The 56,067-nt window shown below is 69.2% G+C and carries 51 protein-coding genes (2 of these 51 cut by a window edge); 25 read left to right on the top strand and 26 right to left on the bottom strand.

Annotation, left to right across the window (positions count from 1 at the left end):
- The 4 genes from ACIBO2_RS17295 to ACIBO2_RS17280 form a co-directional block, all read left to right on the top strand.
- A protein-coding gene (locus tag ACIBO2_RS17295; protein WP_358533533.1) for an RDD family protein crosses the window boundary here: on the top strand, positions 1–439 show its 3' portion. Its footprint begins 50 nt before the window's first position; only the last 439 of its 489 coding nucleotides appear in the window; its start codon lies off the left edge, out of view; its stop codon occupies positions 437–439.
- 521 nt (positions 440–960) lie between these two features.
- Positions 961–1,293 (top strand): Lsr2 family protein, encoded by a 333-nt coding sequence (locus tag ACIBO2_RS17290; RefSeq protein WP_357653944.1) that lies wholly within the window; start codon positions 961–963, stop codon positions 1,291–1,293.
- Between the two features lie 790 nt (positions 1,294–2,083).
- Positions 2,084–4,591, top strand: coding sequence for an ATP-dependent Clp protease ATP-binding subunit (locus ACIBO2_RS17285; RefSeq protein WP_358533530.1), 2,508 nt, complete (start codon positions 2,084–2,086; stop codon positions 4,589–4,591).
- A gap of 317 nt (positions 4,592–4,908) precedes the next feature.
- On the top strand, positions 4,909–5,847 hold the full coding sequence (locus ACIBO2_RS17280; protein ID WP_358533527.1) for a TIM barrel protein: 939 nt from the start codon (positions 4,909–4,911) through the stop codon (positions 5,845–5,847).
- A gap of 252 nt (positions 5,848–6,099) precedes the next feature.
- Here the strand turns inward: ACIBO2_RS17280 and ACIBO2_RS17275 are convergent, their stop codons facing one another.
- On the bottom strand, positions 6,100–6,975 hold the full coding sequence (locus tag ACIBO2_RS17275) for an A/G-specific adenine glycosylase (RefSeq protein ID WP_397297832.1): 876 nt from the start codon (positions 6,973–6,975) through the stop codon (positions 6,100–6,102).
- Positions 6,976–7,053: 78 nt separating this feature from the next.
- Here ACIBO2_RS17275 and ACIBO2_RS17270 point away from each other — a divergent pair, with 78 nt between their 5' ends.
- On the top strand, positions 7,054–7,749 hold the full coding sequence (locus tag ACIBO2_RS17270; RefSeq protein WP_358533522.1) for a hypothetical protein: 696 nt from the start codon (positions 7,054–7,056) through the stop codon (positions 7,747–7,749).
- 162 nt (positions 7,750–7,911) lie between these two features.
- On the opposite strand, the gene disA is transcribed toward ACIBO2_RS17270, so the two are convergent.
- The 5 genes from disA to ACIBO2_RS17245 form a co-directional block, all read right to left on the bottom strand.
- Positions 7,912–8,994 (bottom strand): DNA integrity scanning diadenylate cyclase DisA, encoded by a 1,083-nt coding sequence (disA, locus tag ACIBO2_RS17265; protein WP_357938822.1) that lies wholly within the window; start codon positions 8,992–8,994, stop codon positions 7,912–7,914.
- Between the two features lie 41 nt (positions 8,995–9,035).
- Positions 9,036–10,454 (bottom strand): DNA repair protein RadA, encoded by a 1,419-nt coding sequence (gene radA / locus ACIBO2_RS17260; protein WP_397297829.1) that lies wholly within the window; start codon positions 10,452–10,454, stop codon positions 9,036–9,038.
- Between the two features lie 113 nt (positions 10,455–10,567).
- Positions 10,568–10,873: a thioredoxin gene (gene trxA / locus ACIBO2_RS17255; RefSeq protein ID WP_357653951.1), complete on the bottom strand. Its 306-nt coding sequence runs from the start codon at positions 10,871–10,873 to the stop codon at positions 10,568–10,570.
- Complete coding sequence (locus ACIBO2_RS17250; RefSeq protein WP_358533517.1) at positions 10,870–11,244, bottom strand: MerR family transcriptional regulator; 375 nt, start codon at positions 11,242–11,244, stop codon at positions 10,870–10,872. Before ACIBO2_RS17250 ends, trxA begins: the two co-directional genes overlap by 4 nt.
- 252 nt (positions 11,245–11,496) lie before the next feature.
- A complete protein-coding gene (locus ACIBO2_RS17245) occupies positions 11,497–12,195 on the bottom strand; it encodes a class I SAM-dependent methyltransferase (RefSeq protein WP_397297826.1) in 699 nt (232 codons plus the stop codon).
- Positions 12,196–12,250: 55 nt separating this feature from the next.
- Between ACIBO2_RS17245 and ACIBO2_RS17240 the strand changes: the two genes are divergently transcribed.
- From ACIBO2_RS17240 to ACIBO2_RS17210, 7 genes are all read left to right on the top strand, one after another.
- A complete protein-coding gene (locus ACIBO2_RS17240) occupies positions 12,251–13,060 on the top strand; it encodes a sugar phosphate isomerase/epimerase (RefSeq protein ID WP_357938832.1) in 810 nt (269 codons plus the stop codon).
- An 11-nt stretch (positions 13,061–13,071) separates the two neighbouring features.
- Positions 13,072–13,821 (top strand): class I SAM-dependent methyltransferase, encoded by a 750-nt coding sequence (locus tag ACIBO2_RS17235; protein WP_358533511.1) that lies wholly within the window; start codon positions 13,072–13,074, stop codon positions 13,819–13,821.
- Between the two features lie 119 nt (positions 13,822–13,940).
- A complete protein-coding gene (locus tag ACIBO2_RS17230; RefSeq protein WP_358533509.1) occupies positions 13,941–14,525 on the top strand; it encodes a TetR family transcriptional regulator in 585 nt (194 codons plus the stop codon).
- Positions 14,526–14,640: 115 nt separating this feature from the next.
- Positions 14,641–16,740 carry a (Fe-S)-binding protein gene (locus ACIBO2_RS17225; protein ID WP_397297823.1) on the top strand — a complete coding sequence of 700 codons (2,100 nt, stop codon included), beginning with the start codon at positions 14,641–14,643 and terminating at the stop codon, positions 16,738–16,740.
- Positions 16,741–16,888: 148 nt separating this feature from the next.
- Complete coding sequence (locus ACIBO2_RS17220) at positions 16,889–17,686, top strand: hypothetical protein (RefSeq protein ID WP_358533507.1); 798 nt, start codon at positions 16,889–16,891, stop codon at positions 17,684–17,686.
- Positions 17,683–18,753 (top strand): glycosyltransferase, encoded by a 1,071-nt coding sequence (locus ACIBO2_RS17215; RefSeq protein ID WP_358533504.1) that lies wholly within the window; start codon positions 17,683–17,685, stop codon positions 18,751–18,753. Before ACIBO2_RS17220 ends, ACIBO2_RS17215 begins: the two co-directional genes overlap by 4 nt.
- A 29-nt stretch (positions 18,754–18,782) precedes the next feature.
- Positions 18,783–19,064 (top strand): metal-sensitive transcriptional regulator, encoded by a 282-nt coding sequence (locus ACIBO2_RS17210; protein WP_080044376.1) that lies wholly within the window; start codon positions 18,783–18,785, stop codon positions 19,062–19,064.
- Between the two features lie 484 nt (positions 19,065–19,548).
- Here the strand turns inward: ACIBO2_RS17210 and ACIBO2_RS17205 are convergent, their stop codons facing one another.
- The gene (locus tag ACIBO2_RS17205) at positions 19,549–21,186 is read right to left on the bottom strand and encodes a hypothetical protein (RefSeq protein ID WP_397297820.1); all 1,638 of its coding nucleotides are present in this window, start codon (positions 21,184–21,186) and stop codon (positions 19,549–19,551) included.
- A gap of 62 nt (positions 21,187–21,248) precedes the next feature.
- Between ACIBO2_RS17205 and ACIBO2_RS17200 the strand changes: the two genes are divergently transcribed.
- Positions 21,249–22,151 carry a hypothetical protein gene (locus ACIBO2_RS17200; protein ID WP_358533498.1) on the top strand — a complete coding sequence of 301 codons (903 nt, stop codon included), beginning with the start codon at positions 21,249–21,251 and terminating at the stop codon, positions 22,149–22,151.
- Here ACIBO2_RS17200 and ACIBO2_RS17195 read toward each other — a convergent pair.
- Complete coding sequence (locus ACIBO2_RS17195; RefSeq protein ID WP_357938848.1) at positions 22,123–22,644, bottom strand: gamma carbonic anhydrase family protein; 522 nt, start codon at positions 22,642–22,644, stop codon at positions 22,123–22,125. The two genes, ACIBO2_RS17200 and ACIBO2_RS17195, sit on opposite strands and share 29 nt — an antisense overlap.
- 147 nt (positions 22,645–22,791) lie before the next feature.
- Between ACIBO2_RS17195 and ACIBO2_RS17190 the strand changes: the two genes are divergently transcribed.
- Complete coding sequence (locus ACIBO2_RS17190) at positions 22,792–23,868, top strand: hypothetical protein (RefSeq protein WP_358533495.1); 1,077 nt, start codon at positions 22,792–22,794, stop codon at positions 23,866–23,868.
- 413 nt (positions 23,869–24,281) lie between these two features.
- Here ACIBO2_RS17190 and ACIBO2_RS17185 read toward each other — a convergent pair whose 3' ends face one another.
- The 4 genes from ACIBO2_RS17185 to ACIBO2_RS17170 form a co-directional block, all read right to left on the bottom strand.
- Positions 24,282–24,521: a hypothetical protein gene (locus ACIBO2_RS17185; protein WP_358533493.1), complete on the bottom strand. Its 240-nt coding sequence runs from the start codon at positions 24,519–24,521 to the stop codon at positions 24,282–24,284.
- Between the two features lie 118 nt (positions 24,522–24,639).
- Positions 24,640–25,392 (bottom strand): GntR family transcriptional regulator, encoded by a 753-nt coding sequence (locus ACIBO2_RS17180; RefSeq protein ID WP_225293238.1) that lies wholly within the window; start codon positions 25,390–25,392, stop codon positions 24,640–24,642.
- A gap of 150 nt (positions 25,393–25,542) precedes the next feature.
- A complete protein-coding gene (locus tag ACIBO2_RS17175; protein ID WP_358533489.1) occupies positions 25,543–25,962 on the bottom strand; it encodes a VanZ family protein in 420 nt (139 codons plus the stop codon).
- Between the two features lie 243 nt (positions 25,963–26,205).
- The gene (locus ACIBO2_RS17170) at positions 26,206–26,913 is read right to left on the bottom strand and encodes a dienelactone hydrolase family protein (RefSeq protein ID WP_358533487.1); all 708 of its coding nucleotides are present in this window, start codon (positions 26,911–26,913) and stop codon (positions 26,206–26,208) included.
- 143 nt (positions 26,914–27,056) lie between these two features.
- Here ACIBO2_RS17170 and ACIBO2_RS17165 point away from each other — a divergent pair, with 143 nt between their 5' ends.
- From ACIBO2_RS17165 to ACIBO2_RS17150, 4 genes are all read left to right on the top strand, one after another.
- Positions 27,057–27,851 carry a 2-keto-4-pentenoate hydratase gene (locus ACIBO2_RS17165; protein WP_397297815.1) on the top strand — a complete coding sequence of 265 codons (795 nt, stop codon included), beginning with the start codon at positions 27,057–27,059 and terminating at the stop codon, positions 27,849–27,851.
- 85 nt (positions 27,852–27,936) lie between these two features.
- Positions 27,937–29,049: an ABC transporter substrate-binding protein gene (locus ACIBO2_RS17160; RefSeq protein ID WP_397297813.1), complete on the top strand. Its 1,113-nt coding sequence runs from the start codon at positions 27,937–27,939 to the stop codon at positions 29,047–29,049.
- A gap of 4 nt (positions 29,050–29,053) precedes the next feature.
- The gene (gene kynU, locus ACIBO2_RS17155) at positions 29,054–30,247 is read left to right on the top strand and encodes a kynureninase (RefSeq protein WP_358533477.1); all 1,194 of its coding nucleotides are present in this window, start codon (positions 29,054–29,056) and stop codon (positions 30,245–30,247) included.
- 185 nt (positions 30,248–30,432) lie between these two features.
- The gene (locus ACIBO2_RS17150; protein WP_397297811.1) at positions 30,433–31,596 is read left to right on the top strand and encodes a serine hydrolase domain-containing protein; all 1,164 of its coding nucleotides are present in this window, start codon (positions 30,433–30,435) and stop codon (positions 31,594–31,596) included.
- On the opposite strand, the gene ACIBO2_RS17145 is transcribed toward ACIBO2_RS17150, so the two are convergent.
- Positions 31,586–32,638 (bottom strand): DUF2293 domain-containing protein, encoded by a 1,053-nt coding sequence (locus ACIBO2_RS17145; protein ID WP_397297809.1) that lies wholly within the window; start codon positions 32,636–32,638, stop codon positions 31,586–31,588. The genes ACIBO2_RS17150 and ACIBO2_RS17145 overlap by 11 nt on opposite strands.
- 103 nt (positions 32,639–32,741) lie before the next feature.
- Between ACIBO2_RS17145 and ACIBO2_RS17140 the strand changes: the two genes are divergently transcribed.
- A complete protein-coding gene (locus tag ACIBO2_RS17140) occupies positions 32,742–33,542 on the top strand; it encodes an FKBP-type peptidyl-prolyl cis-trans isomerase (protein ID WP_397297807.1) in 801 nt (266 codons plus the stop codon).
- A gap of 55 nt (positions 33,543–33,597) precedes the next feature.
- Here ACIBO2_RS17140 and ACIBO2_RS17135 read toward each other — a convergent pair whose 3' ends face one another.
- Positions 33,598–35,022, bottom strand: a complete 1,425-nt coding sequence (locus tag ACIBO2_RS17135) for an N-acetylmuramoyl-L-alanine amidase (protein ID WP_358533466.1) — start codon at positions 35,020–35,022, stop codon at positions 33,598–33,600.
- Positions 35,023–35,290: 268 nt separating this feature from the next.
- On the opposite strand from ACIBO2_RS17135, the gene ACIBO2_RS17130 reads away from it, so the two are divergent.
- Positions 35,291–37,930, top strand: coding sequence for a BTAD domain-containing putative transcriptional regulator (locus tag ACIBO2_RS17130; protein ID WP_358533464.1), 2,640 nt, complete (start codon positions 35,291–35,293; stop codon positions 37,928–37,930).
- Here the strand turns inward: ACIBO2_RS17130 and ACIBO2_RS17125 are convergent.
- The 4 genes from ACIBO2_RS17125 to ACIBO2_RS17110 all read right to left on the bottom strand — a co-directional run bounded on the left by ACIBO2_RS17125 (position 37,927) and on the right by ACIBO2_RS17110 (position 41,024).
- The gene (locus ACIBO2_RS17125) at positions 37,927–38,445 is read right to left on the bottom strand and encodes a GNAT family protein (RefSeq protein WP_358533462.1); all 519 of its coding nucleotides are present in this window, start codon (positions 38,443–38,445) and stop codon (positions 37,927–37,929) included. The two genes, ACIBO2_RS17130 and ACIBO2_RS17125, sit on opposite strands and share 4 nt — an antisense overlap.
- Positions 38,442–39,782, bottom strand: coding sequence for an NERD domain-containing protein kinase family protein (locus ACIBO2_RS17120; protein ID WP_358533459.1), 1,341 nt, complete (start codon positions 39,780–39,782; stop codon positions 38,442–38,444). Before ACIBO2_RS17120 ends, ACIBO2_RS17125 begins: the two co-directional genes overlap by 4 nt.
- A 159-nt stretch (positions 39,783–39,941) precedes the next feature.
- Positions 39,942–40,511 carry an O-methyltransferase gene (locus ACIBO2_RS17115; RefSeq protein ID WP_397297804.1) on the bottom strand — a complete coding sequence of 190 codons (570 nt, stop codon included), beginning with the start codon at positions 40,509–40,511 and terminating at the stop codon, positions 39,942–39,944.
- A 78-nt stretch (positions 40,512–40,589) separates the two neighbouring features.
- Complete coding sequence (locus ACIBO2_RS17110; protein WP_397297802.1) at positions 40,590–41,024, bottom strand: hypothetical protein; 435 nt, start codon at positions 41,022–41,024, stop codon at positions 40,590–40,592.
- A gap of 457 nt (positions 41,025–41,481) precedes the next feature.
- Between ACIBO2_RS17110 and ACIBO2_RS17105 the strand changes: the two genes are divergently transcribed.
- Positions 41,482–41,718, top strand: coding sequence for a hypothetical protein (locus tag ACIBO2_RS17105; RefSeq protein ID WP_358533451.1), 237 nt, complete (start codon positions 41,482–41,484; stop codon positions 41,716–41,718).
- Between the two features lie 281 nt (positions 41,719–41,999).
- On the opposite strand, the gene ACIBO2_RS17100 is transcribed toward ACIBO2_RS17105, so the two are convergent.
- Positions 42,000–42,710, bottom strand: coding sequence for a C40 family peptidase (locus ACIBO2_RS17100; protein ID WP_397297799.1), 711 nt, complete (start codon positions 42,708–42,710; stop codon positions 42,000–42,002).
- A gap of 836 nt (positions 42,711–43,546) precedes the next feature.
- Here ACIBO2_RS17100 and ACIBO2_RS17095 point away from each other — a divergent pair.
- Positions 43,547–43,882, top strand: coding sequence for an STAS domain-containing protein (locus ACIBO2_RS17095; RefSeq protein WP_358533445.1), 336 nt, complete (start codon positions 43,547–43,549; stop codon positions 43,880–43,882).
- A gap of 49 nt (positions 43,883–43,931) precedes the next feature.
- Here the strand turns inward: ACIBO2_RS17095 and ACIBO2_RS17090 are convergent, their stop codons facing one another.
- Genes ACIBO2_RS17090 through ACIBO2_RS17070 form a run of 5 tightly spaced genes read right to left on the bottom strand, consistent with a single transcriptional unit; the run spans position 43,932 to position 50,972 of the window.
- Positions 43,932–46,118 (bottom strand): germacradienol/geosmin synthase, encoded by a 2,187-nt coding sequence (locus tag ACIBO2_RS17090; RefSeq protein ID WP_397297797.1) that lies wholly within the window; start codon positions 46,116–46,118, stop codon positions 43,932–43,934.
- Positions 46,118–47,491 carry a family 2B encapsulin nanocompartment shell protein gene (locus ACIBO2_RS17085; protein ID WP_397298574.1) on the bottom strand — a complete coding sequence of 458 codons (1,374 nt, stop codon included), beginning with the start codon at positions 47,489–47,491 and terminating at the stop codon, positions 46,118–46,120. Before ACIBO2_RS17085 ends, ACIBO2_RS17090 begins: the two co-directional genes overlap by 1 nt.
- A gap of 52 nt (positions 47,492–47,543) precedes the next feature.
- The gene (locus ACIBO2_RS17080) at positions 47,544–48,941 is read right to left on the bottom strand and encodes a family 2B encapsulin nanocompartment shell protein (RefSeq protein ID WP_358533436.1); all 1,398 of its coding nucleotides are present in this window, start codon (positions 48,939–48,941) and stop codon (positions 47,544–47,546) included.
- Between the two features lie 28 nt (positions 48,942–48,969).
- The gene (locus ACIBO2_RS17075) at positions 48,970–49,911 is read right to left on the bottom strand and encodes a 4-hydroxy-3-methylbut-2-enyl diphosphate reductase (RefSeq protein ID WP_358533433.1); all 942 of its coding nucleotides are present in this window, start codon (positions 49,909–49,911) and stop codon (positions 48,970–48,972) included.
- An 11-nt stretch (positions 49,912–49,922) separates the two neighbouring features.
- Positions 49,923–50,972: a polyprenyl synthetase family protein gene (locus tag ACIBO2_RS17070; protein ID WP_358533430.1), complete on the bottom strand. Its 1,050-nt coding sequence runs from the start codon at positions 50,970–50,972 to the stop codon at positions 49,923–49,925.
- A gap of 301 nt (positions 50,973–51,273) precedes the next feature.
- Here ACIBO2_RS17070 and ACIBO2_RS17065 point away from each other — a divergent pair, with 301 nt between their 5' ends.
- Positions 51,274–51,753 carry an ATP-binding protein gene (locus tag ACIBO2_RS17065; RefSeq protein WP_397297793.1) on the top strand — a complete coding sequence of 160 codons (480 nt, stop codon included), beginning with the start codon at positions 51,274–51,276 and terminating at the stop codon, positions 51,751–51,753.
- Positions 51,754–51,891: 138 nt separating this feature from the next.
- Complete coding sequence (locus ACIBO2_RS17060; RefSeq protein ID WP_358533424.1) at positions 51,892–52,719, top strand: hypothetical protein; 828 nt, start codon at positions 51,892–51,894, stop codon at positions 52,717–52,719.
- Between the two features lie 24 nt (positions 52,720–52,743).
- On the opposite strand, the gene ACIBO2_RS17055 is transcribed toward ACIBO2_RS17060, so the two are convergent.
- The gene (locus tag ACIBO2_RS17055) at positions 52,744–53,115 is read right to left on the bottom strand and encodes an STAS domain-containing protein (protein WP_358533421.1); all 372 of its coding nucleotides are present in this window, start codon (positions 53,113–53,115) and stop codon (positions 52,744–52,746) included.
- A gap of 305 nt (positions 53,116–53,420) precedes the next feature.
- On the opposite strand from ACIBO2_RS17055, the gene ACIBO2_RS17050 reads away from it, so the two are divergent.
- The gene (locus tag ACIBO2_RS17050) at positions 53,421–54,026 is read left to right on the top strand and encodes a PRC-barrel domain-containing protein (RefSeq protein WP_397298572.1); all 606 of its coding nucleotides are present in this window, start codon (positions 53,421–53,423) and stop codon (positions 54,024–54,026) included.
- 244 nt (positions 54,027–54,270) lie between these two features.
- On the opposite strand, the gene ACIBO2_RS17045 is transcribed toward ACIBO2_RS17050, so the two are convergent.
- Positions 54,271–56,067: the 3' portion of a glycoside hydrolase family 6 protein gene (locus ACIBO2_RS17045; protein WP_358533418.1), read on the bottom strand. It continues 552 nt past the right edge of the window; the window shows 1,797 of its 2,349 coding nt (coding positions 553–2,349); its start codon lies off the right edge, out of view; the stop codon is at positions 54,271–54,273.

Genomic DNA, 56,067 nt, shown 5'->3' with positions numbered 1-56,067 from the left:
ACGCCTGGCCGCCCGGCTCATTGAAGCCCTCGTCTTCGGTGTCTTCTATTACATTCTGTTCGTCGCGCTGTGGGGCGGCTTCCGAACTGTCGGGTTGCTGGAGACGTTCGACGGCCGGCTGCCCGGCGTGTTCGCCTGGCTGCTCGGTGGGCTGGGATATACGGTCTATGACTGGGCCGCGCATTCCATGAGCGGCCGTACGTTCGGCAAGGCGATCATGAAGATTCGCCTCGAACCGAGCGGCCTTCGGCGCGGTGCTCTGCTGAAACGGGCCCTGGTCTATCCGGGAGCGGCGATGGTCATGGGCATTCCGGTGCTCAATGTGCTGGCTGGAATCTTCGTCTTCGGCGTCGGGATCCTCATCTTGATCGACAAGCCGCTGCAGCGTGGGCCGCACGACCGGCTCGCCGGAACGCGGGTGATCAAAGATCTCCGCTGAGCCTTGTGGGCCTGGACAGAAGTCTTTCCGCAAAATTTTCGCTTGATCCGGTAAGGAGCCTGGAGAGACTGGCATTAGGCTATGGGGCGTCCGGGTTGCCGGATGTTGGCGCACATGGCACATGGACGGCATCCATGTACCACTATGGTCGGGTGCGGGCGGTTGTCCACCTCGTGAGGCATGAGGGGCGCTCATGCCCAGGCCGCTTGTGGATAAAGCGCCCATCGAAACCCCCGTCCGCTGTGGAGGCGAGGACGAATGCAGGCCCTTACCGACGTATTGTCAGCGCTGATCCCGCCGGTGGTGGTGGGCGCCGCCTTCATCTTTGGCGTAGTGAAGTTGGTCCGATCCGAGGCCGCCGGACGCCGTCCAAACCCCCAGGATCAGGCCGAGAACCACAACTGAGCCGCAACTGAGCCGCCGCTCAGCAGAATCTCTGTAGCGCTGAATTGTCTCCGCGCCTTTCCGGGTATATGTTTGCCCTGGCGAATGAAACAATGCTCCGCGAAAGGATTGCGTAGATGGCCAAGCAGATCCAGGAGATTCTCATCGATGACCTCGATGGGGGCGAGGCCAATGAGACGGTCAGCTTCGCTATTGACGGCTCCTCCTATGAGATTGACCTGAGCGACCTTAACGCCAAGAAGCTGAGGGACGCGCTCACGCCTTTCGTACAGCACGCTCGTCGGTCCGGTGCCGTGACCACGCGTCGGCGCGGTCGCGGCGGGCAGCGTGCGATGAGCCGCGAGAAGAGCTCGGAGATCCGGCAGTGGGCCAAGGCTCACGGTCTGCCGGTGAGCGAGCGTGGCCGAATCGCCTCTACCGTGGTGGAGAAGTACGAACAAGCTCACTAGAGAGCCATCTCCTGACCATGCGCTTATGCCGCTCGCCTAAGAACCCCGGCGAACGCCATAAGCGCATGATCATTTATAGCCGCCTCTCAAATGGTGGACGGTTCGTGACGGCGATCTTCTAATCGCCCATATGTGATCATTTTGGGCTGCCCGCTCGGTCGATTCCGGGCGGTTTTCTGGCATGGTGCGTTCCAGCCCCGGTGTGAGCAACCCGGTGCGGCGACGGTCTGGATCGGTAACCGCCACGGCCCGGATCGGTAACCTCGCTGACCGGACCGGCGATTTCGCGGCGCGCGCGTGCCGTGCCGGGATCGGGATTTCGCGGCCCGCGCGCCGTGCCGGGGATCGAGATTTTCGCGGCCTGCCGGGTGCCGTGGCACGACCGAGATTCCGCGACCCGCGGGTGCCGTACCACGATCGATTGGCGGCGGGCGCGCTTCCTTACATAGGATGTTTGCGTATGGCTCGCGGATGAGGCATCGGCGATGCACGGGCGAGCCCTCTCCCCGGCACTGCCCGCAAGCCGATCCATGTTGATCTGCCGGCGCCGTGGCGGCCAATTCCAGGCGCTTCACGGAAGCCACCTAAACATCGTTCGCTTGCGGCGTATCGGGAACACGTAACCCCCGATCGGTAGTTGGATAGAGGGTGAACGCCCTGCTCCCGGGGAACGTCTCTGCTATAGAGCGTGTCAGTGGCAGTGGGCACGGTTCGCCGAGCCAGGGCTAGCATGCGGGATGACGGGACCGGATTTACCGGCCTGACTGACCGCTCTGTGAGGAGCGACGAGATGTTCGAGAGGTTCACCGACCGAGCAAGGCGGGTTGTCGTCTTGGCCCAAGAAGAGGCCAGGATGCTCAACCACAACTACATCGGCACTGAGCACATTCTTCTTGGTTTGATCCATGAAGGTGAGGGCGTAGCCGCCAAGGCTCTGGAGAGCCTGGGCATCAGCCTTGAAGGAGTGCGTCAGCAGGTCGAGGAGATCATCGGCCAGGGCCAGTCGGCTCCGTCGGGGCACATTCCGTTCACCCCGCGGGCCAAGAAGGTTCTTGAGCTGTCGCTCCGTGAGGCTTTGCAGCTGGGTCACAACTACATCGGCACCGAGCACATCCTGCTCGGGCTCATCCGTGAGGGTGAGGGTGTGGCCGCCCAGGTGCTGGTCAAGCTTGGAGCCGATCTCAACCGTGTCAGGCAGCAGGTCATCCAGTTGCTCCACGGTTACCAGGGCAAGGAGCCGGCCGCCGCGGGCGGCCCGCAGGAGTCGGCCCCGTCGACCTCCCTGGTGCTCGACCAGTTCGGCCGCAACCTGACCCAGGCCGCCCGCGAGGGCAAGCTGGATCCGGTCATCGGCCGTGAGAAGGAGATCGAGCGGGTCATGCAGGTCCTCTCCCGGAGGACCAAGAACAACCCGGTTCTGATCGGCGAGCCCGGCGTCGGCAAGACCGCCGTCGTCGAGGGCCTGTCACAGAAGATCGTCAGGGGCGAGGTGCCCGAGACGCTGAAGGACAAGCAGCTCTACACGCTTGACCTCGGCGCTCTGGTGGCGGGCTCGCGCTACCGCGGCGACTTCGAAGAGCGCCTGAAGAAGGTGCTCAAGGAGATCCGCACGCGCGGCGACATCATCCTGTTCATCGACGAGCTGCACACGCTCGTCGGCGCGGGCGCGGCCGAGGGCGCGATCGACGCCGCCAGCATCCTCAAGCCGATGCTGGCGCGTGGCGAGCTGCAGACCATCGGTGCCACGACCCTCGACGAATACCGCAAATACCTGGAGAAGGACGCCGCTCTGGAGCGGCGCTTCCAGCCGATCCAGGTGGCCGAGCCCTCGCTCAGCCACACGATCGAGATCCTCAAGGGCCTGCGCGACCGCTACGAGGCGCACCACCGGGTGTCCATTACCGATGGCGCGCTGGTGGCCGCCGCGCAGCTGGCCGATCGCTACATCAGCGACCGCTACCTGCCCGACAAGGCGATCGACCTCATCGACGAGGCCGGTTCGCGGATGCGCATCCGCCGGATGACCGCTCCGCCGGACCTGCGCGAGTACGACGAGAAGATCGCCAACGTCCGCAGGGACAAGGAGTCCGCGATCGACGCGCAGGACTTCGAGAAGGCGGCCGCGCTCCGTGACCAGGAGAAGCAGCTCCAGCTCAAGCGCGAGCGGCGCGAGAAGGAGTGGAAGGCCGGCGACATGGACGTCGTGGCCGAGGTCACCGAGGAGCTCATCGCCGAGGTCCTGGCGACGGCCACCGGCATCCCGGTCTTCAAGCTGACCGAGGAGGAGTCGCAGCGCCTGCTCCGCATGGAGGACGAGCTGCACAAGCGGATCATCGGTCAGGACGACGCCATCAAGGGCCTGTCCAGGTCGATCCGGCGCACCCGCGCCGGGCTGAAGGACCCGCGCCGTCCCGGCGGCTCGTTCATCTTCGCCGGCCCGTCCGGTGTTGGTAAGACCGAGCTGTCCAAGGCGCTGGCGGAGTTCCTCTTCGGTGACGAAGACGCGCTGATCAGCCTGGACATGTCGGAGTTCATGGAGAAGCACACCGTCTCCCGGCTGTTCGGCTCGCCTCCCGGCTACGTCGGCTACGAGGAGGGCGGCCAGCTCACCGAGAAGGTGCGGCGCAAGCCGTTCTCGGTGGTCCTGTTCGACGAGATCGAGAAGGCCCACCCCGACATCTTCAACTCGCTGCTGCAGATCCTGGAAGACGGTCGCCTGACCGACGCCCAGGGCCGGGTGGTCGACTTCAAGAACACGGTCATCATCATGACCACCAACCTCGGCACCCGCGACATCTCCAAGGGCATCGGGGTCGGGTTCGCCAAGTCCAACGACGCCGACTCCAACTACGAGCGGATGAAGGCCAAGGTCCAGGAGGAGCTCAAGCAGCACTTCCGGCCCGAGTTCCTCAACCGTGTCGACGACATCGTGGTCTTCCACCAGCTGACGCCGGCGGAGATCATCCTGATCGTGGACCTGATGCTCGCTCAGGTCGACGCCCGGATGAAGGACCGCGACATGGGGCTCGACGTCTCGCCCGAGGCCAAGCAGCTGCTGGCCGACCGTGGTTACGACCCGGTCATGGGTGCCCGGCCGCTGCGCCGGACCATCCAGCGCGAGCTCGAGGACTCGCTGTCGGAGAAGATCCTGTACGGCGAGCTCCGCCCGGGGCAGATCGTCAAGGTCACCATCGAGGGCGAAGGCGACAACGCGAAGTTCATCTTCACCGGTGAGGACGCGTCGTCCAGCCAGGTCCCCGACTCGGCCGCGGCGATCGCGGCGCCGATCAAGAACTGACGGCGTCCAAGTACGACCCAGTAACCCCCGTGTGAGGGATCACACGGGGGTTACGTCGTTTTCTGCGTCGTTGCCGAATTTTTGGAAACCTGGGTACACCGCCACCGGGAGTAGTACTACACTGCGTAGAGCAATGCCAAGTCTCGCCCAAGTCGTCCCCAAGGCGGCGTTTTCAGGGTGAGGGCTGCTCCCTGGGGAGTACTACGGAATCAACTCAGGGCGGACGCGTGCGCCCCCCGGCAGCAGGCATGCTCGACAGGTCCGCATGATCCCCAAGGCGGGCGACGGGAACGACCATGCAAGCCGTGGAGGATTAAATGCGTCTGCGTCACCAAGACGGAACGCTGGTGCACCTCGCCTACAACGCAGGCGTACACCCGGCGGAGGACCTGGAGAACCTGATCGCCCACCTGACCCGCTACGCGGTGCCGGTGCGCAAGCGGCTCGGGGTCGAGCGCATGGGCGTCGGGCTGTGGCTCTCGCCCGGCGTGGCCGACCACCTGACGGCCGACCGCATCGAGCTCGTACGGCTGCGCAGGTCGCTGGAGGAGCGCGGCCTGGAGGTGGTGAGCCTCAACGGCACCGGCGGGCGCAACCTGGAGGTGCCCGGCCCCGACTGGGCCAAGCCGGAGCGCTACCGCTACACGATGGCGCTGGCCAAGATCCTCGCGTTCCTGCTGCCCGACGACGTACGCTTCGGCAGCATCTCCACCATCCCGATCGGCTGGCGCCACGACTGGCCCGCCGACCTGCACGCCATCGCCACCCGGCGGCTCGAACGGCTGGCCAGGGAGCTGCGCGGCATCTACAGCGTCACCGGCAAGACCATCCGTGTCGGCTTCGAGCCCTGGCCCGGCTGCGTGCTGGAGACGACGGAGCAGGCGCTGGAGCGGGTGTGCGGGATCGACTCCGAGCACCTGGGCGTCTGCCTCGACGCCTGCCACCTGACCTGCGGCGACGAGGAGCCCGGCGCGGCACTGCGGGGCCTGGCCGCCGCGGGCGCGCCGGTGGTCAAGCTGGGGCACGTGCACAACCACACGGGGGATACGCCCAGCACGGGCGCGGTGCTGTACGACACGATGGCGGCGATGCTATCGGGGGCCGTGAGCGGGAGCGCCCACATCGAGGTCGAGACGCACAACCTGGCGGTGCCGGGCCGCGCCAAGGGGCCGGGGGCGCTGGTGTCCCTGCTGGCCGAACAGCTCGACTGGGCCCGCACCAGCCTGACCGGTCTGGGCCTGCAACTCGCCGCGTAGCCCCCGGCCGGGTGCCCGCCGACGGCATGGTCCCGCCGTGGGTTCGCTGTCCACGCCTCCGGCATGTGACCCGTGGACCGCTGCGCCGCACGCGGGCCCTATGCGCAACGCATGTGACCTGTGGACCGCTGGACCGCACGCGGGCCCTATGCGCCCTGGTTCGTGGCGCCGATGGAACCGTTGCCAGAGGCGCGCCACCGTCTCGTGGTCCCGCGGTCCGATCCCCCCAGGCGGCGGGGCCGGATGGGCCGGTCAGGAGTGGGGCAGGCGGTAGGTGCCGTCGTCGAGGTGTTCGGCGAGGCCGTCCGTGATCAGGCCGTCCAGGGCGCGCTCCCGTTGCACCGGGTTGTCCCACACCACGTCGAGCGCCGCCTTGGGCACCGGGCCGTGGGCGGCGCGCAGTACGGCCAGCAGGCGGCCCCGGCACTGCCGGTCCGTCCCCGCGTACGTCTGACCCTTGCGAGCGGGCCCGGCATGCGGTGGTTTGCCGGCCAGGCGCCACGCGCACAGCTGGGCGATCGGGCAGTCGGCGCAGCGCGGCGTGCGAGCCGTACAGACCAGGGCGCCGAGCTCCATGACGGCCACGCCCCAGCGGGCGGCGCCGAGTTCGGGCAGGAGGGTCTCGGCCAGACGGCGCTCGGCGGCGGAGGTGGCCGTCGGCGGGTACTCCTCGGCCCGTACCGCCCTCGCGAACACGCGCCGGACGTTGGTGTCGAGGACCGCGTGCCGCCCGCCGTACGCGAAGCTGGCGACCGCGGCGGCGGTGTACTCACCGATGCCGGGCAGCGCCAGCAGGGTCGCGTGGTCTGACGGCACCTCGCCGCCGTGCTCCTCGGTGATGGCCTTAGCGCACGCGTGCAGCCGCAACGCCCGGCGCGGGTAGCCGAGCCTGCCCCAGTGGCGTACGGCCTCGCCGGGGAGCTCGGCCGCCAGGGCCTTCGGGGTGGGCCAGCGGTCCATCCACTCGTGCCAGATGGGCAGGACGCGGACGACCGGGGTCTGCTGCAGCATGATCTCGCTGACGAGCACACCCCAGGGTGTCGCGTCGGGGGTACGCCACGGGAGGTCTCGGGCGTTGTCCTCGTACCACTCCAGAACGGGGACGTGTAGGAGGTTCGGCTCAACCACGCGCCCTAGGCTATGCCGAGATGGCGACCAGCGGCGTGTCGTCACCCTCCGTGGCCAATGGATTACCATGCTGTGAGTATGGATCCGGATACGATGGGTGACGGCAGCGGAGACGTCTACTGGCGACGGCGCATGAGCGTGCTGGTAGCGGTTCTCGTCGTGGTGGCGGTTGTCGCTTGGGCGTGTTCCAGCGGGGGGAGTGGGCCGCAGCGTTCCTCCAGCGCGCAGACCTCCACGAGCGCGTCGCCCTCGACGGATCCGCTGCTCGACGGCCTGCGCACCCTCACCATGGGCACGGCCACCCCCACGGCGTCGGTGTCGGTGTCGCCCGCACCCAGCCCCAGCAAGGTCACGCTCACGCCCATGACCCGGCCCAAGCGGCCTGGCGAGCCCTGCACCGAGGCCGACCTGGTGCTCAGCATGCAGGGCAAGCAGGACGTCTACGCGGCGGGCGCCCAGCCCAGCTTCCTCATCAGCCTGGTCAACACCGGCCCCGTCATGTGCTTGGCCGATGTGGGTCCGCGCTCCATGGAGGTGCGCATCACCTCCGGGGAGGATCGGATCTGGTCGACCTCCGACTGTGTGAGTGGTGAGGCGACCGAGATCAAGCAGTTGCAGCGCGGGGTTCCGTGGGTGCGCTCGCTCGACTGGAACCGGCGCCGCTCCAGCAGCGACTGCCGTACGGACCCGCCGGCCGCCCTGCCGGGGACCTACGTGGCCGTGGTGCGCATGGGCAAGCTCAAAAGCCAGATGGGCGTCTTCCACCTCCGCTGAGGAGTGCCCCACCGAGCACGGCCGCACGGGGATCGCTCCAGACGCGTCAGACGTACGGACGTTGCGCTGCGGGCGTGTGGGACATACGGGCGTTGCGTTCTGGACGCGTCTGATGTACGGGCGTTGCGTTCCGGGCGCGTCTGATGTCGTGCGCCGGGCGTGTCAGACGTAGCGCTCGAGGATGGAGGATTCCGCGAGGCGGGAGAGGCCCTCGCGGACGCTGCGTGCCCGGGACTCGCCGACGCCGCCCACCGCCTGGAGGTCGTCGATGCTGGCCGCCAGCAGCTTCTGCAGCCCGCCGAAGTGGTTGACCAGCCGATCGACCACGGTGGCGGGCAGGCGGGGCACCTTGGCCAGGAGGCGGAACCCGCGCGGGCTGACCGGGCTGTCGAGCGTCTCGTCGCCGCTGTGTCCCAGCACGTGGGCGACCGTCGAGAGGTCGAGCAGCTCCTCGCCCGAGAGCTGGTCGAGGTCGTGCATGGCCTCCGCGAGGCGCCGGTGTCGGCGGCCGGCGGGGGCCGGGAGGTAGTCGCGGACGACCAGCTCGCGCTCGGAGTCGACGCCCGCCACCAGCTCGTCGAGCTGCAGCGACAGGAGCCGACCGTCGGTGCCGAGCTCGACCACGTAGCCCTTGATCTCGTCGGAGATGCGCCTGACCATCTCCAGGCGCTGGGCGACGGCGGCCACGTCACGGACCGTCACCAGGTCTTCGATCTCCAGGGCCGACAGCGTGCCGGAGACCTCGTCGAGGCGGTGCTTGTAGCGTTCGAGCGTGGCGAGGGCCTGGTTGGCCTTCGACAGGATGGCCGCCGACTCCTCCAGCACGTAGCGGATGCCGTCGAGGTAGAGGGCGATGATCCGCATCGACTTGCTGATCGCGATGATCGGCAGGCCGGTCTGGCGGGCGACCCGCTGCGCGGTGCGGTGGCGGGTGCCCGACTCGTCGGTCGGGATGCCGGGGTCGGGCACCAGGTGCACGGCGGCGCGGACGATCCGCTGGCCGTTGCCCACGACGATCGCGCCGTCCATCTTGGCCAGCTCGCGCAGCCGCGTGGCGGAGAACTCGACGTCGAGCTCGAATCCGCCGCTGGACACCTCTTCGACCACTTTGTTGTAGCCGAGCACGATCAGGCCGCCGGTCTGACCGCGCAGGATCCGCTCCAAGCCGTCGCGCAGTGGTGTGCCCGGGGCCACGGAGGCCAGGGCTTCGCGACGGCGGTCGTCGAGACTCCTGTCGTTTGGCACCTGACCCCCGTGTCGAAATAGTCAAGCCAAGCTTAGCCGCGCTATGTGACGTGCGTGAGTGCGTCCCAGACGTTCTCCACCTCGACCACCTCGAAGCCCGCCGCGAACGCCACTGGTCCGACGGGCACCAGTGACCGCTGCCCATCCCGTTGCCCGTTGCGGCGGCCGGTGCCTTGATCAAGGGAGCCGGCGGGCACCAGCCCGCGCTTGAACCCCAGCCTGGCGGCCTCGCTCAGCCGTCGCCGGACGTCCTTCACCGGGCGCAACTCGCCGGACAGCCCCACCTCACCCATGGCCACCAGACCGGCCGGCAGCGGCTTGTCACCGGCCGCGCTGGCCACCGCCAGCATCACCGACAGATCGATGGCCGGGTCGGACAGCTTGATGCCGCCGACGGTCGCGGTGAACACGTCGCAGCCCCCCAGCTTGGCGTTGAGCCGGCGTTCGAGGACGGCCAGGATCATCTGCACCCGATAGGTGTCGAGCCCCGAGGAGCTGCGTCTGGGCTGCTGCGCCTCGGTGCGGGCGACCAGGGCCTGCACCTCGGCCGGCAGCGGCCGGGTGCCCTCGACCGTGACCGTCACGCAGGTGCCCGGCACCGGCTGGCTGCGCCGCGAGACGAACAGCCCGCTCGGGTCGGTGATGCCCTCGATGCCGCGCTCGTGCAGGTCGAAGCAGCCGACCTCCTCGGTGGGGCCGAACCGGTTCTTGATCGCGCGGACCATCCGCAGCCGGGAGTGGCGGTCGCCCTCGAAGTTGAGCACGACGTCGACCAGGTGCTCAAGGGTGCGCGGACCGGCGATCGAGCCTTCCTTGGTGACGTGGCCGACGAGCACGGTGGCCATGTTGCGCTCCTTGGCCAGCCGTACGAGATTGGCGGCCACCTCACGCACCTGCGTCACCCCGCCCGGCACGCCGGTGGCCTGCGCGGAGCCGACCGTCTGCACCGAGTCGACGACCAGCAGCTTGGGCTGGACCTTGTCGACGTGCGCGACCAGCGCCGACAGCTCGGTCTCCGCCGCGAGATAGAGGTGGTCGCGGATGGCGCCGATGCGGTCGGCCCGCAAGCGGACCTGGGCCGCCGACTCCTCGCCCGTGACGTACAGCACGGTGTCGCGCTCGGCGATCCGGGCGGCCGCTTCGAGCAGCAGCGTCGACTTGCCGATGCCGGGCTCGCCGGCCAGCAGCACCACCGCCCCGGGCACCAGCCCACCGCCGAGCACCCGGTCGAGCTCGCTCACCCCGGTCGTGCGCGCGGCCGCCATCTCGGCCTTGACCTGGCCGATCGGTATCGCCGGCGCGGTCGTCGCGCCGGCCTGGACGACGTGCACCCCGGCGCGCGCGCCGTCTTCATCGACCGTGCCCCACGCCTGGCACTCGCCGCACCGGCCCACCCACTTCGTGGTGCGCCACCCGCACTCGGCGCAGCGGTATCCGGGCTTCTGCGCAGACTTGACCATGCGGAGCAGGCTAGCGGGCCGCGCCGACAATCTTCACGAGGTACGGGCGGTCTTTCACTAGGTGCGGGCGGTCCCTCGCCAAGCGCGGGCGGCCCTTCACCAGGTGCGGGCGGTCAGGCCAGGCCCAGTTCGGCCTCGATCATGCGCTTCGGCTTGGCCCCGACGACCTGCTTGACCGGCTGCCCGTTCTCGAACAGCAGCATCGTGGGCAGGCCCATGACGCCGTAGCGGGCCGAGATCTCAGGGTTCTCATCGCTGTTGAGCTTGCCGATGGTCAGACCGTGCTCGGCCTCGATCTCCGCGAGTACGGGGGCGACCATGCGGCATGGTCCGCACCATTCGGCCCAGAAGTCGACGAGCACCGGCTGGTCGCTCTTGAGGACCTTCTCCTCGAAGTTCGCGGTGTTCAGCTCGATCATTTCTCTCCTCTAAGAACGCAACCAGGGCACGCCGCGCCCAACTGGGCGGCGACCTCGGCGCGGCGGGCGAGCAGGACGCGGATCTCGTCGTCGATCTGGGCCAGCTTGCGATGATAGACGGCGACCGACTCGCTGCAGGAGCCGCCCGTGCTGTGGCCGGAGCGCAGGCAGTCGACGAAGGGCCGCGTGTCCTCCAGCGTGAATCCCACGGACAGCAGCGCCCGGATCTCGGACACCAGCTTGATGTCCTCCTCCGCGTAGTCGCGGTAGCCGTTGGAACCGCGTCTGGCCGTGAGCAGGCCGTGCTCCTCGTAGTAGCGGAGTGATCGGGTGCTCACCCCGGTCCGTTCGGCCAGCTCTCCGATGCGCATGCCTCCACGGTAAACGTTGACACTGACGTCAATGTCAAGCGGTCTTGGTGCGGTGGCCCCCAGGTGGGTTCGTCACACGACCGCCCTGGTCCCTGTGGCGGTCTGTGGTGGTTGGTGTCCTTTTGGAGGGATACCCCCTCCGGGGGAGCGGAAGCGGGCGGCCGGTGGTGGCTGAGGTCCCTGGGGGAGGGACGCCCCCTCCGGGGAGCGGAAGGACGGGCACCCGGCGGAGGTTCGTGGGCGCCGCACTGATCAGTACGAGCGCCAGCGCAGCACGTTCGGGTAGGGCAGTTCGAGGCCGGGTGTCTCCGCGATCGCCTGGGCGGCCACCTCGGGGGTGAACTCGATGCGTAGCACCGCCTCCAGGTCGGCGCGGCGGGAGAAGGCCATCCGTAGGTCGAGTGGCTGCCGCTGCCACCCGTGGCGGTCCCAGAAGGACTCCACCGCTCTGGCGGAGTAGGTGGGCACCGTGCGCTGGAACCACCTGCCGAAGGCCCCACGGGTGGCGTCCAGGTCGATGACGAAGGCCGTGCCGCCCCGCCGTACGACCCTGGAGAGCTCCCGTAAGCCGGGCTCGCAGCCGGGGCCGAAGAAGTAGGCCCACCGCGCCACCGCGACGTCCACGGACGCCTCGGGCAGCGGCAGGGCCTGCGCGGTGGCGGCGTGGATCTCGACGGAGGGGAGCGTGGCGCAGCGGCGGCGGGCGAGCGCGACCAGGTCGCCGTGGGGCTCGACGCCGATCACCTTCGCCGCCTCGGCCGCGAAGACCGGTAGGTGGTAGCCGGTGCCGCAGCCGATGTCGAGCACCGTGGCGCCGTCCCAGGAGCGCAGGGCGCGCATCGCCGCGTTGGCGGCGCCGTCAGGGTCGACGGCGCGATTCTCCAGCTCGTAGACCTGGGGAGAGTTCCAGATGTTGGGGCTGGGGAGGGCGCCTTTGGCGATCCGTGGCATGGTCCAACCGTAGGGCTCGCGCGCCAGATCGGCGTCACCGGCTTAGGCTGGCAACGTGGCTGACGTCATCCGAGTGCCCAGTGCGAAGATCGCATTGTCCACCGCTTCGGTATATCCAGAACGCACCCCCGACGCGTTCGAGCTGGCCGCGCGCCTGGGTTACGACGGGGTCGAGATCATGGTCGGCGCCGATCCCGTGAGCCAGGACATCGACGTGATCGAGCGGCTCTCGGAGCATTACGAACTCCCCGTGCTGGCCATCCACGCCCCCTGTCTGCTCGTCACGCAGCGCGTCTGGGGCCGCGATCCCTGGGCCAAGCTGGTCAAGGCCCAGAAGGCGGCCGAACGATTGGGCGCCTCGACGGTCGTGGTGCATCCACCGTTTCGCTGGCAGCGCGAATACGCGCGCGACTTCGAGGCCGGGCTGGCCCGCATGCGTGAGGAGACCGGGGTCACGTTCGCGGTGGAGAACATGTTCCCGCTCAAGGCCAGGGGCAACGACGTGGTCCCCTACTCGCCCGACTGGAACCCGACCGACTACGACTTCCCGCACGTCACGCTCGACCTGTCGCACACGGCCGTCTCGGGCACCGACGCCATGGAGATGGCCACCAAGCTCGGCGACCGTCTCGCGCATCTGCACCTGGCCGACGGCCTCGGTGTGACGAACAAGGACGAGCACCTCGTACCCGGCCGGGGCAACCAGCCGTGCGCGCCCATGCTGGAACGGCTGGCCAAGTCCGGCTACGGCGGTCTGGTCGTGCTGGAGATCAACACCCGCAAGGCGGCCAGCCGTACGGAGCGGATCGACGATCTGGCCGAGGCCCTCGCCTTCGCCCGCCTCTACCTGGCAGCCGCCCGATGAGCGTCGGACCGATGAGGAAACTGGGCAAGGTGTTCGACAGCGTCGCCGACGCCTACGACGCGGCCCGGCCGACATACCCGGACGAGATGTACCACGCGCTGTCGGAGGTGTCCGGCGTCGAGTTCGCTGGTGCGATGGCGGTCGACGTGGGCGCCGGCACCGGCATCCTGACGCGCGCGCTGCGGGCCCGGGGCTCACGGGTGATCGCGGTGGACGCGGGCGCGGAGATGCTGGCCCGCCTGCACTCGAAGGTCGAGGACGGCGGCACGGTCGCGGTGCTGGCCGATGGCAACGCGCTGCCGCTGACGGACGGGGTGGCCGATCTGGTGACCTACGCCCAGTCCTGGCACTGGCTCGACCCGGTGGTCTCGATCGCCGAGGCCAGGCGGGTGCTGCGGCCCGAAGGGGCCATCGTGGGCTGCTGGAACTTCGCCCACGCCGCCCAGGCCGACTGGCTGGCCGCCTATGAGGTACGTCTGGCGGAGGCGTGCCCGACCTACTGGGGCCAGGCGCTGGAGGAGTGGTCCGTGCCGCCCATCGCCGCCGCCCTGGACGTGGTCGAGGAGCGCTGGATCGCCTGGACCAGGCTGATCGGCATCGAGGACTTCCTGCTGGATCTCCGCTCGCATTCCTACATGGCGGCGCTGTCCCCGGAGGCCGCCGACGAACTCGTCGCGCGCCAGCGGACGGAGCTGCGCAAGGTCTTCGCAGAGGGCGTCATGCACGTGCCGATGCGCGTCTATCTGGTGGTCGGCAGGTGACCACCGAGCCGGCGAGGGAGCGCCGTCGTCTGGAGGAGGAGCGTCGGGAGCGAAGCGACCAGGGCGACGGGGGAAGACGGCGGCGTGAGGCGACCGAGCCCGCCGAGCGGAGCGAGGCAATGAACACAGCGAAGCGTCGACCGGGTAGGCGGCCGGGGGCGGCGGATACGCGGGGGGAGATTCTCGCCGCGGCCCGGCGGGTCTTCGCTGAGAAGGGGTTCGACAAGGCGACCGTGCGCGGCATCGCCAGGGAGGCCAAGGTCGATCCCGCTCTGGTGCACCACTACTTCGACACCAAGGAAGGCATGTTCGCGGCGGCGATGCGGCTGCCGGTCAGTCCCGAACAGGTCGTGCCGGTGCTGCTCGACGGGCCGCGCGAGGAGATCGGGGAGCGGCTCGTCCGGCTGCTCCTGACGGTGACGGCTCAGCCTGAGACGCGTGAGCCGATGATCGCGCTGATCCGGTCGGCCATGACGAACCAGCAGGCTGAAATGATGTTCCGGGAGTTCATCACCAACGCCCTGCTCTTCCGGGTCGCCGACCGGCTCGAGGTGCCGCCCCTGCGGATCGAGGCCGCCTTCGGGCAGATCTTCGGCGTCGTCATGGGCCGTTACGTGCTCAAGCTGGAGCCGCTGGCGAGCGCCGATCCCGAGGAACTGGTCGAACTACTGGCCCCGACGATACAGCGCTACTTGACGGGGTAGAGCATTGTTCTGGGCGCGCCACCGGTCATAAGGTTACCAGTCGGTAGGATTCCGGAAGTGCCTGGCCGGTGACGTAACCGTACGCTGGCAGCCAACATCGTCAGTGGGAGGTCCCGTGCTCTGGGTGGCCATCATCGGGCTCGTCATGACCGTCCTGGCGGTCGCCGTGGCGGGCCGCAGGACCCTGTTCCTGTACAAACTCGCCACAGTGGGCCCGCCCGCGCCCGAACGGATCGAGTACGCGAAGACGCACGCGGCCGATGAGCTGAAGGCTCAGCTGGTGGAGGTGTTCGGGCAGAAGAAGCTGCTCAAGTGGACACCGTCCGGCGTGGCGCACTTCTTCGTGATGTGGGCGTTCTTCATCCTGCTGACCGTCTACATCGAGGCGTACGGCGCCATCATCCAGGGCGCGATCACCGGTGAGCCCGACTTCCACATCCCGCTCATCGGCACCTGGGCGGTGCTCGGCTTCCTGCAGGACTTCATCGCGGTGGCCTGCCTGCTCGGCCTGATCACCTTCGCCGCCATCCGGATCAAGAACTCCCCCAAGACGCTCGGCCGCAAATCCCGCTTCTCCGGCTCCCACCTCGGGGGCGCCTGGCTCGTCCTGTTCATGATCTTCAACATCATCTGGACGCTGTTCCTGGCCCGTGGCGCGGCGGCGGCCAACGGCAACTTCCCCTACTCCTCGGGCGCCTTCGCGTCGCTGGCACTGGGCAAGATCCTGCCGGCCAGCTCGCTGCTGGAGGAGATCGCGCTGCTCCTGCACATCGGCTTCATGCTGGTGTTCCTGGTCATCGTGGTGCACAGCAAGCATCTGCACATCTTCACGGCGCCGCTGAACGTGCTGTTCTCCCGCCGCCCCGACGGCCTGGGCGGCGCGCCCGAGCTGCGCGTCGACGGCAAGCCCGTGGACTTCGAGGACGAGGACCTGGACCCGGAGCGGCTCGGCCGGGGCAAGATCGGCGACACCACCTGGAAGGGCTTCCTCGACTTCTACAGCTGCACCGAGTGCGGCCGCTGCCAGTCGCAGTGCCCCGCGTGGAACACCGACAAGCCGCTGTCGCCGAAGATGCTCATCCTCGACCAGCGCGACCACGCCTTCAAGGTGGCCCCCTACCTGATGGCCGCCTCCACCGAGCACGCCGACACCGACGTACTGGCGCTGCTGAACAAGCCGCTGGTCGGCGAGGAGGGCGTGATTCACCCGGACGTCTTGTGGTCCTGTACGAACTGCGGCGCCTGCGTCGAGCAGTGCCCGGTCGACATCGAGCACATCGACCACATTCTCGACATGCGCCGCTACCAGGTGATGGTGGAGTCGTCGTTCCCGTCGGAGGCGGGGGTGATGGTCAAGAACCTGGAGAACAAGGGCAACCCCTGGGGCATGTCCGAGATGAAGCGGGCCGACTGGATCTCCGAGCTCGACTTCGAGGTCGAGCTGGTCGAGGACAAGATGCCCGAGGACGCCGAATACCTGTTCTGGGTCGGCTGCGCGGGCGCGCTGGAAGACCGGGCCAAGAAGACCACCAAGGCGGTCGCGGAGCTGCTGCACATCGCGGGCGTGAAGTTCGCCGTGCTCGGCCCGATGGAGGCGTGCACCGGCGACCCGGCCCGCCGCCTGGGCATGGAATACCTGTTCAACATGCTCGCCCAGCAGAACATCGAGACGCTCAACGAGGCGGGCGTCAAGAAGATCGTCGCCACCTGCCCCCACTGCTTCAACACCCTGGCCAACGAATATCCGCAGCTCGGCGGCACCTACGAGGTCGTACACCACACGCAACTGCTGGCCAAGCTGGTCGACGAGGGCCTTCTCACCCCGATCACGCCGATCGAGGAGAAGATCACCTACCACGACCCCTGCTTCCTCGGCCGTCACAACAAGGTCTACTCCCAGCCCCGCGACATCATGTCGAAGGTGCCCGGTGTGCAGACTCAGGAGATGCACCGGCACAAGGACCGCGGTTTCTGCTGCGGCGCCGGCGGTGCCCGGATGTGGATGGAAGAGCGCATCGGCAAGCGCATCAACACCGAGCGGGTCGACGAGGCGCTGACCACGAATCCTGACACCGTCTCCACCGCCTGCCCGTTCTGCATGGTGATGCTCGGCGACGCCATCAACGAGAAGAAGAACACCGGCGAGGCGAAGGAGTCCCTCGAGGTCGTGGACGTGGCCCAGCTCCTGATCAAATCGGTTAAAAGCGGCTCCTGACGGGGGAATGTCGGACTCCTCTACAGCGCTTGTAGAGGAGTTCCGCACGTCAGGGGGCCCAAGTGGCGGAAAACTGCCATCCACATAACGGGAAAATCACGGTAACCTCAACGTCGCATGGCTTCATTCGACGGGGAGGGGGCTCGTGATGCGCGTCGTCGTCACAGACGCGGAAGTCACGCTCGCCGACGTGCTCTCCCTGCGACTCGCGATCGAGGAGCCGCTGAGGGAAGGCACAGAGCTCGTGCTCAGGCACCGTACGACGGGGGTCGAGCGGGACGTGTTGCTCGGTACACCGGGGGCCAGGACGCGGGAGGCCAGCCTGGCGGTGTCGCTGGCGCCGCTGATGCTCAGCCCCGGCCGCTGGGACGCCTACCTGCGCCGCGACGGCAAACGTTCGCGGCTGCGCAGCATCGACCCGGGCTTCTCGCTCGACCACCTCGACGCCTACGCCCTGTGCAAGCGGACTCTCGCCTATCGCTCCTATCGCACCCGTAACGGGTTCCTGGCGCTGAAGATCGCCGACGCCGAGCCGGCGGCGGAGGTGCGCTCGATCTGGTTCAGAGAGGGCCGGTTCGAGGTGATGGGCCTGCTCGCCTACACCGGCCTGGAGGACGACGACTCGCGCCACGAGGCCAGGCTGGCGCTCCAGCGCGAGCAGCCCGCCGGTACGACCATCCGCACGGTGGCCACCGTGCAGGGGGTGCGCTTCCACGCCGCCTTCTCCCTGGTCGACGTCGTCGAGGCCGATCCGGAGTCCTCGGGCGTCTGGGAGCCGTCACTGGAGGTCGAAGGGGTGTCGACGCCCATGGCTCTGGGCGCTCGGCTCGACGACATCGACGGCAAGCGTCGCCGGCTGCACTACCCGTCCGCCAGGGTGGACGGGGTGGCCGTCCGACCCGCCTACACCGCCGAGGACGAGCTGCGGATCGAGGTGGGCCGGTGAAGGTCAGCATCGTCGTCTCGTCCGCGTACTCCATGCGCGGCGAGGTGCGCTCCACCCTCAACCTCGCCACCGCCCTTGCCGACCGCCAGCATGACGTCGAGGTGATCAGCCTCAGGCGGCACAAGGACAAGCCGTTCTTCCCCGTCAGCCCGAAGGTGGCTCTGCGCCCCGTGGTCGACGTCCGGCCCGGCGTCAGGCACCTGCTGCCGAGGGGACAGGTACGCACCGAGGTGGCGCTCTGGCGGGTGCTGCGCGGCCTCAAGACCGATGTCCTCATCACCACCCGGCCGGGGTTGAGCGTCCAGGCGGCCAGGCACGCGCCACGGGAGACGCTGAAGCTCGCCAGGGAGTGGACGAACCCGGCGATACCCGGACCCGTCAAACGCTTCTATCCGCGTCTCGACGCGGTCGTCACAGCCACGGAGAGCGCGCAGGAGGAGTGGGGCAGCCTGCTGGGTGAGGGGACGCCCGTACACGCCGTACCGGACGCCCTGCCCGACGGCCCGTGGCCGCGCTCGCGGATGGACAACCGCATCGTCGCGGCGGGCGGCAGCTGGGAGCCCGTCAAGGCGTACGACAGGCTGATCCGGGCGTTCGCCACCATCGCCGACAAGCGGCCGGACTGGCAGCTGCGACTGTACGGCGGTGGCCCCGAGGAGCGGCGGCTGCGCGCTCTCGTCCGCGAACTCGACCTGCACAATCACGTCTATTTCATGGGCGTCACTCCGGACCTGGCGGGCGAGTTCGCCAAGGCGTCGATCGTGGCCAACACTTCGAGCACCGCCGATCTCGGCATGACCGTGCTGGAGGCCATGGGCTGCGGGGTGCCGGTGGTGGCCTTCGACGGCGCCAGGGGGCCTAACGAGTTCGTGGCCACCGGCTACAACGGGGTGCTGGTGCCGTCGGCCGACGGCGGTCTGGAGATGTTCGCGGCCGCGCTGCTCGCGCTGATCGACGACGAGCGCCGGCGCCGCTCGCTCGCGGCGGGCGCGCTGGAGACGGCCATCCGGCACGAGGCGACTGGAGTGGGCGAACAGTGGGAGAAACTGATCAGCGACCTCCGCTGAGCGATTCCGCTTCCGGGTACCTTAGGAGCATGCATGGGTACAGCGGAGACAAGCAGGCATATCTGACGCGGCTCAGGCGCATCGAGGGGCAGATCAGGGGCCTGCAGCGCATGGTCGACGATGATGCCTACTGCATCGATGTGCTGACCCAGGTGTCCGCGGCGACGCGGGCGTTGCAGGCGGTGGCTCTCGGGCTGCTTGAGGAGCACATCTCGCACTGCGTGGCCGACGCCATCAACACCGGCGGGCCCGAGGCGGAGGCGAAAGTCAAAGAGGCGTCAGCGGCGATCGCGCGTCTCGTCCGTTCGTAGGAGACGGCGGGCTCAACTGACTAGTCATGTTGTGCCGTGGTGAACCATCCCCAAAAACGACCGTCCCGGACCCCGCGGGATCCGGGACTAGGTCATTAGTGATGGTCTTCAGCGGCTCGCCGAAGTCCGCAATCCGAGCGCGTCGTCGAGCTCGTCCAAGGTCAGCCGCCGCTCGCTGATAGCGACGGCGGTGAGCACCTCGGCGTAGAGCGCAATCTCGTCCAACGCGACACGGTCGTGGACCCGAGAGTCCAGGTCGTCGTGCCCCACCGCGTCGTCCTTCCTTCCGCAGCCCACACCCTCTACGAGGTTACGGCGGGGGCCCTTCCGGCGACATGGCCCATCGGAGTCATTCCTTTCAACGCCCCCTGGGCCCCACGGGGATCATTTCCCCAATCCGAGATCACAATTCAGCTAATGGAGCGTTGCCTCAAGTCTTAGAACGATATAGGCGGGGTTAGGGTGAAATATCGGTATTAGTGGTTTAGAAGGGCAAGTCATCGCGTTCGGGGATCAAGCGGTGGACGAGCGCCGCCGCTCCCGCGAACCCGCGCTCCGGCACCCGCGCCCCCGTGACCCGGCCCCACGCCAGCCCGACGGCGTACGCGGCCCCCAGCACGGCCGCCGCGGCCGCCCGATCGGGCGGCTCGACGCCGGACCCTGACGCCCGCGGCCCCTCCCGCACGGGCCGCTCCGCCTCAGACGCCCGCGGCACACCGAAGCCCTGCGCCCCCTGCGCGCCGTGTGTGCCCGTTCCAGGGAGCGCATGGGCCCCTGTCTCGGGCATGGCGTGCGCGCCCGTTCCTGGCAGGGCGTGGGCTCCCGTCTCGGGTACGGCGTGTGCGCCCGTTCTGGGGAGAGCGTGGGCTCCCGTCTCGGGCATGGCATGGGCGCCCATACTTGGCAGGGCGTGCGCCCCTGTCTCGGGTACGGCGTGCGCGCCCGTCCTCGGTACAGCCGCGTAGGCGCCCGTCTCCGGCGGCCCGGCGCGCCACGGATAGGGCAACGGCGCCTGCGTGGGGAAACCCTCGGGCTGGGTGGTCTCCGCCGCCGAGGTGCTCGTCAGCCCCGCCCGGGCGAGCTCCTCGTACGCCCGCCGCAACCGATGGTCCAGGAACCCGGGAAGCAGCCCCCGCGAGTCGGAGAGGTCCGCCAGGAAGGCCGCCGCCGCCCGGGACGGCTCGGTGGTGAAATCCAGCGCCTCCAGCAGGTCGTAGACCGTGTGGCGGAAGTGCGTCTCGGGGTCGGTCTCCACCAGCGCCGCCCGGCCCAGCCGCTCCGGCAGCCGGTCGAGCCACGCCTGCCGTACCGCGTGGTCGTCGCGCAGGGCCGCGCGGTCGTCGAGGTGCGGCTGCCGGAGCGTGGGCTCCACCATCGTGAGCAGCGCCAGCGCGCGCGGCCTGAAGCGGGGGTCGGACAGCAGGATCTGGGCCGTGTCGGCCATCGTGGCGGCCAGCCGGAGCGCGGCGCGGGAGTGCCCGGCGCGCAGCCGCTCGGAGACGAGCGTGACGAGGTCGAGCAGCGGTGGCGCGGGCAGCCAGCGCACCCACTCGTCACCGGGCAGCGGCCGCCGCAGGTATTCGCCGAAGGCCGTGATGAGCCGCTCGTTGCCGTCGAAGGCGGGCGCGTACGCGCACCACATGATCGTGCCCCAGATCGCGGCGACCGTGCTCGGCACGTCTCTGGCGAAGATCGCGTCGAAGGCGCTCAACGGATAGTCGCGCTCCGACCGGCGTTCCTCGGCCCGCAGCAGCCGCCGGATCTGATCGGTGAGCCCGGCGGGCACGTCAGGGCCGACGAACGCCTGCGTGGAGCCCGGCTCGGCGGCGAAGTCCGGCCCTCGGGGGATCACCCGGACGGGCAGCACCGCGGCGGGGTGCCGGGCGTCGCGCGTACGCGCGTCTCTGGGCGGCGGCGACAGGTGCCAGCGGCCGTCGGCGGGGTCGTGCAGGTACCAGCGCGCGTACGCCCCGAACAGCCACCGGTCCCCTTCGGGCGTCACGAGGGCTCTGGTCGCTATCACCTGGGCGCGATCGGGCACGGGGAGCCCCGGCCAGCGCGGGTCGGCGACCATCGCGCGGACCGTCGCCTCGACGGCGGTGAACGCATTCCAGGACCGCACGGCGGCCATCGTACTGGTCCGATCTGAATCAACAACGGGCTTTACCCGGCAGAATGTCCGCTATGAGGGCAACGCTAGTAGGGGTTCTGTCGGTCGTGGGTGTGCTCGCCGGGTGCGGTACGGCCACCTCGGTGCAGCCGTCCCCCACCGGCCCCGGCGTCCTGACCCTGAAGGAGGCCTTACCCCCCAAGCCCGGCGGAGAGGTGGGCTCGGCGTCGGACGAGTTCGACACCGCCAAGAATCTGTCGGTGTGGAGCAAGCTGAGCGACACCGAAAAGGACCTCGATCGGATCGCCAAACTCGATATCAGTACGACCACCAAGGGCTCGCTGTACTTGGAGCCCAAGGTTTCCGCCTGGTTCGACGGCTTCCGGGGCCCGTTCGTCTACCAGGAGCTCGCCGGGAACATCGTCATGCACGCGCGGCTCAAGGTCGAGGGCAAGAAGGGCGCCACGCCCACGCGGAAGTTCTCGCTCGGCGGCCTGATGGCCAGGGTGCCCAATTCGTCCGGGAGCGCGAACTGGCTGTCGTTGACCACCGGCACGGCCGACACGAGCGGCCAACTGGAGATGACGTACACCAGGAACGGAAGTTCCGCGCCGAAGGAGGTCAAGGTCAAGTCCGGCTGGGTGGAGCTCGTCCTGGCCAGGGTCGGGACCGCCGCGGTGGCCCTGTACAAGGAGGACGGTGGTGCCTGGAAGGTCGGCCAGCGGTGGCCGGCGGAGCTGCCCGAGGTGCTGCAGTGGGGCATGACCGCCTACACCGACTGGAACAGCTACAACGCCCTCAAGAAGGACGCCGCCAAGGGCAACGCCCAGCAGGTCAAGGGCATCCCCGATGTCAAGATGACCGTTGATTTCGTCCGGTTCCTCCGGCCTGAGCTGCCCGACTACGCGGACGCGCTCAACACCGCCTCGGTGCCGGACGACGTCCTGATCAAAGTGCTGACGCCGTCCGGTGCCTGAGCGCCTTGGCCTGGTAGTTGTCCGGCGTGCGGGCGAAGCTCGCCCGGTCGTCGTCGGTGAGCTCGCGCACGATCTTCCCCGGCACCCCGGCGACCAGCACCCCGGCCGGGATCTTCTTGCCCGGACCGATCAGGGCGCCGGCCGCGACCAGGGTGCCCGCGCCGACGCGGGCCCCGCCGAGCACGATGGCGCCGATGCCGATCAGCGCACCGGCCTCGACATGGGCGCCGTGCACCATGGCTTTGTGGCCGAGACTGACCCGGTGCTCCAGGACCGCCGGCTCGCCTGGGTCAGAATGGAGGCAACACAGATCCTGTACGTTGCACTCCTCGCCGATCTCTATCCGCTCGTCGTCACCCCGGAGAACGGAGCCGTACCAGATGCTGGACGCCCGGCCCACCCGAACCCTGCCCACCACGACGGCGCCTGGCGCGATGTACGCCTCGGGATGAATGTCCGGGACTGCTCCGTTGTCCAATGCTGCGATGTACACCCGTCACATCGTAATTCCCGGCCCAGGTCTGGTGTTCCGGTTGCGGACGTGGGCAGATGGCAGGAAAGTCGATTCCTGACGTCTCGCCGCCAGACCCTTACAAGCCGCCGGTTTCCCCCGCCTCACGCAAACCCTTAGGTAACCCCCATGACAAACCAGCACGAGAGCATTCCCGATCTGATGCAAGAGGACACCTTCGAAGTCGTGATGCGCGGCTACAACCGCCGTCAGGTGCACGACTACATGATCCGTACCCGTAACCAAGTCCGAGATCTGGAAGAGCGACTGGCGCGGGCGATCGACCAGGCCGAACAAGGCCGTGTCGAGCTGGCGGAGGCCAGGCGGCGCATGGTGGAGGCGCCGCAGAGCTACGAGGACCTCAGCCCCAGGCTGGCGCAGATCCTCCGGCTGGGCGAGGAGGAGGCCGCCGCCAAGAAGGAGGACGCGGAGGCCGAGGCCGTCAGCGTGCGTGACGCCGCCAAGTCGGAGGCCGACCGGCTGGTCTCTTCGGCACGTGAGACGTCGGACAACATGCTCACCTCCGCTCAGTCGGAGGCGGAGCGGCGCGTGGGCGAGGCGACGGCGGCCGCCGAGCGCATGCTGGCCCAGGCGGGTGCCGACGCCGAGGAGAAGCTGACCAGCGCCCGTACCGAAGCCGAGGACACCCTGCGCGAGGCGCGGGCCGAGGCCGACAGCGTGCTCACCTCGGCCAAGCAGGAGGCCGAGCAGCTTGTCGGGTCCGCGAGCGCGGAGGCCGAGCGGACGCTCGCGAGCGCTCGCGCCGAGGCCGAGTCGACGCTGGCGTCGGCGCAGCAGCGGGCCGACTCGCTCGACGAGAACGCGGGGCGTCGCGTCGAATACCTGAGCAACACGCACACGGAGGTCGTACGGAGGCTGACCGAGATCAGCTCCGTGCTGGGTGACCTCATGCAGACCGAGGGCAAGGCGGGCCCGCTCGTCATCGAGCCGCCCACCGCGCCCGAGCCCGCCGCTCTGGAGGTCGCTCCGCAGGAGGACGACCCTGAGGCGACCCACCAGGTCGACCAGGTGCAGGAGTTCCAGGAGGTCCAGGAGCCGGAGCACGTGCCGACGCCGACTCCGCAGGATGAGGTGCGGGTCATCGTCGAGGACAACCCGGCCGAGCGGACGGCGGAGGTCGAGCGACCCGTCTCCGACGACACGGACGTCGACATCATCGGCCGCCTCTCGGACGTCCGCCGCTAGCCGGTGCTGGTGGGTTGACCACGGTCCGTCACGCGACCGTCTCGATCGGTGTGACGGCCCGTGGTGGCTGGGGCCCCATTGTGGGATACCCCCTTCGGGGGAGGGGAAGAGGCCGGTCTGTTGTGGCTGGCGTCCCTTTGGGGGTGCCCCCTTCGGGGGGGAAGAAGACGATCTGGGATCCCTACGGGGAGCAGTAGAACGGATGCCCGGCGAACTCGAAGGGCCCCGCCCGATGTGGCGGGACCCTTTTCACGTCCCACGGGCGGAAGCCCCCGCCCCCGATCGGGTCGGAGGCTTCCGCGATCGTGGCCCCTATGGGGGCCCGGTGCCGGGGCCGCCGAGTCGCTGGACCCGGCACCGGGCTGCTCGCGAGCGTCCGCGGCGCACCGCTGGAGCGGTCCGTCGCGACGCTGTCATGGAGGCGCGGGACCGGCTCGCGGCTCATGCTCGTCGGCCCTGCTCTCCTGGTCCCGGAGTTGCTCGCGCAGGCTCTCCGGGTCGTCGGCGTCGATGGTCATCGCACACCCGGCCTCGCGCTGCGCGGAGCTGAGCGGGTGATGTCGCGTGGCCCACCAACGGCCGGCGTCACTCCGCCAGATGGTCCACAGTGCGAACTCCCGGGCGATGTCGGCTAGATGCCGATCAAAGGACATCTGATCATCCCTCCGGGACCCGCGCAGGTTCCATCTCCTTGAAGCCTGCGTCACATCTCTAGAGAAGGCAATGATCGCAAGGGACAGGTCAACCTATCGCTTGACATTTCTGCTTGACCTAGGCGTCGAAGTCGTACTGAAGTACGTACGCCGCCGAGTCCAGCACCATCTCGTTGAGCTCGACGGGCTGGCCGTTCGCGGTGTAGGCGGTCCGGGTGATCACGATCACCGGAGTGCCGCCGGGCAGGTCGAGCAGCCCGGTCTCACGCGGTCCGGGCATCCTGGCGCGCACTTCCTCGGTGAAGTGGGCGGGTGGCAGGCCGAGATCGCGCAGCCGCGCGTACACGCCGCCCGGTCCGGTGTCGGGGGCGGTGATGGCGCTGCCCTCGACCAGACCGGCGGGGAAGTACGACGTGGCCAGCTGCACCGGCCGGGCGTCGACCGAGTAGCGGCGCCGCCGTACCCACACCTCGCCGCTTTCGAGGACGCCCGCGACCTCCTCGCGCGCCCGCTCGCGCGCCACCTCCACCTCGTCCACGGTGAAGGGCCGGCCGCGGGTGTCGGCGTCCCAGATGGTGCGGCCCTGACCCCATTGCTCACGGGAGAGCCGGCGTGAGCCGTGCCGGCGTATCGGTTTGAACAGTCGCACGTAGACCCCCGAGCCTCGCTTGGGTACCGCCAGCCCCTCGTTGATCAGTACGGCGAGCGCCTGCCTGGCGGTGGCGCGGGCGATCCCGTAGTCGGCCATGAGCGTGTTCTCGCCCGGTAGCCGATCCCCGTCGCGCAGTTCGCCGGACAGGATCCGGGAGCGGAGACCGTCGGCGATGCGTCGATAGATCGGGGGTTCGTGGGATACCGGGACTTCAGACACGTTCGACCACCCTCTGTCACCAACCCGTATGGCGTCTCCAGAGAACTTGCCCCGTCTTGTCCACGATCGCACAGATAAGGGGGATGGTCGCGAGCTTCTTTTGAGCGAATCATGCCCGTGTGGTGAAGTCGGTGGGGTTTCAGCGGACCGTTATCTTGGAACGGTCCCGGCCACTACTCGGCTCGCCCACCAGCGGCGAGTAATCAGCGCGGCTAGGACGGCTCCCGCGGTGTTGACGATCACGTCGTCGATGGAGGAGAGGCGGCCCAGCCGCAGGCCGTACTGGAGGGCCTCCACGGTGATCGAGGCGACGGCCGCGACGGCGGCGACGCGGGCCGTCGACGCCATTCGCGCGGTGCGTACGGGCAGCAGCGCGCCGAGCGCCGCGAAAACCAGCAGGTTGCCTCCCACCTGCACCAACACGGTCTCCCATGGGGCGCCAAGCACGTCGGCGAGGTCCATGAACGGCACGAGACTGACTCCGCTCTGACCGCTTGCCGGGGTGAGGATCATCCACACCCAGGGGGCGGTTCCGACGGCGATTCCGATGTCGGCGAGGGCGGTGCGCATGGGTGCCGGGTGGCCCGCTCGGGCGCGGTGACGGGCGAGGAGCAAGATTGCCAGTACGGCCAATGGCAGCGCAAAGGTACCAGCAATAATGACGGTTCCCCACAAATCCCACGTCCGAGCCATCGGACCATGATGGCGGCCGTCCGGTGGTACGGGAAGCTGTCCTTCCGGATAGGTGCCGACGGCCGCGCCGGGAGGCCCTAACAGGCGCGCCGGGAGGCTCTTACGGGCGCGGGGAGGCTCTTACGGGCGCGCGGGTAGGTGGTCGGCGAGGAAGGCGAGCGCGACCTGCCAGGCCCGTGCGGCGGGCTCCGGCTGGTGGAACATCGGCGACTCGCTGTTGTGGAAGGCGTGCCCCGCCTCCTCCTCGACGTGCATGAGCACGTTGGCTCGGCCCGCCGCGACCTGCTCGACCGTGGCCACCTGGTCGCGCGGGATGTACGGATCGCTGCCGCCGAACACCAGCAGCAGGGGCGAGCCGATGCGCTCCATCAACCCGGCCGCCTCGGGCACGGCCGAGCCGTAGAAGGACAGTACGGCGTCAAGCTCGGTCTGGGTGGCCAGCATGAACGCGAGCGAGCCGCCCAGGCAGAACCCGAGCGCCCCGCAGCCGCCGCTCACCTCGGGCAGTTCGCGCAGCCGGGCGAGGGTGAGCGCGCAGTCGGCCACGGCCTGCGGGACGTCGAAGCGCCCGGCCAGCTCGATCGAGGCGGCCGTGCCCTCGGGGGTGTGCTCGCCGATCCAGTTGGGCTGGAGCCGCCAGAACAGGTCGGGCGCGGCCACCACGTAGCCGAGGCCGGCCAGCTCCTCCGCCACCTTCGCGATGTACGGCCCGACACCGTAGATCTCCTGGATGAGCAGGATGCCGGGCCCGCTGCCGCTGTCGGGCAGCCAGACGTGGACGTCGAATGAGCCGTCGTGGGCCGTGATGCGTTCTGTGCGCTTCTGCATGGAGTCAAGGATGGCCATCCGCGGGTGGTTGTGCAGCAAGACGGGCCGGTGCGGCACAGATCGGCTATGTACGGCATGGCGCCTGGAGCCGCCGGAGGAGACGATGCTAGAGACATTCCAGGGCCTACCCAAGGAGCAGCCTGATGCAGGACGAATGGTCAGCGGCGGTAGACGCCCGTGCCCACGCGGCCGACCGGTTGGCCGAGGCCGTGCGCTCGGGCAAGCCGTGCGCTCCCGTCAGGGACATGGTCAGCACCGCGGCCGAGGGCTACGCCGTACAGGAGATCAACACGCGGCGGGCGCTGGAGGCGGGGCGGCGGGTGGTCGGCAGGAAGGTCGGCGTCACCAACCCGCTGATGCAGAAGCAGTTCGGCATCGATGAGCCAGACTTCGGCATGCTTTTCGCGGACATGGCCTACCTCGATGGGCTTCCTATCCCGGTGGAGCGGTTCCTGCAGCCGCGGGCCGAGGCGGAGGTCGCGCTGGTGTTCGGCCGCGACCTGGTCGGCGGGCCTTTCACGGCGGCCGAGGTGATCAGGGCGGTGGAGTTCGCGCTGGTGGCCATCGAGATCGCGGACTCCCGCATCGCCGACTGGGACATCACGCTGGCCGACACGATCGCCGACAACGCCTCCGCGGGCGCGTACGTGCTGGGCAACACGCCGGTCTCCCTGATGGGCCTGGATCTGCGCAGGGCCGCGATGACGATGACGCGCGGCGGCCAGGAGGTCTCGACCGGCTCGGGCGCCGCCTGCCTGGGCCATCCGCTCAACGCGGCCGTCTGGCTGGCGAGCCGGGTCGGCCGGACCGACCACGCGCTGCGGGCCGGAGACGTGGTGCTGACCGGCTCGCTCGGGCCCATCGTGCCGGTCGGGCCGGGCGACGACTTCGAGGCGCACGTCGACGGCCTGGGGTCGGTCCGCGCGGTGTTCTCATGAAAGTTCTCCTCATGAAGCCGCGCGGCGTCTTGAAGCCGGGGGCGCTGCCGAGTCCTTCCCGGCCCGGGGCCTGAGGGGAGCGCCGGTGCGCGGGCCACTCCTCGGACTGGTGGTGGTGCTGATGGCGGCGGGCTGCGGTGTCTCGCCCACGCTGGAGTCGGAGCCGGATCCCACGCTCAAGGTCGGCGCGATCATCTCGCAGACCGGGGTCTACGCCGTGCTCGGCGACGACATGGAGGCGGCCATGCGCCTCTACCTGGACCAGCACGGTGGCAGGCTGGGCGGCAGACCGGCCGCGCTGGTCGTCGCCGACGACGCGGGCAACCCGGAGAAAGGGCAGCAGCAGGCCAGGTCGCTCATCGCGCGCGATCGGGTGAGCGTGATCACCGGTCTGCTCGCCTCACCGGTCGCGGTGTCGGTGGTCAAGGAGGCGGCCGGCACGCCGGTGGTGATCGCGAACGCCGGCGCCGACGAGCTGGGCGGGCCCGGCGTCTTCCGGGTGTCGTTCACCAACCACGCGCACGGCTACGCGGCGGGCAGGTACGCCGCCGAGCGCTACGGCAAGGCGGGGGTCGTGCTGATGGCCTCCGACTACTCGGGGGGCACCGAGACGCTCGACGGCTTCACCGAGGGCTACGGGGTCAAGCCGCTCAAGCGCATCCTCACTCCGTACGGGAAGAGCGAGGACCTGACGCCCTACTTCAAGCGCATCCCGCCGGACGCGAAGCTCCTGTACGCCTTCTACGCGGGCGGCGAGGCGGTCACGTTCGCCAAGACCTTCAAGCAGCTCGGCTACGACACCAAGATCGACCTGTTGGCCTGCCAGAACCTCGCCGACGAGGACGTGCTCGAAGCCATCGGGGCCGACGCCGAGGGGATGACCAGCGTCGGACTCTACTCACCGGCGCTCACCACCCCCGAGAACGCCGCGTTCGTGGCCACCTGGAAGGCCAAGACGGGCCGGAACCCGTCGGCCGTGGCGCTGCAGAGCTGGGACGCCATGCAGCTCATCGACCGGGCGGCCGCGCTGGGCGGCGACCTGTCCGTGGCGCTCGGCCGGGTGGGCGACCTGGCGAGCCCGCGTGGCACCTTCCGGCTCGACCCCACGACCCACAATCCGGTGCAGAACTGGTACGTGCGTAAGTATGAAAATGGCATCAACCGGGTAATCGCCACGATTCCCCCAGAAAGGAAGTAATCGCGTGCTGGATCGCGACCGCTGCCTCGCGCTGGACGCCGAGGATCCGCTGCGGGACTTCAGGGATGAGTTCGTGCTGCCCGAGGGCGTCGTCTACCTGGTGGGCAACTCGCTCGGCGCGCTGCCCCGCCGTACCGCCGAACGGGTCCGGCAGGCCGTCGAGGACGAGTGGGGCGGGCACCTCGTCGGCGGGTGGAACCACGCCGGTTGGTACGCCCAGCCGCTCACCACGGGCGACCGGCTGGCCCCGCTCATCGGCGCGGGCCCCGGCCAGGTCGTGGTGGGCAACACCACCTCGATCGCCATCTATCAGGCAGTCGCGGCCGCGACGCGGCTCCGGCCCGACCGGCGGGTGATCGTCTCCGACGTACGGAACTTCCCCACCGACCACTACATGGTCCAAGGGCTGGCCAGGACGCTGGGCTACGAGGTCCGCGACTTCGCCGAGGGACGGTTCGACGACGCGGCCGTGGTGCTGCTGTCCGAGGTCGACTACCGCACCGGCGCCCGCCACGACGTGCCCGTGGTGACCGAGCGGGTGCACGCGGCGGGAGCGCTGATGGTGTGGGACGTGTGCCACAGCGTCGGCGCCATGGAGGTGGACGTCTCGATGGCCGACTTCGCGGTCGGCTGCACCTACAAGTACCTCAACGCCGGTCCCGGCGCGCCCGCCTTCCTCTACGTGAACCCGCGCCACCAGGCCGCCGCCGAGAACGTCCTGTCCGGCTGGCACGGCCACGCGGAGCCGTTCGCGTTCGAGCGGGACTTCCGGCCGGCCGAGGGGATCAGGAGGTTCGCGGTCGGCACTCCGCACGTGCTGTCGTTCGCGGCGCTGGAGGCGGCGCTCGACGTGTGGGAGCGGGTGCCGATGCGCCAGGTCCGGGCCAAGAGCGTCGCGCTGACCTCGCTCTTCATCGACCTGGTCGGCGACTCGCTGGAGCTGGCCTCGCCGCGCGAGGCGGCCGAGCGGGGCAGCCAGGTCAGCCTCTACCACCCCGACGGCTACCCGGTGATGCGCGCGCTCATCGACCGGGGCGTGCACGGCGACTTCCGCGCGCCCGACATCCTCCGCTTCGGCTTCGCGCCGCTGTACACCCGGTTCGTGGACGTGTACGACGCCGCCGCCGTCCTGGCCGAGGTGCTGGACAAGGAGCTCTGGCGGGAGGAGAAGTACGCCCAGCGGCTCGCGGTCACCTGAGCCGCCGAGCGAGTCCCGTGACCGGCCGAGTGAGTAGCCTGAGCGGCCGAGTGGGTCACCTGAGCGGCCGAGTGCCTCCCTCTCGGGAGTGAGGCGGAAGATCGCCTGCGTCGGCGATCCGGCTGGAAGGCGTGATCGACAGGATTGAGGCAGTCGAAATACCGCCTCTCACCTGGAGATATCCCATGAAGCGCACCCATGCCGTCGCTCTCGTCCTCTCGGCCGCCCTCACCGCCGGGGCCTTCACGGGTACACAGGCGGTGGCTGAGGTGGGCGTGCCGCCCATCAACGCGGCGGCGCTGCAAAAGAGCATCGAGGGCCTGCCCGCCGCCGACGCCACTGCGGCGGACGTACGGGTGAGCGGCTCGGCGGGCTCGTGGCGGGGCGTGTCCGGCATGACGGACCTGCGGACGAAGCGGCCCGCCAAGGCCGGGGCCCGGTTCCGGGCGGGCAGCGTCACCAAGACCTTCACTGTGTCGGTGGTGCTCCAGCTCGTCGCCGAGGGCAAGCTGTCCCTCGACGGCACGGTCCAGGAGTACCTGCCCGGCCTGCTGCCCGCCGACTACCCGGCGGTCAAGGTCGGCCAGCTGCTCAACCACACCAGCGGGCTGCCCGCGCCCAAGGTGAGCGATGACTTCGCCGACATCTACGCCACCCGGTTCGAGAAGTGGACGCCCGAGGAGTACGTCGCCAAGGCGGTGGAGAACCCGATCGAGTTCACGCCCGGCAGTCAGCAGCACTACCTGAACACCAACACCTTCGTCGCCGGCCTGCTCATCGAGAAGATCACCGGGCGCTCCTACGAGCACGAGGTGACGACCAGGATCCTGCGGCCCGTCGGCATGACCGACAGCTACCTGCCGGGCACCTCGGTCCGCATCCGGGGCAGGCACAACCAGGGCTACCAGACCGTGCCCCAGGGCTTCCCCGACGCGATCAAGTACGGCGCGGGCTACGTGGTGAACATGACCACGACCAGCGTCACCTCGACCTGGGCCTCGGGTGACCTCATCTCCACCACCGCGGACCTGGAGAAGTTCCTCAAGGCGCTGTTCGGCGGCAAGGTCGTGCCCGCCGGGCAGCTGGAGCCGATGTTCACGGTGCCGCCGGTGAAGGCGTACGGCGGCAAGGGCGACGCCGTCTACACCTCAGGGCTGGCCAGGATGGAGCTGCCCGGCGGCCTCGTGGCGTACGGCAAGACCGGCGCCAGGTGGGGCAGCGCGGCCGGCATCGGAGCCACCCGCGACCTGAGCCGCACGCTCGTCTACTCGGTCAACTCCACCGACGCCAAGAGCTCCGGCCAGAACCAGCGCGCCCTCGCCATCGCCCTGGCCGCCTTCAGCAAGTGAACCGGGCGCGCCGGAACTCGGCCAGCTTGGCGTCGATCCGGCCCCTGATCAGCTCGCGGGCCTCCATGCGTGGCACGCCCGACATGAGCAACTGGTCGTAGTCGGTGTCGAGGTGGCGGATCGAGGCCACCAGGGCGAGCGTGATCGCGTTCTCGTCGAGCACCTTGGCCGCCGCCGTGCGCCCGACCCGGCCGCTGCCGCGCTGACCGGCGTGGGCGGCCACCTCCTGGGCCCGCGCGGGCGGGCAGCCGGGGAAGAGCCGGGCGATCTCGGCCGCCATCCGCGCCTGGTATTCGACGTCCTGGTCCGCCCGGCGTTCCTGGTCGCGCTCGCGGCGGCGCAGCCGCACCTCCTCGTCGGCCAGGCACCGCTCCTCGGCCGCCGCCATCGCCTGCTCCTCGACCAGCAGCCCTTGGCGCTGATAGACCTTGCGCCGCCGGTTGTACTGGACGACCACCGCTGACAGGCCGCTCTCCTGCTTCGCCCGGCGGCTGAGGGCGGCATTGCCCGATGGCAGGAAGACCAGATGGTCCATGTCCGCGCAGGTCAGGCAGTGGGGCTTGTCATCTTCCATGATCAGATAAGGGCCCGTGTCGCCGCAGGTCGCGCACGTCCAGGCGTTGAGCGGGGCCACCACCACCAGGTCGGGCGCCTTGCTCTGCCGCTCGGTGAGCTGCCGCGCCCGAGCCTCGCTGAGGTCGGGGGAGAGCCAGTGGACGCGGAACGCCTCCTGCCCGTGGCCGGCGGTGAAGCGCAGCTCGCGGCGGTCGCGGCTGCCGGAGACATAAGGGGTCTCCACCGGCCGCAGCCCCTTGGCGGTCGCCCAGTCCTTCAGCAGCGCGGCGGCCATGACCAGCCGGTCGTCTTCGACGGGCGCGAGCTCGGCCAGCGTGGCCGCGCGGCCCTGCCGCCAGGTGTCGACGTGCCGCGAGTGCACCCAGCGCAGGCCGGTCACGACGTCGATGAACGTCACGTATTTACGGCTGGCCAGCGCGATCTCGGCAGCGTCCGCGACCCTGCGGGCCAGATTCGGCTTGCTCATCGCTCCAGTCTCCCGCGCCTTTGCCGGGAGATGGCCCGGTCGGACGCATTCCTCGTGCCGGTCCAGGTAAGTAGTCAGGCGGATCCGGATATGGGGGTAATCGGTGCGCTTGCTCTGGCTCGGCGTGCTCGTGTTCGTGCTCCTCGCCGCCTGCGGGCCGATCGGGCAGGGCCCGCTGCCGGTCGTGACGGGTTCCTTCGGCGTCAGGCCGGTCATCACGATCCCGGACGGCGTGCCGGACCCCCTGCCGCGGGTGACGGTGCTTTCGGCGGGCAGCGGGCGGCCGACCATGCCGGGTGACGTGGTGCTGGCGGACGTCGAGGTCCGCCGGTGGTCGGGCAACCTGCCGTACGCGAACACGTATGACGACCATCAGCCCGCCAGGGTCGTCTTCGACGGGCGGCACGTGCCGGACTCCTGGCGCGAGGCGCTCGTCGGCCGGTCGGCGGGCAGCCGGGTCATGCTCGTCGGTCCCGCGGCCCTCTCCTACGGCCCCGGGCCGCCGCTCGGCGGGACGCGCCCGGCCGAGACGCTGGTGCTGGTCTTCGACATCCTGGGCGGCTACCCACCGGACGCGCGCCTCGTCGGACGGTCCGTGCCGGACGTGCCGAACGACCGCGCGCCCCGCGTCCTCATCGGCGGCTCCGGCCCTCCGGTGCGGGCGGGCGCGAAGGTCATCGTCCAGTACGTCGCGGTGGAGTGGCCGGGCCGCCGGGTCGTGGACTCGTCGTACCTGCGCGGCGGCCCCAGCGCCTTCACGCTCGGGCCGGAGGCGGCGCCGCCCGGCTGGGTGGCCGGTCTGGCCGGTCAACGAGTGGGCGCCCGCGTCGCCTTCCCCGCCGAGGAGGCGGGCCGTCCCCTCCTGTACGTCGTCGACATCCTCGACGTACTCGAAACCAATTAAAACGGCCCTGACACCGGAGGGGATGTCAGGGCCGTCGCACTTCGGCCGAGGGGGATCAGCCGCAGTGCTCGGAAGGGCTTTCGTAGGTGGCCGTGCCGACCGAGCCGCCCCACTTCACGCACTTGTCCTCCGCGGCCGCCCTGACGGGACCCGCGTAGTAGGTGAAGCTGCCCGAGTCGCTGACCTTCGCCTTGCCGGCCACCTGCAGGAACGCGCTGGTCGCGCTGGCCTTGCCGAGCGAGGTCTTCTTCAGCGTGGCGACGCAGTTGTTGGCGTTGGTGCTGTTGTAGAGCAGGTAGACCGTGCCCGAGGTGCCGAGGGCCTGCGAGTCGATCACCTTGTAGCCGGTGCCGCAGACCTTCTCTGCCGTGTACGGGTTGGTGCCGCCGCCGGAGCCGCCGCCGACGTAGCTCATGTACTTGTTCCAGTCCCAGTGCGAACCGGGGTCGGTGTGGTCCGAGCCGGGCACCTCGACGTGGCCGATGATGTGGCTGCGGTCCTTCGGAATGCCATACCGGTCGGCGATGTTCCTGGTCAGCGCGGCCGACGAGCGGTACATCTGGTCGGTGAACCACGAGGCGTCATTGATGAAGCCCTCGTGCTCGATACCGATCGAGCGGTGGTTGTAGGAGCTGACACCGGCGTGGAAGGCGCGGTTCTTCTCACGCACCATCTGCGTGATCTGCCCGTCGGAGGAGCGCACCACGTAGTGGGCCGACACCTTGGCGGCGGAGTTCTGGAACCACGAGATCGTGCCCGCGTACGAGCCCTGGGTCACGTGGATGATGATCCGGTCGATCTTCTCGTCGGTCGGCCGGTTGGACACGGCGTAGTTCGACGAGCTGGCCGCGGCCCACAGGGCGCCGGGATAGTCGGTGGTGGCCGCGAGCATGCGCGGGTCCGCGTCGTCGTACTTGCCGCGGTCCGGCTCCACGACCTTCGCGGTGGCCTTCACGCCCGCGGTGTTGACGCCGTTGGCCAGCACCTCGTAGACGGCGTCGGCGTAGATCCGGGCGGTGCTCTCATTGGTCGCGCCGCCGTACGCGGCGACCGCCTCGTACCACTTGGCGGGGTCCTTGCGTTCGGCCGCGGTCAGGCCGAGCTTGTCGGCCTTGGCGCGCAGTACGGCGGCGCCACCGAGCACGTTGGCCGCGTCGTCGGTCTTGAGCTTCGCCGCGGTCTGGGACGTGATCTTGGCCGCGTCCTCCAGCGCCTTCGTGGTGGGGTTGCTGACCAGGTGCATCACGCCGTAGCCGCCGCTGGCGCTGGGCTCGCCGTCGTGGCCGTCGAGGTGCGTCTCGGCGTAGCCGAGCGCGACCAGCAGGTCACGCGGTACCTCGTAGGTGGTGGCGGCCTTGTCGAAGGCGGCCGAGAGGGTGCCGGCGGTCGCCTGCGCGGAGGTCGCCTGGGCGGTGCCCACCAGGGCCGCCTGCTGGGCGCCCACGATGAGCACGCCGGCCAACAGGAGCTTCTTCATCATGATCAAGGACCCGCAATGCTCGGAGGGACTGTTCTATGCGCTGACGCCGGCTTGCCGCCCCACTTGACGCACTCGCCGGCCGCCGCGGCGGTCACCGGGCCCGCGTAGGAGGCGAAGTTGCCGGAGTTGTGATCCTTTCGGATGGGATCTGTGGGACTAGGGTCGGCATTCGCCGCACAAGAATCGTCCAGAACCGATACAAAAGGTGGTCAGGCCTCTAAAGAGGAGCTGATGCACCATGTCGGTCACCTTTCATGTTCTTGGGCCGTTGGAAGTCCGATCGTCGGGACGGTCCGTACGGATCTCCGGCAAGAAGCCGAGGATCCTGCTAGCCACGTTGTTGCTGGACAGCGGCCGTATCGTCGGCGCCGACCAGCTGGTCGAGGTGCTCTGGCCCGATCGCCCGCCACGCTCCGCGCAGGCGAACTTACGCACGTATGTCAGCTCCTTACGGACAGACCTCGGTGCCGAGTACCTGCGCGGCGACGGCTCCGGCTACGCCATCGACGTACCGGACGGCGCGCTGGACCTGCTGGCGTTCGAGGAGCTGGTCGCGCAGGCCCGTTTCGCCGACGCGCTCGCGCTCTGGCGCGGGGCGCCACTGGCCGACCTGCCGGGCAGCCCGCTCTGGGACCGCCGCCTCGAACCCCTCAACGAGGTACGGTTACGCGCCGCCGAAGAGCTGATCGGCCAGCGAATCGAGAGCGGCGACCACGCCGGGGCGATCACCCAGCTGCGCGGGCTGCTGGTGGAGCACCCCTACCGGGAAGACCTGTGGAGCCGCCTGGTCCTGGCGTTGAACCGGGCCGGCCGCAAGGCCGAGGCGCTGCGGGCCTACGCCACGATCCGCGCCCAGCTGGTGGACGAGCTCGGCGTGGAGCCGGGCGCCGACCTGCGTCGCGCCCACGAGTCGATCCTGGCCGACGAGGCCCCGCCGGTCGCGCCCCGGCAGCTTCCGCCGGATCTGCCCGACTTCACCGGCCGGGCCGACGAGCTGGCCCTGCTGGCCAAGCCCTTCTCCATCGCGGTCGTCTCCGGTTCGCCGGGGGCCGGGAAGTCGGCGCTGGCCGTACACGCCGCCCATGGCCTGCGCGACGCCTTCCCCGGCGGGCAGCTCTACCTCGAACTCGACGGCAGGGAGCCGGCCGACCTGCTGGCCGAGGTGCTCCGGGCGCTCGGCGTGGAGACGCCGCCGCCGACGATCCACGAGCGCTCGGCGCTGTTCCGGTCGCTGCTGTCCAAGCAATCGATGCTCGTGCTGCTGGACGACGCGCTCGACGCCGCCCAGGTACGGCCGCTGCTGCCTGGGAACGACTGCGCCGTCATCGTGACCAGTCGGCGCCGGATCACGGAGTTACCCGGCTCGATCCAGGTCGATCTCGGAGAGCTGGCCGCGCACGACGCGCTGACGCTACTCGGCAGGATCATCGGCATGGATAGGGTCTCCCGCGAACATGAGGCGGCCCTGGCGATCGTGGAGGCGTGCGGGCGCCTGCCGGTGGCCGTGCGCAGCGCCGGATCGCGCCTGGCGGGCCGGCCGGGCTGGTCGCTCTCGGTGCTCAGGCAGCGGCTGGACGACGACCGGCTGAGCGAGCTGAAAGAGGTGCGGGTCTGCCTCGATCGCAGTTACCGCCACCTGCCCGACGATGCCGCCCGTACGCTGGGCACGCTCGGCCTCCTGGGCGCCGTGGCCCAGCCCGGCTGGGTGATCGACGCCGCGCTCGACAGGCACCGCGCCGACGACGTCACCGATCTGCTGGTGGACGTCAACCTGCTGGAGCTGGTCGGCACCGACCCGGTGGGCCAGCCGCGTTACCGGGTGCCCGATCTGATCCGCCGCCACGCGCTCGAACGCGGCTCCGACCGTACCGGCCTGACCAGGGTGCTCGCCGCCTGGACCGCGACCACCGAGCACGCCATGGCCCGGCTGCCCACCACCGTCTTCAGCCTCACCGCCGCCAGGGCGCCGCGCTGGCGGCTGCCCGAGCAGACGCTCGACCGGCTGACCTCCGACCCGCTGGGGTGGTTCGAGGCCGAGCACGAGACGCTGGTCGGGGCCGTGAGCGTCGCCGCGGAGGCCGGGCTGGCCGAATCGGCCTGGGGGCTGGCCGCCGCGATGGTCCCCTACTTGGACCTGCACTGCCATCTCGACACGTGGGAGCGTACCCACACCGTCGCTCTCGGTGCCGCCCGCGCGTCCGGCGACACCTATGGTGAGGCCGCCATGCTGCGCGGCCTGGCCCAGGTCTCCCTCTACCAGGACCGGTACGAGAAGGCCGTCGAGGACTTCACTCGATCCCGCCGGCTCTTCCACGACATCGGCGACCTGCGGGCGGAGGCGACCTCGATCTGCGGGCTCGGCGCGGTGAGCCAGTTCAGGGGCCGGCACGCCCAGTCGCTCGGGCACTTCAAGCGCGCCCTGGCCATGTTCCTGGCGGCGGACGACCCGCACGGCGAGGCGTTCGCCAGGCAGGCCATCGGCCGGGTCTGCCTCAAGTCGGGCGACCTTGCCCTGGCGTCGGAGTCCCTGGGCCAGGCCATGCGGCTGGCTCAGGAGCTCGGCGACGCCCACCGCGAGGGCTGCGTCTGCCTGCAGATGGGCAACCTGCACAAGGCCATGTCCTTCCACCGGCACGCGCTCGACATCTTCGAGTCGCTCGGAGACCGGCACTGCGGCGCGTACGCCCTCCAGAGCCTCGCCGGGCTGCAGGCGGCCCGTGGGGAGTGGGCACCGGCCTCCGCGGGGCTTGAGCGGTCGCTGGAGATCTTCCAGGCACTCGGAGACCGGAGTGGGGAGGCGTCGAGCACGCAGATGCTGGGCGAGGTGCACCACTCGGCCGGGCGCACCGGGCTGGCACTCGACTATCTCAACCACGCCACCGTGCTGCGCCGCAGCCTGCCCGCCTAGCCCCGCGGATCCAGGTCGGCGCGGATCACGCTGTACAGCACGCCGTCGTGCCACTCGCCTGCGCGGAAGGCGCATCCGCGCAGGACGCCCTCCCTGGTGAACCCGGCCTTCTCCAGGGAGCGCTGCTCGGCCAGATTGCTCACCTCGGTCGACGCCTGGACCCGGTTGACCGGCGAATGGTCGAACAGGTAGCGCACCAGGAGCCGCTGGGCCCGCGTGCCGTGGCCCTTGCCGCGAAACTCGGGCGCCACGATGAGCCCCATGTCCCAGCAGTAGGAGATGCTGGAGGTCACCTGCTTGCTCCAGGACACCAAGCCCACGCGGTCGTCGCCCTCGGCGATCAGCAGCATGCCGCCGTCGGCGTTGAGCATCCCGTTGTCCTCCCAGCGCCGGCGGAGGCGGTGAGGATCCTGCCAGCCGTACCACTGATGAAGGCCCGTGCTCTCCGGGTCGTTGAACAGCCGGTTGAGGAAGGGCAGATCATCCTCGGTCGCGGGGCGGAGCTCACTCGTCATGATCCAGACACTATGCGACGGACAAATCGCTTGAGGCGGGATCGCTGCGGCATTCCAGCCAGCGCCTCAAGAGACTCGGCCGCGCTCGGGCGCTTGGCGGGAGAATGGTCCAGCATCCGGCGCACCACGTCGGGAACATCGGGACCCTGGGTGTCGGCGCTGGTCGGCAGCTCGCCGGTGAGCAACTGGTAGGCGATCACCCCGGCCGCGTAGACGTCGGAGGCGGCCGTCATCATCTCGGGCCGCTCGTGGCACTCGGGGGCCACGTAGTGGGCGTCGAGCACGTTGCCCAACTCATGGGCGACCGTGTAGTTGCGCGCCCCGGGCTTGGCGTAGTCGAACCCCGTCAGCACCGCGTGCCCGTCGGTCACCAGCACGCAGGCCGGGGTCAGCGCCCGGTGGATGACGCCGTGGGCGTGCGCGTGGGCCAGGCCGCGCAGCATGTCCTGGATCACGCCGAGGCGTACGCCGGTGCCCAGGCGCAGGTGCAGCGCCTCGCCGTGCACGTCGTCGAGCACCAGCACGAACCGGCTCTCGTCGTCGATGGCGAAGAAGTCACGCGAGCGCACCACGCACGGGTGCGGCGGGATGCGGGCCAGCGTCTGGTAGGCGTTGGCGATGCGCTGCCGCTCGGCCGCCCGCGACTCCTGGTCGGCCAGCGGGTCGGCCTGGTAGACCCGGAGCAGCACGGTCTCACTGCCCGGGAGTGTCGCGTTGAAGGCCCGGTATTCGGTCACCTTCGCGTCGCCGCCGAGCTGCTCCTCGACCTCCCAGTTGCCGAACCTGGGCGGCGCGGTGCTCCGGCGTACGGTCTGGTTGAGCGAGTCGAGAATCCCGGTGAGGTACGGCTTGATGCGGTGACTGCACCCGCGCCTGACCCGCGAGACGTCGCTCAGCGTGGCCAGCAGCCCGTCGAGGGTGGTGACGTTGACCGCGTCGCGCCCGGCCGGGTCGACGAGCTCGGCGTCGGGCGAGGTGAGGACCACGAGGCTGTCGACGTAGACGCGCTCCAGCCGCGTGTCCTTGGAGACCAGCAGCCCCTTCAGCGCCTTCGCGATGCCCCGCAGCTTCGTCACGGGAGAGCCGAACGCCTCCCTGCGCGGCGGGAACCAGCGCGTGCCCGACACCTCGATCCGACCACGGGTGCCCTTGACGTCGACGACGACCAGCGAGTGGCCGGTCAGCACGAGCAGGTCCACCTCGAAGACGTCGTCGCCGCGCGGGAGCTCGACGTTGTGCAGCAACAGCCAGTCGGCGGGTGCGTGGTCGCGCAGGAATGAGATCACCCGACGCTCGGCGTCGTTGACCGGACGTCCCCCTCCGACGATCTCTGCCATGGGCTAATCCTCCCACGTTCGTCCTGCCCGGCGCCGACCTGTGGGATCCGGGCGGCGACCTTGAGCCGTTCGCCCGCAAGGTCCGCGAGTTTCTCCCCGGAGTTCCTCCTTGGAGTTCCTCCCTGGAGCGGCTGAGCGAACCGCCGTTTCCGGGATGGTTCAGCGGGCCGTCGCCAGGATGACGCCGGAGCCGTGCGCCAGCTCGACCGCGACCAGCCTGTCGTGGTTCAGCAAGGTCTGTCGCACACCCTCCTGCCTGCGGACGAACCCCTCGTCCCAGGTCACCCCGGGGTAGGGCACCATGTCGTCGACCAGCAGCACGCCACGGGGGTTGAGCGCGGCGATCGTCCGTTCGAGCCCCACCTGCTTGCCCGCACCCGCGTCGGCGAAGATCAGGTCGAAGGCGCCCAGCCCGGCCAGCAACTCCAGCGCGTCGCCGACGCGCTGGTCGACGAACTCCGGCCAGCCCCGCGCCGCGAGCCCGGCCCGTTCGGGGTCGCTCTCGATCGTCGTCACCGTGACGTCGGTCCTCGGCCAGAGCCCGCTGACCAGCCACCCGACCCCCGCGCCCAGCCCGGTGCCGATCTCCAGAATCCGGCCACCCTCCGGCACCTGGGCGGCCAGTACGGCGAGCAGCCGCCCGACGTCCGGGTCACAGGAGTAGTCGAACCCGGCCGCTTTCGCCCGTTCATGGGCCGCCCGCACAAGTTCCGGCAGATCACCATTCATGGCCATTTCCTATCGCACCCGCCCCGGCGGCTCTGCCACGGACGTATCGCACCCGCCACTGTGGGCGCGGGCGCGGACTTATCGCACCCGTCCCCGCGGCTTGAGTACAGACAGTGTGGTGGCGGTCAGCAACATGGCCAACTGGCCGCCCAGTACCGCGACCTGCCCCCACTGACGGCCCTCGGCGGGCCACGTCGCGCCCTCGGTCGCGGCGGCCATTCCCTCGGGATCGAACAGGAACATCCCCAGGCAGATGACCGACACCAGGAGCGCCAGCTTGGCCAGCACCCAGTAGTGGCGGGCCAGTCCCCAGTGACTGGTGAGGCCGAGCGTGATGCCGGTGGCCAGCGCGGTGAGGCTGAGCGGGATGCCGCCCGCGAACACCAGGCTCGGCATCAGCCGGTAGGCCGCGTGGGCAAGCCCGAGATCGTCCGTCACCGTCGCCACGGTGTTCAGCACGACGAGCCCCCACACCTCGCCGAGCAGCGCGACCGAGGCGATGACGTGAATCACGAGCACGCCCTTGCGTACGCGCGGCCGTATGACCCGATTTGTTATCCCGACCACCGCTCGACCTCCGGATTCGCGGACTCCGGCCCATCCTGATCGGTGGATTCGTCCCGGACGTCCCCCAACGGGCGGCGCTCGCGCTACATCGTTCGGTGTAGTGGTGCCAAGCCCGGGGTGATCCTTGCTCAACCGACCCGCGCGATAAGCCAATCATTCTCGATGCGCGGATAAATGAAACTCGTTTAGCCGGGTACGACGCAAGTGCATATGCAGTTCGCCGGCCGGTGAGCTCGGAAAGCCGAATGCCAAGAAAACGAGGCGCCCCCTTGACCGCGAGCAGGCGTTTTTGGGTTGCGACATCGATCGGCTGCCGCGATTGTTATTGGCGGCACCTTCACAGCCCTGCACAAAACGACTAAGGCGCCGGGAATTCCGCGCCCATCAAACGGAGGAAACAAACATGATCCGTCGCATTCTCGCTGGTGCAGCCATCGCGGGCGCCGCTCTCGGCTTCTGCGTCTCCGCGGCTTCGGCCGACGTCGGCCCGAACCCCTACAACGGCGCCCCGTCCCTGCTGAGCCAGCTCAGCACCCTGGACGACCTCACCGGGGTGAGCGACACGGCCAAGTACACCAACATTCCGACGACCGCGAACCTGCAGGACGTCAACCTCCACCTGCTGAACAACAACCGCTGACACCATCGCGGCATAGGCGGGAAGGTCCGCACCCCGCTCCACGGGCGCATGCCGTAGGGCTCCACAGGCATATGCCGCGCGGCTCTACGGGCACATGCCGCCCGGCATGCCGAAGGGCTCCACGGGCACATGCCGTAGGGCCGCCGGCCGCACCTCCCGCCGGATCGACGCCTGCGCGATCCGCCTGAACCATCTCCGTGGATACTCGCGAGGCCACGGAATCCGCTCGGATGCGCACCGAGACGGAACGCCAAGCGGCCCGGGTCACGATCGCATCGCGATCACGACCTGGGCCGCGAGGTACTCCCCTTCCGCCCGCCGCCGGAATGCCCGCCCCTGGCGGAGTGCCTGCGCCCGGCGGAGTGCCCGCGCCTGCCGTTGGACCTGCCCCCGGCGGAGTGCCTGTGTCTGCCGGAATGCCCGTGCCTGGCGGAATGCCCGCGCCTAGCAGAACGTGCGCCCTTGGAAGGCCCGCTGGTGGATCGCGCGCTGTCGGATCGCGCGCTGCTGGACGGCGGACTGTTGCGACGCGCGCTGGTGGGACGCCTACTACTGGGAAGCGCGCTGTCGGGACGTGCGCTCTCGACACGGACGGTCTCGGGACGGACGGTTCCGGGACGGATCACCCCCATGAAATGCGGCTTGTTCAGCGGGTCGAGGCGGACGACCTCCCCGGTGAACGGAGCGTCGACGATCCGCGTGCTGTCCACGGCCAGTCCTACATGCTCTGGTCCCTGACGTCGCGGTTTGCTGTCGTAGAAGACGAGGTCCCCTGGCGCGACCTGCTCCTTGGGCACCCTGGCCCCTGACCGCCACTGCTCGTGCGTCGTCGTGCCGATCGACACGCCCGCGCTCGCCCAGGCGTACTCCGTGAGGCCCGAGCAGTCGAAGCCCTTGGTCTTCTTGCCGTGTCCGATGCCGTAGCCGGGGCCCTGGGGTCCGCCGCCACCCCACGAATAGGGGACGCCGAGCATCCCCAGCGCGGCCCGCACGGCAACGCCTCCAGCCGCCGCACTGCCAGCCGCCGCACTGCCAGCTGCCACGCCGCCAGTTGCCGCGCCTCCGGCTGCCGCGCCGATAGTTGCCGCGCGTCCGGCCGCTGCGCCTCCAGCTGCCGCGCGGTCGGTCCCTGCCGCCTGCGGGCAACGCCCGGTGCCCTTTTCGCACGCCTGCCGGACGTCGGCCGTCGCGGTGCCGGAGTCCGGCGTCGCGAGTGAGCCGCACGCCAGGACCGTCAGCAGCAGGGCCCGTTTCACTTTCACTCCAGGAGCGTTCCTCATCCCCTTTAGGGATAAAACGCCCTTTAGCCAGGCGGGGCCTACGTATGGTTATAAGCTGAAGTTTGTCCACGCGGTGATATGTCGATAAATCGTGACTGGTCGGACATTTGGTGCGAATAGTGATCAAGTGCTAAAGAATTTGAATAGAAAGCTCGCCTCGAGGCCGGTCGCAGGTGGGGTGGAAATTCGTCGGATGGTTATTTATTCAGCACGTTGATAATGCCACCTCCTCGGCAATTCTTCGACCGTCCGAACAGGCTGATCAATTTACCCAATGGGCGGTCCAGTGCCGTGGTGATTGCGTCGCCGAGCGCTTCTAGATCGGCCGCGACCGACTGCGCGACCTTCCACTCGAGGATCCAGCAGGTCGCGCGGTCGCTGGTGCGAGTCTCAGGCGGCGGAAGATCCGGCTGCCGGATGCTTCATGACTTCGCTGTAATACGACCATATTTTCGTGCATATCAGGTGGTGAAACATACTTCGTGTAATGTGAGACCGGGTTCGTGTCGACGACAACCCCCATGCGTGAGGTCTGATTGGGGGGTGCGATGACCGTGAACGGCGAGGCGGCCGAAACGTCGGAGCGCCTGCTGTACGAGGACGACCAGCTGCGCATCTCCCAGCGGGCCAGGTGCGAGGTTCCGGCGCTCGCGCTGCGCGGCGAGATCGACATCACCAACAGCTGCGCCCTCGCCCGGACCCTGGCCGCCGCCCGCGAGGGCGAGACGCACATCATCGTCGACACCGGCGAGCTCACGTTCATCGATCTGTCGGGTCTGCGCGTGCTGGCCATGCCGATGCTCGACCCCGCCGATCGCTGGATACGCCTGCGCAACCTCACACCGTTCCAACGACATCTCCTGAACCTGCTGGGATGGTGCTGACACCCGCACGGCACTCACGAAACACGCCGCCCACGCGGCCCAAGCCGCGTCAGACGATCAACGCCGCCGAGGTGCCCAGGCCCGTCGGCCCGCCCAGCCGCCACTCGGGCGGCCGGTGGTGGCGCCGTAGCGACGGCTCGTCATAGCGACGGCAGTCGCGATGCCACCTGAGGATGCCCGCCATCCAGTCGCGCAGCTTCGCCACGTAGCCGTTCACGGCCGCGCGTGCCTCCCCGTCCAGCCGGAGGTCGTCGTACATGACCGGGAACTCGTGCGCGAAGACGTGTTCGAACTCCTTCATCAGGGACGTCATCAGATCGGCGACGATGCCGAGCGCCACCGGGTAGTCACAGTCGAAGAAGTTCTGGACGACCAGCACGCCGTTGTGCGGCTCACCCTCGAACTCGATCTCCTTCTGGTACGAGAAGACGTCGTTGAGCAGGGTGGCGTAGTCGGCGGCCGCGTTCTTCAGCGAGATCATCGACCCGGCCCGATGGACATCCCCCGGGATCGCCTCCTCGTGGGTCAGGTGGCACAGGCTCATGGTCAGGTCGGAGCCGAAGGTCAGCCGCCGCATCTCGATGTAGTCGACGGGGTCGGGCACCCGGTTCAGCAGCAGGTTGTCCAGCTCCCACAGCCAGGACGCGCACATATCCTCGATGGCCGCGCGGAACCTGAGCCGTGCGGTCATGCTCATCGGCCCCGCCGTACGGGTCCAGAGGTCGGACAGCCCCCGCTCCAGAGCGGTCACCGGAGCCGGGGGAGCCGAGCCGTCGAGCGGCATGAAGGCGCCGAACCGGTCGACGGTGGCGCGGGCGGCGGCCAGGTTGCGGGATCGGCCGAAGACTGCGGGGAAGTAGTCGTCGCCGTACGTTCCCCACGCCAGCCAGGCCGCGGCCAGGTCCAGCTCCTCCAGCGTCCCGTCGGGATGGAGCCCGGAGGCGCACAGCGCCAGGTCGTAGTCGACGAGCTTCTCCTCGTCCCAGACGGCCGAGCCGGTGACGCCCGGCTGCGCTTCGAGTATCCCCATCGCGCGTGCCCAGGCGACCAGGTTCAGGCGGGCGGTATCCAGGTGGGGCGAGCCGCTGACCTCGAACGGCATGTAGAGGTCGGGGATCCGCGACGGGCCGACGGGCGTGTGCGGGACGTGGGTGAAGCTGCGGATCCGCTTCGCGCCGAGCAGGTCGACGATCGAGGTCGTGCCCAGTGGTCTGCGGGTCGCGCGCTCGTTCATGTAGCGGCTGGAGGCCATGTGCCATTCGTGGCCGCCCGACTGCCAGTCCTGCAGCCCCTTGACGTAGGCCAGCACGCCCGCGCAGGAGAGCGGGTCCAGGCCCTGCTCGACGAAGAGCGGGCCCAGCTCGGTGAACACGGTGTGCTCGAACTGCTGCAGCCGCGAGGTGAGCAGGTCGTTGACCGCGTCCGCGGCCTCCTGCGTGGTGCAGCCGAGGAACTTCTCCAGCACGAGGACGCCGTTGCTCAGCTCGCCCTCGTCCTGGGTCTCCCGCTGGTAGGAGAACAGGTCGTTACGCAGGTGCACCGCGTCGGCGAAGGCGTCGCGCAGCACCCGCATCGGCCGGGAGCCGGCGACGCGCGCCGGGACCTCGGCTCCCACGGCGTGCTCGACCAGCCCGGCCGACCATGGCGCGCCGCCGACCTTGCGCCGCATCTCGATGTACTCGATCGGATTGGGCACCCGGCCCGCGTTGATGTTGGACAGCTCCCAGAGCGACTCGTTCAGCAGGTTGCGGGTGCTCTCGGCGAAACGCTCCCGCCAGGCGAGCGATCTGGCGGGGACCGTACGGGCCCACAGGTCGGCCAGCCCCGCCTCGACCGGGTTGGTCGGCTCCGGCGTCGCGCACGACAGGTCCATCGGCATGAAGGCGGGCAGCCGGTCCAGGTAGCGCTTGCCGCCCTCACGGTCGTGGCCGCGCTTGAAGGCCTCCAGGAAGTGGTCGTCGAAGAAGAAGACCCAGACGTACCAGTCGGTGATCAGCGAGAGCTCGGCGCCGTCGCAGTCGGGATGGGTGTAGCCGCACAGCAGGGCGTAGTCGTGGGCGTCGAGGTCGGCCTGCTCCCAGATGCCCGAGCCCTCCAGCATGCCCATGCCGCGCGCCCACTGCCTGGACTGGGCGCGCGCCTCCTCGACGTGCGGGTTGAGGCGGGCCGGATACGGAAGGTAGAAGTCCGGCAGCTCGAATGGCTGGGCCGCCTCCCCATCCACGGAACGCGTCATCAGCCCATCACCTCGACGTTCTCGAGCATGCCCAGCGCGTCGGGCAGCAGGACCGCGGCCGAGTAGTAGGCACTGACCAGATACGACATGATCCCCTTCCCGTCGATACCGGCCAGGCGGACGCTGAGCCCCGGCTGGTACTCATCCGGAATGCCGGTCTGGTGCAGGCCGACGACGCCCGAGTCCTCCTCGCCGGTCCTGAACGCGAAGATCGAGGTGGTCCCCTCCGGGCTGATCGGGATCTTGTCGCAGGGCAGGATCGGCACCCCGCGCCAGGCCGTCAGCCTGCTGCCGTCGAGCTGGACGGTGTCGGGGTAGACCCCGCGCGCGTTGCACTGCCGGCCGAAGGCGGCGATGGCGCGGGGATGGGCCAGGTAATAACGGGTCTTCTTCCTGCGGCTGAGCAGTTCGTCGAGATCGTCGGGCGTAGGCGGGCCGCCGTACGTGGAGATCCGCTGCCGGGCATCGACGTTGTGCAGCAGCCCGAAGTCCCGGTTGGTGATCAGCTCGTACTCCTGGCGTTCGCGTAGTGCCTCGATGCTCAGCCGGAGTTGCTGGTCGAGCTGGTTCATCGGCTGGTTGTACAGGTCGGAGACCCTGCTGTGCACCCGTAGGACGGTCTGGGCGAGGCTCAGTTCGTACTCGCGCGGGGTGAGTTCGTAGTCGACGAACGTGCCGGGCAGTGCGGGCTCGCCGGTGTGTCCGGCGGCCAGCTCGATCGCCGCCTCGCCGTGCTTGTTCTGCGGCCGGGCCCGTCGGTCCCGGTGCGCCTCGATCTGCGCCCGCAACGTCGGCGAGACCGCCGTCAGCGCGCGGAACACCGCCCAGGGCAGGACCAGCACCGTGCAGGTGGTGGCGGCCCTGAGCGTGTACGCCCACCGGTCCTCCCGCTCGGGGAGGTCGTGGCCCGTGTGATCGCCGTCCGCCAGCGTCTCCCGCAGGACGCTGGTGCCGTACGGGCCGGTCTGCAGTTTGTCGGCCTTGCCGTGCGCGAGGAGAAGGAGGGCGTCGGCCGGGCGGCCCTCCTGCACGATCATCTCGCCCCGCGCGTATTCCCGCTGCTCGAACTCCCCGGCCAGGGTGTCGAGCAGCGGGTCGCCGTCGAACCCGTGCAGCAGCGGCAGCTCGGTCAGGCTGGGCGGGATCACCCGCGTCACAGCGCCCGCGCGGGCGAAGCTGACCCGGCCGCCGCCGACCTGATAGGTGAGCCGGCGGTTCACCCGGTAGGTGCCGGCTGCGGTTTGTACCCACGGAAGCGCCCGCAGCAGCCAGCGTGAAGAGATCTCCCGCATCTGCGGGGCAGTCTTGGTCGTGGTGGCGAGTCGGCGTGCCGCCTCCGTGCCCAGGCTCTGCCTTGAGTCCCGCTGATCCAATTCCGTCAACCGAAACACCGCCAATCATTGGGCCGGGTGAACCGATCCGCGCTCAGCTGCCGAGTGCGACGTCTTCGAGAATGCCGAGTGCGTCGGGAACGAGTACGGCAGCGGAGAAGTAGGCAGTGACCAGGTAGGAGATGACGGCTTTCTCATTGATGTTCATGAAACGCACCGACAAGCTGGGCTGGTATTCGTCGGGGATGCCGGTCTGGTGCAGGCCGACAACGCCTTGGTTCTCGTGTCCGGTGCGCATGAGCAGGATGGAGGTCGTCCGGGCGCCGGTGATCGGGATCTTGTTGCACGGGAAGATCGGCACTCCGCGCCAGGCCGGGATGCGGTGCCCGTTGACCTCGCTGGCCTGCGGGTAGATGCCGCGCTTGCTGCACTCCCTGCCGATGGCCGCGATGGCCTGCGGGTGCGCGAGGAAGAAGGCGGGCTCCTTCCAGACCGTGGACAGCAGGTCGTCGAGATCGTCGGGCGTGGGAGCGCCGCCGCGGGTGCGGATGCGCTGGCTGAAATCGGCGTTGTGCAGCAGCCCGAACTCGCGGCTGTTGATCAGCTCGTGTTCCTGGCGTTCGCGTAGTGCCTCGACGGTCAGCCGGAGTTGCTGGTCGAGCTGGTTCATCGGCTGGTTGTACAGGTCGGAGACCCTGCTGTGCACCCGTAGGACGGTCTGGGCGACGCTCAGTTCATACTCGCGCGGGGTGAGCTCGTAGTCGACGAACGTGCCGGGCAGTGCGGGCTCGCCGTGGTGGCCGGCGGCCAGCTCGATCGCCGCCTCGCCGTAGGCGTTCTGGGACCGTGCTTCGGCGTCCCGCGTGCTGCGCAGGTGGGCGCGGAGCGCGGGGGACCGGTCGAGGACCGCCTGTAGGTTCGGCCGCGAGAGCGTGAGCACGGTGCAGGCGGTCTTGGCCTTCGCCGTGAACGCCCACTGGCCTGGCTCGCCCAGCAGTTCCTCGCCGAAATGGTCGCCGTCGGCCAGCACACCGAGGTTCTGCTCGTCGTCGTACGCGCCGCGGCCGGTCTTGGCCACCCGGCCATGGGCGATCAGGACCAGCTGGTCGAGGGGAGCGCCCTCACGGACGATCTCCTCGCCCGCCTCGTACTCGCGCTGGCTGAACCCGTCGGCGAGCGACTGCAGGACCTCACCGTCGCTGAAGCCGCGCAGCTGATGCAGCTCGGTGAGCTCCGCCGGGATGACGCGCACGTCCGCGCCACTGGTGGTGAACGTGATGCGACCGTCGCCCAGGGTGTAGGTCAGCCGGCGGTTGACCCGGAAGACGCCACCGGAGGTCTGCACCCACGGCAACAGCTTGAGCAGCCAGCGGGAGGTGATCTCCTGCATCTGCGGGGCGGTCTTCGTGGTCGTCGCCAGGTTCTTGGCGGCATCGGTGCTGAGGCTGAGCTGCTGGCCGTTGGCCTCGGTCGACTCGGTCGTTTCGGTCATCGTGCACCACCAATCTTTAGAGGGTTTGCTAGCCGGGGTTCTGAGTGGCTCTGAGTTCGGGCGGGAGGGAGAACTTGAGGGTCTCCTCGGTCAGCGTCACCGGCTCCACGTCGGCGTAGCCGCGGGCGGCCAGCCAGGCCAGCAACTGGGTGACCAGCTCTTCTGGGACCGAGGCGCCCGAAGTCACCCCGACGGTCCGTACGCCGTCGAGCCAGTGCTCGTCGGCGTCGCCGGCCCGGTCGACCAGGTGGGCCGCCCGCGCGCCGGCGTTCACGGCCACCTCGACGAGGCGCCGCGAGTTGGAGGAGTTGGCGGAGCCGACGACGATGACCAGGTCGCACTGGGCGGCGATCCTGGTGATCGCCTCCTGGCGGTTCTGGCTGGCGTAGCAGATGTCGTCGCTCGGCGGGTCGATGAGCTGGGGGAAGCGCTCGCGCAGCCGGGCGACGGCGTCCATGGTCTCCTCGACCGCCAGCGTGGTCTGCGACAGCCAGCTCATCCTGGCCGAGCCGGCGCCCGTCAGTTCGTCGGGCCGGGCCGGGTCGACCACGTGGATGCGGTCGGGCGCCTCGCCGACGGTGCCCTCGACCTCCTCGTGCTCCGCGTGGCCGATGAGCACGATCTCGTAGCCCGACTCGGCCAGGCGTACGGCCTCCCTGTGCACCTTGGTGACCAGCGGGCAGGTCGCGTCGATCGTGCGCAGACCTCGACCGGCCGCCTCGTGCTTGATCGCGGGCGAGACGCCGTGCGCCGAGAAGACGACCAGGGCGCCCTCCGGGACCTCGTCGAGCTCGTCGACGAAGATCGCGCCCCGGTCGCTGAGGTCATCGACCACGTAGGTGTTGTGCACGATCTGTTTGCGCACGTAGACGGGCGGTCCGTAGCGTCTGAGGGTCTCCTCGACGGTGTCGATGGCACGTTCCACACCCGCGCAATAGCCGCGCGGAGCCGCCAGAAGTACTCGTCCCATGATGTTCGCTCCTACCGGTCCCGGTGCGCGAGCTGGCCGGCCAGCACGGTCAGCGCGTCGCGCGCCTCGGAAGTGATGGGCGCCGCCTCCAGCGCCTTGGCGGCCTCGCGCACCCGCTGGTCGATCATGTCCTCGACCTCGGCCAGCGCGCCGGTGTCGAGCAGGATCCCGCGCAGCTCCGCCGCCCGCTCCTCCGTCAGCTCCTGGTTGCCGTGCCAGCTGCGCAGGTAGGACAGCTGCGCGGGCGTCGCCCGTCTCAGGGCATGCGCGATCAGGACGGTGTTCTTGCCCTCGCGCATGTCGTCGAGTGCCGACTTGCCGGTGTCGGCCGAGGAGCCGAACGTGCCGAGCACGTCGTCGCGCAGCTGGAACGCCTCGCCGATCGGCACGCCGAAGCGCGAGTAGGAGTCGAGCAGGTCGGGATCCGCGCCGGCCAGGGCGCCGCCGATCTGCAGGGGGCGCTCGACGGTGTACTTGGCGGTCTTGTAGCGGATCACCGTCAGCGCCGCCGACACCGTGGCCCCCGCTCGGAGCTGGCCGAGCACGTCGAGGTATTGGCCGCTGATGACCTCGGTGCGCATGGCGTCGAACACGTGGTGGGCGCCGTGCAGCCGGGCCGGTTCCACGCCGCACGACGACAGCAGCGCGTCCGACCAGGCCAGGCTGAGCGCGCCGAGCAGGATCCCGCCCGCCTGGCCGAACGCCTCGGCGCCCGGCCCCTCGTGCAGGTCGGCCAGGCTGCGGTGGATCGTCGAGCGACCCCGCCGCATGTCGCTGCCGTCCATGATGTCGTCGTGGATGAGCAGCCCGGCGTGGCAGAGCTCAAGCGCCGCCGCCGCACTGATGATCTCGTCGCAGTCGTCGCCGCCGGCTCCCCGCCACCCCCAGTAGCACAGCTGCGGGCGGATCCGCTTGCCGCCGCTGAGGATGAAGCTCGTCAGCAGCTCGTACGCCGCCGCCACGTCCGGATCGGACACCGGCGCGCGCCAGTCGTCCAGGAATCCATTGAGGCGCTTGTCGATGCGAGGTCCCACGGGGTCTTGCCATCCGCCGACCGCCATGCTGCAGGGCTCCTTCTGTAAAGCGTCCGCCACCAATAGTTACTCATCCAATACGGAGAGTGTAAAGTGCCTTTTTGCTGGCTCTCGGAAGGACGGGAGGTGTCCGATCCGCCCGCCTCGTCGGGCGTGTTGACCGACCCCGGAAACCGCGTTCGCAACACGGAGGGGGAGCTCGCCACGGGATAACCGGGGTTGTTTCCTGGACGAATGCCTGTTGACGGTGTAATGCGCGGAGTGGCGGGCAGGGCGAAGGGTTGTCATTCGACGTGGTCATACGCCCGGCGGCGATGAGGAGCCTGTCATGCGCACCCTGCTGGCCCAGTCCTTCACTCTTGATGAAGTGACCGGGCTACGCCAGTCCGTGGCGGAGCGGGCGGCGGGCTGTGGGCTGAGCGGCGCGCGGCTGGAGGACTACATCCTCGCCGTGCACGAGAGCATCATCAACGCCGTGGAGCACGGCGGCGGGCGCGGGCACTTCACGCTGTGGACGGGCGACCGGATGCTCCGCTCGGAGACCATCGACGAGGGCTCGGGCATCCCCGACGAGTATGTCGACGAGCACCGGCGGCCGCCCGACATCGCGCCCACCGGCCGGGGCATCTACCTCATCCGCACCCTGTGCGACGGCGCCAGCTTCCACACCGGCCCCACGGGCACCACGGTCCGGCTCACGATGTGGCTGCCGCGCCTGGCCCACATCGCGCTGCAGCGCGCGCCGATCAGGCGGATCAGGGTGGCGGCCGCGAGCGGGAAGAAGCAGCACCACGGTTTTCGGGCGTAACTGTTTATCCGATATCAACCAAAATTCAACCATGTCACTGCATGGTCATCCTCTGTGACTACGCAACAGCTCTCTCAGGAGCAAACTGATATCCCTCCTCTCCCGCCGGAGGAGGAGGCGTCCGGCAGTGTCGTGGGGATGCTGGAGCTCATTGGCTCCGTGGTGGTCCCGGTGGGCGTCGGGTTGTACGCGATGCTGTACCTGGGCATTCAGCAGATGTACTGGGTCTTCGACATCAATCCCGAACAGGCGGGGATCGACCAGTCCGTCCTGCTCGGGCGGCTCATGGGCACGCTGATCATGCTCCTGCTCATCCTGCTGCCCGTTATCGGGGCCCTGGTGGCGGTGGGGTGGCTGCTCGACAAGGTGACGCGCGGCGCGGTCAACCGGCTCGTCCAGGCCGTCAGGCGGCGGCCATGGATCGCGGCGGTCATCGCCGCCGCCTGGTGCGGGGTGACCTATCTCAGCACCTCCTATCTGTTCACCCTGGAGATCTCGCCGTTGCACGTGCTGGGCGCCCTGGTGCTCGGGATCCTGGCGTTCGTGGTGCCGTTCCGGCTGCTGCGCCGCAAGCCGGTCGGGCGGGCCGGGATGAAGGTGCTCGTGGGCGCCCTCACCGGCATCGGGCTGGGCATGCTCCTGCTCGTCGGGCTCGTCATGGGCGCGGGGGACGTGCGTAACACCGGGCAGGCCAATGACCTGCTGAACATGGTGGGGTTCCAGGACCAGTGGGTGGTGGTGAAGGACGGTGACGACAAGCCGCTGTACGACGGGCGCGACCTCATGCTGCTCGGCGAGAGCGACGGCACGTACGTCTTCTACGACTGCGACTACATGACCACCTTCCGTCGACCGGCCGAGTCGACGAACCTGGGGGACATCCGCCTCGATCCCGAGCGGGAGCCGGGCTACACCTGCGGGAGCCTGGTCAAGGACGAGGAGGCGGCCAAGCCCGAGAAGAGCTGACCCATCTGGCAGCCGGGGCAGGCTTCAGGCCGCCCCGGAGCCGCCGTTGCCCGTGAGGGCCGCGGTGAGAGCCTCCTGGAGCGTGCTGTGGACCGGCAAGTGCTCGCCTATCCGGGTCACCTCGACGATCCGGGCCGGCATGGGCTGCAGCGCCGCCAGGCGGACGCTGCCACCGTGCTGCCGGGAGAAGGTATAGGTGCTGAGCAGCAGCCGGAGCCCCGCGCTGTCCATGAAGTGCACCTCCGCGAGGTCGAACACGAGGTGGTCGCCGGGCCGCTGGCGGCATTCCCGGATGAAGGCGTCGAGCCTGTCCTCGTTCGTGGCGTCCAGCTCGCCGCCGACGGCGATCACCGTCGCGCCGGGCAGGTGCTGGCAGGCGTAGGTCAGCCAGGACATGGGGCGGTCCATTGGTCATGCATGGCAGCGACCAGACCCGGCTGCATAGGGGGATAGCTCGCCATGCCTGCACGATAGTCGTTTCGTGGCGGGATATCGCCTTACTGGCGACTGAATACCCGCCCTTTTCCGAACAGCAATTCGCCCGCTGTTTAGCTATTTATCCGTCCAAAGCAGTACCCAAGGTGGACCCAAACCTCGCGTAGAAGGTGTGGTTTTGCGAGGTTTGGGGGTATTCGTTCACTTTGAGCCCGGTCGGTGCGCCGCCGGGCGGACGGACGAGACTCGGGGGGATCGCCGTGGCCATGCAAACAGAGATCCGCAGCCTGCTCGGCAGCCGTGTCATCGGTGCGGACGGCGAGGAGATCGGAAAGGTGGGGCAGGTCTATCTCAACGACAGCACGGGCGAGCCCGAGTGGGTGACCGTACGCACGGGGCTTTTCGGGATGAGGCAGACATTCGTTCCGTTGATGAACGCCCGCCGGTCGGGAGAGGAGATCCGCGTTCCCTTCGACAAGGACACCATCAAGGACGCGCCCAACATCGACGTCGACGGCCGCCTCTCGCTGGAGGAAGAGGCCAGGCTCTACCGGCACTACGGCATCCGGCCCACGGGCGTGCCGTCGCAGCGCACGGCCGGGGCCGACATGGGGCGCGGCGGGGGCGATGAGGCGGCTCACGTACACATTCACAAGTACGTGGAGGTCGAGGAGGCCATGCGGCTCCAAGGGGACCAGACGGCGACGAGCCCCGTCGACTACCTGCGCAGCCTACGCGGGAAGAAGCGGCCGGAGGTGGCCGGCCAGAACCGCGCTGAGCGGTTCGAGGCGGAGCGGCGCGAGCCGGATCGCATGCCGCTCGACAGCGGCGACTACTCGAACGAGCAGGACGAGGACGTTCCGCCCCCCTGACGGTGACGCGGGCGAAAGCGCGCCGAGGCGACAGCCGCACGGTGAGCGGGCGGTTGAGCGGAAGGTTGAGCGAAGGCCCAGGCCGAAGAATCGGCCTGGGCCTTCGTCATGGCCGCCGGGCGACGGACGGGCAGGCGTTCGTCAGGGGACCGGCGGACGAGCGGCCGTCAGGAGACGGACAGGTTGGCGTTCGTCGGGAGACGGACAGGTAGCGTTCGTCACGAGACGGACGGGCAGGTGCTCGTCAGGAGACGGGCGGGTAGGCGTTCTGGAGCAGTTGGCGGAACTGGGCGGAGAACCACTGGCCGGACAGCGGCGCGTTGGGCAGCGCGCCCGTCAGGTTGTGGCCGTTGAGGTCGTTGCCGGTGTAGGTGGGGTCGCACATCCGGTCGAACTTCTTGCCCTCGTCGTTCGGGATGTCCGTGCTGGCGCCGTCCGACTCGCCGGGCGGCTTGACCCACACGTAGGCGTCCAGGCCGGAGTCGGGGTTGGCGGTCGGCCGCGCGCCGAGGCCCGCGCCGCTCTGGTTGCACCAGTTGCCGGCGTGGATGCGCCGGTCGATGCGTGACTCGTTGACGAAGGTGTTGACGTCCGTCGAGGTGCTCGGGCCGCTCGGGCGGGCACTTCCGCCCCAGCCGTTGCGCGAGGTGTCGATCAGCATGCCGAGCCCCTGCTTGAAGCCCTTGCCGATCAGCGCGGTGCGCAGGGCCTGGGCGAAGGACGTCTCGTCCACGTACCAGTTCCAGTCGATCCACTTGGACTGCCGGACCGAGGTGCCGTTCACCGTGGTGTTGATGTTGAAGTACAGCTCCTTGGTGACGGAGGTGTTCGCGGTGTTGACGATGAATCCGTCGACGCTGTCCACTCCGGCGGCGGCACCGGCGGCGGTGGAGTAGAAGAGGTTCACCGACGGGTTGAAGTTCGAGTCCCAGCCGAGCCACGCGTGGTGGGCGGCGTCGATGTAGGTGTAGACGTTCGACATCGCGTGCAGCTTGTTCAGCGCGTACTGGACGCCCTGGACGTAGGCGCCAGTGGAGTTGGCCTCGGCGCACTTGGGGAAGCTCAGGTTGGTGACCAGGTTGGGCAGCGAGTCGGGCTCGATGATCGTGACGATCCGCAGGTTCGCGTACTTCGAGTCGCTCATGATGGCGGCGATCGGGTCGATGTACTCGGTCTTGTAGCGGTTGAGCCCGTTCTCCGCGACGAGCAGTTCGCCGTTGGAGGCCAGCGCCGAGCAGTCGCGGTTGGGCAGGTCGTAGATGACGAACTGGACGGTCAGCGGCGCGGAGCCGTTGGCGGCGTCCTGGGTGACGGCCGCGTCCAGATGCGCCCGCAGGCCCATGACCGACGAGCTGCCGGCGATGGCGGCGATGCGGTCCAGCCACACGGCGGTGGAGGTGTTGGCCACCGCGGCACCGCCCGGCTCGGCCGCGGCCTTGGCCTTCCAGTCGGGGTTGACGTAGCCGGTGGCGCCCGCGTACGGGTTGTCGACGTGCCCGGGGGGCGGCGTGCCGTCGTCATCGGCCTCGGTGGCGGTGACCGTCCGGCTGGTCAGACCGCTGGAGGCGACGGTGAAGGTACGCGTGCCGTTGGTGCTGTCGGAGTCCTGGGCCGCGCTCAGGGTCACGGTCTGGGCGGTGTTCCAGTTGGCGGAGGTGAAGGTGAGCGAGCCGCCCGAGGTCACGGTGAGGTCGGCGTCGCCGCTGCCGGCCGTGGAGGTGACGGTCAGGTTCGCCGACGGCTGGATGGCCGGCTTGACCGTGTAGGTGGCGCTGCCGCCTTCGGGCACGGTCACCGCGGTCGGGGTCACGACCAGCGACTGCGTCTGCGTGGTGTCGTCGTCGACCTCGGTGGCGTTGACGGTGGCGGCGGTGACGCCGGTTCCGCCGACGCTGAAGGCCGCCGTGCCGTTGGTGGTGTCGGAGTCCTGGGCCGCCGCGAGGGTCACGGTCTGGGCGGTGTTCCAGTTGCTCGGGGTGAAGGTGAGCGAGCCGCCGGAGCTCACGGTCAGGTCCGTGTCGCCGCTGGTCCGGGTGGTGGC

Origin of the sequence: Nonomuraea sp. NPDC050022 (assembly GCF_044460705.1) — a bacterium.
In the GTDB taxonomy this organism is placed as follows: Bacteria; Actinomycetota; Actinomycetes; order Streptosporangiales; family Streptosporangiaceae; genus Nonomuraea.
The sequence above is the reverse complement of the archived record's forward strand: the minus strand, read 5'-3'. Positions and strand labels throughout refer to the sequence as shown.

Bases quoted from the DNA above. Each gene is read 5' to 3' on its own strand.
- ACIBO2_RS17290 (WP_357653944.1), top strand. From the start codon at position 961: ATGGCCAAGCAGATCCAGGAGATTCTCATCGATGACCTCGATGGGGGC.
- ACIBO2_RS17285 (WP_358533530.1), top strand. From the start codon at position 2,084: ATGTTCGAGAGGTTCACCGACCGAGCAAGGCGGGTTGTCGTCTTGGCC.
- ACIBO2_RS17280 (WP_358533527.1), top strand. From the start codon at position 4,909: ATGCGTCTGCGTCACCAAGACGGAACGCTGGTGCACCTCGCCTACAAC.
- ACIBO2_RS17270 (WP_358533522.1), top strand. From the start codon at position 7,054: ATGGATCCGGATACGATGGGTGACGGCAGCGGAGACGTCTACTGGCGA.
- radA (WP_397297829.1), bottom strand. From the start codon at position 10,454: ATGGTCAAGTCTGCGCAGAAGCCCGGATACCGCTGCGCCGAGTGCGGG.
- trxA (WP_357653951.1), bottom strand. From the start codon at position 10,873: ATGATCGAGCTGAACACCGCGAACTTCGAGGAGAAGGTCCTCAAGAGC.
- ACIBO2_RS17250 (WP_358533517.1), bottom strand. From the start codon at position 11,244: ATGCGCATCGGAGAGCTGGCCGAACGGACCGGGGTGAGCACCCGATCA.
- ACIBO2_RS17245 (WP_397297826.1), bottom strand. From the start codon at position 12,195: ATGCCACGGATCGCCAAAGGCGCCCTCCCCAGCCCCAACATCTGGAAC.
- ACIBO2_RS17235 (WP_358533511.1), top strand. From the start codon at position 13,072: ATGAGGAAACTGGGCAAGGTGTTCGACAGCGTCGCCGACGCCTACGAC.
- ACIBO2_RS17230 (WP_358533509.1), top strand. From the start codon at position 13,941: ATGAACACAGCGAAGCGTCGACCGGGTAGGCGGCCGGGGGCGGCGGAT.
- ACIBO2_RS17220 (WP_358533507.1), top strand. From the start codon at position 16,889: ATGCGCGTCGTCGTCACAGACGCGGAAGTCACGCTCGCCGACGTGCTC.
- ACIBO2_RS17210 (WP_080044376.1), top strand. From the start codon at position 18,783: ATGCATGGGTACAGCGGAGACAAGCAGGCATATCTGACGCGGCTCAGG.
- ACIBO2_RS17200 (WP_358533498.1), top strand. From the start codon at position 21,249: ATGAGGGCAACGCTAGTAGGGGTTCTGTCGGTCGTGGGTGTGCTCGCC.
- ACIBO2_RS17190 (WP_358533495.1), top strand. From the start codon at position 22,792: ATGACAAACCAGCACGAGAGCATTCCCGATCTGATGCAAGAGGACACC.
- ACIBO2_RS17185 (WP_358533493.1), bottom strand. From the start codon at position 24,521: ATGTCCTTTGATCGGCATCTAGCCGACATCGCCCGGGAGTTCGCACTG.
- ACIBO2_RS17175 (WP_358533489.1), bottom strand. From the start codon at position 25,962: ATGCGCACCGCCCTCGCCGACATCGGAATCGCCGTCGGAACCGCCCCC.
- ACIBO2_RS17170 (WP_358533487.1), bottom strand. From the start codon at position 26,913: ATGCAGAAGCGCACAGAACGCATCACGGCCCACGACGGCTCATTCGAC.
- ACIBO2_RS17165 (WP_397297815.1), top strand. From the start codon at position 27,057: ATGCAGGACGAATGGTCAGCGGCGGTAGACGCCCGTGCCCACGCGGCC.
- ACIBO2_RS17150 (WP_397297811.1), top strand. From the start codon at position 30,433: ATGAAGCGCACCCATGCCGTCGCTCTCGTCCTCTCGGCCGCCCTCACC.
- ACIBO2_RS17145 (WP_397297809.1), bottom strand. From the start codon at position 32,638: ATGAGCAAGCCGAATCTGGCCCGCAGGGTCGCGGACGCTGCCGAGATC.
- ACIBO2_RS17135 (WP_358533466.1), bottom strand. From the start codon at position 35,022: ATGATGAAGAAGCTCCTGTTGGCCGGCGTGCTCATCGTGGGCGCCCAG.
- ACIBO2_RS17125 (WP_358533462.1), bottom strand. From the start codon at position 38,445: ATGACGAGTGAGCTCCGCCCCGCGACCGAGGATGATCTGCCCTTCCTC.
- ACIBO2_RS17120 (WP_358533459.1), bottom strand. From the start codon at position 39,782: ATGGCAGAGATCGTCGGAGGGGGACGTCCGGTCAACGACGCCGAGCGT.
- ACIBO2_RS17115 (WP_397297804.1), bottom strand. From the start codon at position 40,511: ATGAATGGTGATCTGCCGGAACTTGTGCGGGCGGCCCATGAACGGGCG.
- ACIBO2_RS17105 (WP_358533451.1), top strand. From the start codon at position 41,482: ATGATCCGTCGCATTCTCGCTGGTGCAGCCATCGCGGGCGCCGCTCTC.
- ACIBO2_RS17095 (WP_358533445.1), top strand. From the start codon at position 43,547: ATGACCGTGAACGGCGAGGCGGCCGAAACGTCGGAGCGCCTGCTGTAC.
- ACIBO2_RS17090 (WP_397297797.1), bottom strand. From the start codon at position 46,118: ATGACGCGTTCCGTGGATGGGGAGGCGGCCCAGCCATTCGAGCTGCCG.
- ACIBO2_RS17080 (WP_358533436.1), bottom strand. From the start codon at position 48,941: ATGACCGAAACGACCGAGTCGACCGAGGCCAACGGCCAGCAGCTCAGC.
- ACIBO2_RS17075 (WP_358533433.1), bottom strand. From the start codon at position 49,911: ATGGGACGAGTACTTCTGGCGGCTCCGCGCGGCTATTGCGCGGGTGTG.
- ACIBO2_RS17070 (WP_358533430.1), bottom strand. From the start codon at position 50,972: ATGGCGGTCGGCGGATGGCAAGACCCCGTGGGACCTCGCATCGACAAG.
- ACIBO2_RS17065 (WP_397297793.1), top strand. From the start codon at position 51,274: ATGCGCACCCTGCTGGCCCAGTCCTTCACTCTTGATGAAGTGACCGGG.
- ACIBO2_RS17060 (WP_358533424.1), top strand. From the start codon at position 51,892: ATGCTGGAGCTCATTGGCTCCGTGGTGGTCCCGGTGGGCGTCGGGTTG.
- ACIBO2_RS17055 (WP_358533421.1), bottom strand. From the start codon at position 53,115: ATGTCCTGGCTGACCTACGCCTGCCAGCACCTGCCCGGCGCGACGGTG.
- ACIBO2_RS17050 (WP_397298572.1), top strand. From the start codon at position 53,421: ATGCAAACAGAGATCCGCAGCCTGCTCGGCAGCCGTGTCATCGGTGCG.